Origin of the sequence: Peribacillus sp. NPDC058075, assembly GCF_042885195.1 — a bacterium.
Lineage (GTDB): Bacteria > Bacillota > Bacilli > Bacillales > DSM-1321 > Peribacillus.
Genome location: NZ_JBHVSL010000010.1, coordinates 1 through 57,069 on the forward strand (window position 1 = coordinate 1; position 57,069 = coordinate 57,069).

Annotated in this window: 59 protein-coding genes and 2 tRNA genes; 3 read left to right on the top strand and 58 right to left on the bottom strand. The window is 41.3% G+C overall.

Annotated elements, in window-relative coordinates:
- Positions 1–424: 424 nt before the first annotated feature.
- The 16 genes from lysS to spoIIE all read right to left on the bottom strand — a co-directional run bounded on the left by lysS (position 425) and on the right by spoIIE (position 17,601).
- A complete protein-coding gene (gene lysS, locus ACFVS1_RS25950; protein WP_352926314.1) occupies positions 425–1,924 on the bottom strand; it encodes a lysine--tRNA ligase in 1,500 nt (499 codons plus the stop codon).
- A 187-nt stretch (positions 1,925–2,111) separates the two neighbouring features.
- Positions 2,112–3,110: a tRNA dihydrouridine synthase DusB gene (gene dusB, locus ACFVS1_RS25955; RefSeq protein WP_387551981.1), complete on the bottom strand. Its 999-nt coding sequence runs from the start codon at positions 3,108–3,110 to the stop codon at positions 2,112–2,114.
- A 22-nt stretch (positions 3,111–3,132) separates the two neighbouring features.
- A complete protein-coding gene (locus ACFVS1_RS25960; protein WP_101225931.1) occupies positions 3,133–3,345 on the bottom strand; it encodes a helix-turn-helix domain-containing protein in 213 nt (70 codons plus the stop codon).
- Positions 3,297–3,824 carry a 2-amino-4-hydroxy-6-hydroxymethyldihydropteridine diphosphokinase gene (folK, locus tag ACFVS1_RS25965; RefSeq protein WP_387551985.1) on the bottom strand — a complete coding sequence of 176 codons (528 nt, stop codon included), beginning with the start codon at positions 3,822–3,824 and terminating at the stop codon, positions 3,297–3,299. The genes ACFVS1_RS25960 and folK overlap by 49 nt, the downstream gene beginning before the upstream one ends.
- Before the next feature lie 2 nt (positions 3,825–3,826).
- Positions 3,827–4,186: a dihydroneopterin aldolase gene (gene folB / locus ACFVS1_RS25970; protein ID WP_387551988.1), complete on the bottom strand. Its 360-nt coding sequence runs from the start codon at positions 4,184–4,186 to the stop codon at positions 3,827–3,829.
- Position 4,187: 1 nt separating this feature from the next.
- Entirely contained in the window at positions 4,188–5,024 is an 837-nt protein-coding gene (gene folP / locus ACFVS1_RS25975) for a dihydropteroate synthase (protein ID WP_387551991.1), read from the bottom strand.
- A gap of 161 nt (positions 5,025–5,185) precedes the next feature.
- Positions 5,186–6,112 (bottom strand): cysteine synthase A, encoded by a 927-nt coding sequence (cysK, locus tag ACFVS1_RS25980; RefSeq protein WP_387551995.1) that lies wholly within the window; start codon positions 6,110–6,112, stop codon positions 5,186–5,188.
- 130 nt (positions 6,113–6,242) lie between these two features.
- On the bottom strand, positions 6,243–7,139 hold the full coding sequence (locus ACFVS1_RS25985) for a peptidyl-prolyl cis-trans isomerase (protein WP_387551998.1): 897 nt from the start codon (positions 7,137–7,139) through the stop codon (positions 6,243–6,245).
- 18 nt (positions 7,140–7,157) lie between these two features.
- Positions 7,158–8,039 carry an Hsp33 family molecular chaperone HslO gene (gene hslO / locus ACFVS1_RS25990; RefSeq protein ID WP_214774341.1) on the bottom strand — a complete coding sequence of 294 codons (882 nt, stop codon included), beginning with the start codon at positions 8,037–8,039 and terminating at the stop codon, positions 7,158–7,160.
- Positions 8,040–8,065: 26 nt separating this feature from the next.
- Positions 8,066–8,845, bottom strand: a complete 780-nt coding sequence (locus ACFVS1_RS25995; RefSeq protein ID WP_352926302.1) for a type III pantothenate kinase — start codon at positions 8,843–8,845, stop codon at positions 8,066–8,068.
- 158 nt (positions 8,846–9,003) lie between these two features.
- Positions 9,004–11,064 (bottom strand): ATP-dependent zinc metalloprotease FtsH, encoded by a 2,061-nt coding sequence (gene ftsH, locus ACFVS1_RS26000; RefSeq protein ID WP_387552003.1) that lies wholly within the window; start codon positions 11,062–11,064, stop codon positions 9,004–9,006.
- A 117-nt stretch (positions 11,065–11,181) separates the two neighbouring features.
- Positions 11,182–11,721 (bottom strand): hypoxanthine phosphoribosyltransferase, encoded by a 540-nt coding sequence (hpt, locus tag ACFVS1_RS26005; RefSeq protein ID WP_241594813.1) that lies wholly within the window; start codon positions 11,719–11,721, stop codon positions 11,182–11,184.
- A gap of 32 nt (positions 11,722–11,753) precedes the next feature.
- On the bottom strand, positions 11,754–13,148 hold the full coding sequence (gene tilS, locus ACFVS1_RS26010; protein ID WP_387552006.1) for a tRNA lysidine(34) synthetase TilS: 1,395 nt from the start codon (positions 13,146–13,148) through the stop codon (positions 11,754–11,756).
- 93 nt (positions 13,149–13,241) lie between these two features.
- Entirely contained in the window at positions 13,242–14,240 is a 999-nt protein-coding gene (locus tag ACFVS1_RS26015) for a protein kinase domain-containing protein (protein ID WP_387552009.1), read from the bottom strand.
- Positions 14,206–14,943: a VWA domain-containing protein gene (locus ACFVS1_RS26020; RefSeq protein ID WP_137018537.1), complete on the bottom strand. Its 738-nt coding sequence runs from the start codon at positions 14,941–14,943 to the stop codon at positions 14,206–14,208. Before ACFVS1_RS26020 ends, ACFVS1_RS26015 begins: the two co-directional genes overlap by 35 nt.
- Positions 14,944–15,126: 183 nt before the next feature.
- A complete protein-coding gene (gene spoIIE, locus ACFVS1_RS26025; protein WP_387552012.1) occupies positions 15,127–17,601 on the bottom strand; it encodes a stage II sporulation protein E in 2,475 nt (824 codons plus the stop codon).
- A 327-nt stretch (positions 17,602–17,928) separates the two neighbouring features.
- Here spoIIE and ACFVS1_RS26030 point away from each other — a divergent pair.
- Both ACFVS1_RS26030 and ACFVS1_RS26035 read left to right on the top strand, forming a co-directional pair.
- Positions 17,929–18,002 (top strand) — tRNA-Met (locus ACFVS1_RS26030).
- Between the two features lie 21 nt (positions 18,003–18,023).
- Positions 18,024–18,095: transfer RNA gene (locus ACFVS1_RS26035), tRNA-Glu, on the top strand.
- A gap of 165 nt (positions 18,096–18,260) precedes the next feature.
- On the opposite strand, the gene ACFVS1_RS26040 is transcribed toward ACFVS1_RS26035, so the two are convergent.
- The 31 genes from ACFVS1_RS26040 to metG form a co-directional block, all read right to left on the bottom strand.
- Positions 18,261–18,716: a S1 domain-containing RNA-binding protein gene (locus ACFVS1_RS26040; protein WP_061440341.1), complete on the bottom strand. Its 456-nt coding sequence runs from the start codon at positions 18,714–18,716 to the stop codon at positions 18,261–18,263.
- An 80-nt stretch (positions 18,717–18,796) separates the two neighbouring features.
- Positions 18,797–19,183, bottom strand: a complete 387-nt coding sequence (locus ACFVS1_RS26045; protein ID WP_352926293.1) for an FtsB family cell division protein — start codon at positions 19,181–19,183, stop codon at positions 18,797–18,799.
- A 13-nt stretch (positions 19,184–19,196) separates the two neighbouring features.
- Positions 19,197–19,829: a spore cortex biosynthesis protein YabQ gene (yabQ, locus tag ACFVS1_RS26050; protein ID WP_387552017.1), complete on the bottom strand. Its 633-nt coding sequence runs from the start codon at positions 19,827–19,829 to the stop codon at positions 19,197–19,199.
- Positions 19,826–20,134 (bottom strand): sporulation protein YabP, encoded by a 309-nt coding sequence (gene yabP, locus ACFVS1_RS26055; RefSeq protein WP_241594438.1) that lies wholly within the window; start codon positions 20,132–20,134, stop codon positions 19,826–19,828. The genes yabQ and yabP overlap by 4 nt, the downstream gene beginning before the upstream one ends.
- A 75-nt stretch (positions 20,135–20,209) precedes the next feature.
- On the bottom strand, positions 20,210–20,473 hold the full coding sequence (locus ACFVS1_RS26060) for an RNA-binding S4 domain-containing protein (protein WP_034316386.1): 264 nt from the start codon (positions 20,471–20,473) through the stop codon (positions 20,210–20,212).
- 23 nt (positions 20,474–20,496) lie between these two features.
- Positions 20,497–21,969, bottom strand: a complete 1,473-nt coding sequence (gene yabN, locus ACFVS1_RS26065; RefSeq protein WP_387552020.1) for a bifunctional methyltransferase/pyrophosphohydrolase YabN — start codon at positions 21,967–21,969, stop codon at positions 20,497–20,499.
- Positions 21,962–23,584, bottom strand: a complete 1,623-nt coding sequence (locus ACFVS1_RS26070; RefSeq protein ID WP_352926289.1) for a putative polysaccharide biosynthesis protein — start codon at positions 23,582–23,584, stop codon at positions 21,962–21,964. The genes yabN and ACFVS1_RS26070 overlap by 8 nt, the downstream gene beginning before the upstream one ends.
- A gap of 160 nt (positions 23,585–23,744) precedes the next feature.
- Positions 23,745–24,281, bottom strand: a complete 537-nt coding sequence (gene spoVT, locus ACFVS1_RS26075; protein ID WP_063235918.1) for a stage V sporulation protein T — start codon at positions 24,279–24,281, stop codon at positions 23,745–23,747.
- A 188-nt stretch (positions 24,282–24,469) separates the two neighbouring features.
- Positions 24,470–28,006, bottom strand: a complete 3,537-nt coding sequence (gene mfd, locus ACFVS1_RS26080; protein WP_387552025.1) for a transcription-repair coupling factor — start codon at positions 28,004–28,006, stop codon at positions 24,470–24,472.
- 161 nt (positions 28,007–28,167) lie between these two features.
- On the bottom strand, positions 28,168–28,398 hold the full coding sequence (gene fin, locus ACFVS1_RS26085) for an anti-sigma-F factor Fin (protein ID WP_034316319.1): 231 nt from the start codon (positions 28,396–28,398) through the stop codon (positions 28,168–28,170).
- A 105-nt stretch (positions 28,399–28,503) separates the two neighbouring features.
- Positions 28,504–29,064, bottom strand: coding sequence for an aminoacyl-tRNA hydrolase (gene pth, locus ACFVS1_RS26090; protein ID WP_387552028.1), 561 nt, complete (start codon positions 29,062–29,064; stop codon positions 28,504–28,506).
- A gap of 260 nt (positions 29,065–29,324) precedes the next feature.
- Complete coding sequence (locus tag ACFVS1_RS26095; RefSeq protein WP_387552031.1) at positions 29,325–29,963, bottom strand: 50S ribosomal protein L25/general stress protein Ctc; 639 nt, start codon at positions 29,961–29,963, stop codon at positions 29,325–29,327.
- A gap of 170 nt (positions 29,964–30,133) precedes the next feature.
- Positions 30,134–30,886: an ATP-binding cassette domain-containing protein gene (locus tag ACFVS1_RS26100; RefSeq protein WP_352926285.1), complete on the bottom strand. Its 753-nt coding sequence runs from the start codon at positions 30,884–30,886 to the stop codon at positions 30,134–30,136.
- Between the two features lie 13 nt (positions 30,887–30,899).
- Positions 30,900–31,679: an aliphatic sulfonate ABC transporter permease SsuC gene (gene ssuC, locus ACFVS1_RS26105; protein WP_352926283.1), complete on the bottom strand. Its 780-nt coding sequence runs from the start codon at positions 31,677–31,679 to the stop codon at positions 30,900–30,902.
- Positions 31,648–32,820 (bottom strand): FMNH2-dependent alkanesulfonate monooxygenase, encoded by a 1,173-nt coding sequence (ssuD, locus tag ACFVS1_RS26110; RefSeq protein WP_387552035.1) that lies wholly within the window; start codon positions 32,818–32,820, stop codon positions 31,648–31,650. The genes ssuC and ssuD overlap by 32 nt, the downstream gene beginning before the upstream one ends.
- Positions 32,821–32,832: 12 nt before the next feature.
- A complete protein-coding gene (locus ACFVS1_RS26115; RefSeq protein ID WP_387552038.1) occupies positions 32,833–33,813 on the bottom strand; it encodes a sulfonate ABC transporter substrate-binding protein in 981 nt (326 codons plus the stop codon).
- A gap of 312 nt (positions 33,814–34,125) precedes the next feature.
- Positions 34,126–35,079 (bottom strand): ribose-phosphate diphosphokinase, encoded by a 954-nt coding sequence (locus ACFVS1_RS26120; protein ID WP_352926279.1) that lies wholly within the window; start codon positions 35,077–35,079, stop codon positions 34,126–34,128.
- A 15-nt stretch (positions 35,080–35,094) separates the two neighbouring features.
- Entirely contained in the window at positions 35,095–36,468 is a 1,374-nt protein-coding gene (gene glmU, locus ACFVS1_RS26125) for a bifunctional UDP-N-acetylglucosamine diphosphorylase/glucosamine-1-phosphate N-acetyltransferase GlmU (protein WP_387552041.1), read from the bottom strand.
- A gap of 161 nt (positions 36,469–36,629) precedes the next feature.
- Positions 36,630–36,818, bottom strand: a complete 189-nt coding sequence (locus ACFVS1_RS26130) for a hypothetical protein (RefSeq protein WP_387552044.1) — start codon at positions 36,816–36,818, stop codon at positions 36,630–36,632.
- 286 nt (positions 36,819–37,104) lie between these two features.
- Entirely contained in the window at positions 37,105–37,401 is a 297-nt protein-coding gene (gene spoVG / locus ACFVS1_RS26135) for a septation regulator SpoVG (RefSeq protein WP_034316332.1), read from the bottom strand.
- Between the two features lie 193 nt (positions 37,402–37,594).
- Entirely contained in the window at positions 37,595–37,969 is a 375-nt protein-coding gene (locus ACFVS1_RS26140) for a RidA family protein (RefSeq protein ID WP_053537019.1), read from the bottom strand.
- 13 nt (positions 37,970–37,982) lie between these two features.
- Entirely contained in the window at positions 37,983–38,807 is an 825-nt protein-coding gene (gene purR / locus ACFVS1_RS26145; protein WP_352926276.1) for a pur operon repressor, read from the bottom strand.
- Between the two features lie 61 nt (positions 38,808–38,868).
- Positions 38,869–39,738, bottom strand: a complete 870-nt coding sequence (gene ispE / locus ACFVS1_RS26150; RefSeq protein WP_352926274.1) for a 4-(cytidine 5'-diphospho)-2-C-methyl-D-erythritol kinase — start codon at positions 39,736–39,738, stop codon at positions 38,869–38,871.
- Between the two features lie 322 nt (positions 39,739–40,060).
- A complete protein-coding gene (locus ACFVS1_RS26155; RefSeq protein ID WP_101225905.1) occupies positions 40,061–40,237 on the bottom strand; it encodes a small, acid-soluble spore protein, alpha/beta type in 177 nt (58 codons plus the stop codon).
- 160 nt (positions 40,238–40,397) lie between these two features.
- A complete protein-coding gene (gene veg, locus ACFVS1_RS26160; RefSeq protein WP_061440325.1) occupies positions 40,398–40,649 on the bottom strand; it encodes a biofilm formation stimulator Veg in 252 nt (83 codons plus the stop codon).
- Between the two features lie 313 nt (positions 40,650–40,962).
- Entirely contained in the window at positions 40,963–41,841 is an 879-nt protein-coding gene (yabG, locus tag ACFVS1_RS26165) for a sporulation peptidase YabG (protein WP_352926273.1), read from the bottom strand.
- A gap of 202 nt (positions 41,842–42,043) precedes the next feature.
- Entirely contained in the window at positions 42,044–42,922 is an 879-nt protein-coding gene (gene rsmA, locus ACFVS1_RS26170) for a 16S rRNA (adenine(1518)-N(6)/adenine(1519)-N(6))-dimethyltransferase RsmA (RefSeq protein WP_352926272.1), read from the bottom strand.
- The gene (gene rnmV / locus ACFVS1_RS26175) at positions 42,915–43,478 is read right to left on the bottom strand and encodes a ribonuclease M5 (RefSeq protein WP_241594424.1); all 564 of its coding nucleotides are present in this window, start codon (positions 43,476–43,478) and stop codon (positions 42,915–42,917) included. The genes rsmA and rnmV overlap by 8 nt, the downstream gene beginning before the upstream one ends.
- A gap of 252 nt (positions 43,479–43,730) precedes the next feature.
- Positions 43,731–44,885 (bottom strand): ubiquitin-like domain-containing protein, encoded by a 1,155-nt coding sequence (locus ACFVS1_RS26180; protein ID WP_387552053.1) that lies wholly within the window; start codon positions 44,883–44,885, stop codon positions 43,731–43,733.
- A 279-nt stretch (positions 44,886–45,164) separates the two neighbouring features.
- Positions 45,165–45,932, bottom strand: a complete 768-nt coding sequence (locus ACFVS1_RS26185; RefSeq protein ID WP_387552056.1) for a TatD family hydrolase — start codon at positions 45,930–45,932, stop codon at positions 45,165–45,167.
- 200 nt (positions 45,933–46,132) lie between these two features.
- Positions 46,133–48,094 carry a methionine--tRNA ligase gene (gene metG, locus ACFVS1_RS26190; RefSeq protein ID WP_352926267.1) on the bottom strand — a complete coding sequence of 654 codons (1,962 nt, stop codon included), beginning with the start codon at positions 48,092–48,094 and terminating at the stop codon, positions 46,133–46,135.
- A gap of 609 nt (positions 48,095–48,703) precedes the next feature.
- On the opposite strand from metG, the gene ACFVS1_RS26195 reads away from it, so the two are divergent.
- The gene (locus tag ACFVS1_RS26195; RefSeq protein ID WP_048689982.1) at positions 48,704–48,988 is read left to right on the top strand and encodes a transition state genes transcriptional regulator AbrB; all 285 of its coding nucleotides are present in this window, start codon (positions 48,704–48,706) and stop codon (positions 48,986–48,988) included.
- Positions 48,989–49,036: 48 nt separating this feature from the next.
- On the opposite strand, the gene rsmI is transcribed toward ACFVS1_RS26195, so the two are convergent.
- The 11 genes from rsmI to ACFVS1_RS26250 all read right to left on the bottom strand — a co-directional run bounded on the left by rsmI (position 49,037) and on the right by ACFVS1_RS26250 (position 56,801).
- Positions 49,037–49,921, bottom strand: coding sequence for a 16S rRNA (cytidine(1402)-2'-O)-methyltransferase (gene rsmI / locus ACFVS1_RS26200; RefSeq protein ID WP_387552060.1), 885 nt, complete (start codon positions 49,919–49,921; stop codon positions 49,037–49,039).
- A gap of 1 nt (position 49,922) precedes the next feature.
- Positions 49,923–50,183 (bottom strand): GIY-YIG nuclease family protein, encoded by a 261-nt coding sequence (locus ACFVS1_RS26205; protein WP_352926263.1) that lies wholly within the window; start codon positions 50,181–50,183, stop codon positions 49,923–49,925.
- Positions 50,170–50,913 carry a tRNA1(Val) (adenine(37)-N6)-methyltransferase gene (locus tag ACFVS1_RS26210; RefSeq protein WP_352926262.1) on the bottom strand — a complete coding sequence of 248 codons (744 nt, stop codon included), beginning with the start codon at positions 50,911–50,913 and terminating at the stop codon, positions 50,170–50,172. Before ACFVS1_RS26210 ends, ACFVS1_RS26205 begins: the two co-directional genes overlap by 14 nt.
- Positions 50,914–51,091: 178 nt before the next feature.
- Positions 51,092–51,466, bottom strand: coding sequence for a DNA replication initiation control protein YabA (gene yabA, locus ACFVS1_RS26215; protein WP_352926260.1), 375 nt, complete (start codon positions 51,464–51,466; stop codon positions 51,092–51,094).
- 14 nt (positions 51,467–51,480) lie between these two features.
- A complete protein-coding gene (locus tag ACFVS1_RS26220; RefSeq protein ID WP_241594416.1) occupies positions 51,481–52,311 on the bottom strand; it encodes a PSP1 domain-containing protein in 831 nt (276 codons plus the stop codon).
- 1 nt (position 52,312) lies between these two features.
- Positions 52,313–53,317 carry a DNA polymerase III subunit delta' gene (gene holB, locus ACFVS1_RS26225; protein ID WP_387552066.1) on the bottom strand — a complete coding sequence of 335 codons (1,005 nt, stop codon included), beginning with the start codon at positions 53,315–53,317 and terminating at the stop codon, positions 52,313–52,315.
- 8 nt (positions 53,318–53,325) lie between these two features.
- Positions 53,326–53,766 carry a YaaR family protein gene (locus ACFVS1_RS26230; protein ID WP_387552069.1) on the bottom strand — a complete coding sequence of 147 codons (441 nt, stop codon included), beginning with the start codon at positions 53,764–53,766 and terminating at the stop codon, positions 53,326–53,328.
- Positions 53,767–53,790: 24 nt separating this feature from the next.
- Positions 53,791–54,120, bottom strand: a complete 330-nt coding sequence (locus ACFVS1_RS26235; RefSeq protein ID WP_034316369.1) for a cyclic-di-AMP receptor — start codon at positions 54,118–54,120, stop codon at positions 53,791–53,793.
- 101 nt (positions 54,121–54,221) lie between these two features.
- The gene (gene tmk / locus ACFVS1_RS26240; RefSeq protein ID WP_137019658.1) at positions 54,222–54,863 is read right to left on the bottom strand and encodes a dTMP kinase; all 642 of its coding nucleotides are present in this window, start codon (positions 54,861–54,863) and stop codon (positions 54,222–54,224) included.
- Positions 54,864–54,902: 39 nt separating this feature from the next.
- On the bottom strand, positions 54,903–56,357 hold the full coding sequence (locus tag ACFVS1_RS26245) for an aminotransferase class I/II-fold pyridoxal phosphate-dependent enzyme (RefSeq protein WP_352926257.1): 1,455 nt from the start codon (positions 56,355–56,357) through the stop codon (positions 54,903–54,905).
- A gap of 225 nt (positions 56,358–56,582) precedes the next feature.
- Entirely contained in the window at positions 56,583–56,801 is a 219-nt protein-coding gene (locus ACFVS1_RS26250) for a sigma factor G inhibitor Gin (protein WP_241594411.1), read from the bottom strand.
- Between the last annotated feature and the right edge of the window lie 268 nt (positions 56,802–57,069).

Below are 57,069 nucleotides of genomic sequence, written 5' to 3' on the forward strand. Positions count from 1 at the left end.
GAAATGTTTGACTTGCTCATTTGCTTTTTTGATAGTGTGTGCTCACTTAAAATTTAACGTTGGCGCTTTGTTTTGTTCAGTTTTCAAAGAGCAATGTCTTTCGGAACACCTTATTTATAATAACATTTTCATTACTGCAAGTCAACAACTTTTTTAAAACTTTTTAAAGTTTGTAATCTGTTTGCAACTCGTTCGTAACGACAGATATAAATATAACACCATTACGTTAACTGCGCAATACCTTTTATAAAGTTTTTTTGAGATAATGTTGTTTTTCTTTCAAACCCTAGAATTCACTCTATTGAAGCACATGAAATTATAATTAAAAAACAAAAACCGAATTGGACTTACCGGGATCAAAAGCTACGCCCATGATCCCGGCCATCCGAATTCGGCCCTGCAATCAAAACTCATTTTGCTTATATTAGCGATGTCTCATTAAAGGGAATAACAGGACGTCACGTATAGAAGGAGAATTGGTCAATAGCATAACCAAACGGTCAACACCAATTCCCAGTCCGCCAGTCGGCGGCATTCCGTATTCTAACGCCTCCAAGAAATCTTCATCCATTTCATGAGCTTCATCATTACCTTGCTCTCGTTCTTTCAATTGAGCTTCAAAGCGTTGACGTTGATCAATAGGATCATTAAGTTCAGTGAAGGCATTTGCGTGCTCCCTACCTACAATGAATAACTCAAAACGATCTGTGAAACGGGAATCTTCCGGATTTTTCTTTGCTAAAGGAGAGATTTCCACTGGATGCCCATAGATGAATGTAGGTTGAATTAACTTATCTTCGACCTTTTGTTCAAAGAATTCATTCACGATATGGCCAAACTCCATGGAATCCTTAACTTCAATTCCATTTTCTTTAGCAAGCTGCTGGGCTTCCTCTTTACTCATTTCAGTCCAGAAGTCCACACCCGTATATTCTTTTACAGCGTCAACCATGTGAAGTCGTTTCCATTCCGGTTTTAACTCTATCTCATACTCCCCATACTGGATGGTGGTCGTCCCAAGAACTTCTTGAGCTATATGGGCAATCAGATTTTCCGTCAAGCTCATGATATCTTGGTAATCCGCATAAGCTTCGTACAATTCGATCAGTGTGAATTCAGGATTGTGCCTTGTGGACACTCCTTCATTTCTGAAAACCCGGCCAATTTCATAAACCTTCTCCAATCCGCCAACAATTAAGCGTTTTAGATGCAGTTCAATGGCGATCCTTAAATTCAAAGGCATATCCAAGGCATTATGGTGAGTAAGGAAAGGGCGTGCAGCAGCTCCACCAGCAACAGAGTGCAATAGCGGCGTTTCCACTTCAAGGTATCCTTGATCGTCCAAATACCGTCTCATGGCTTGTACAATACGACTGCGCATGATCAACGTATTTTTACTTTCCTCATTTGTAATTAAATCGACATAACGTTTACGATAACGCTCTTCAACGTCCTTCAAGCCATGAAATTTATCAGGTAACGGGCGAAGCGCTTTAGCAAGGAACACATATTCTTTAGCTTTAATGGAAAGTTCCCCGACTTTCGTTTTGAAGATAACGCCAGTTACCCCTACAAGATCACCAAGATCCGTTTGGTTGAAAATTTGGTAAGAATCTTCCCCAATGTTATCCAAACGGACATAAATTTGAATTTGGCCGCTAATATCCTGGATATGGGCAAATCCCGCTTTCCCTTTTCCTCGCTTCGTCATGACACGGCCAGCGATCGTAACTTCAATTTCTTTTTCTTCAAGATCTTCCTTTTCTAATTCACCATAAGCACGGATTATCTCCTGAGTGTTATGTGTGCGCTCGAATCTGCTCCCGAAAGGGTCTAGTCCATTATCCATCATGGCCTGCATTTTATCGCGCCTTACCTGCAGTTGGTCATTCAATTCTTCATGACTCACGAAAATCATCTCCATCTTTATTAATAAATGCCTTATATAATTAATTAGAAATACTTTTGCATACCTATTTATTCTTACATAAAGTAAAGGAATTCAACAGCTTTTTATCTTAAAACCTTGTTTATGTACATATAAAAACTGCCAGGATTACTGGCAGTTAAGATAAGCGTATTATAGGAAAATAGGAAGGTAATGTCAAACATCAGACCATTTGGATATTTTGTTGCTTCGCTTCACTATCATCAACAAGTCCATAAAGGAGCTTTACAACATCTTCCCTTGTTTCACAATAATTAATTCCTTTGCGTGCCTGACCATTCCCTTTAACACCCTTTAAATACCAAGAAGCATGTTTACGCATTTCACGAACAGCTACATTTTCATTTTTTAACGCAATCAGACGATCCATATGAAGCACGCAAACGTCCATTTTTTCACGAACTGAAGGTTCATCCAACAGTTGACCGGTTTCTAGATATTTTACAGTCCGGTAGATCATCCAGGGGTTACCTAGGGCTGCACGGCCGATCATGACTCCATCAACACCCGTTTCCTTCAGCATTCTTTCCGCATCCTGTGGAGTTTCCACATCACCGTTACCGATAAGGGGAATATTAATCGACTTCTTCACTTCACGGATGATGTCCCAGTTAGCTTTTCCTTCATACATTTGAACACGTGTCCTGCCATGCATGGAGACAGCTTTACCGCCTGCCCGTTCAACAGCCTGGGCATTCTGAATCGCAAAAACATGCTCATCATCCCAGCCAATGCGCATTTTCACAGTTACCGGCTTTTCAACGGCATCAACCACCGCTGAAACCATCTCATAAATTTTGTTTGGATCGAGAAGCCACTTCGCACCCGCATCACATTTAGTGATTTTAGGAACAGGGCAGCCCATGTTGATATCAATGATATCAGCATTTGTATTTTTATCTACAAATTGTGCAGCTTCGACCAAAGATTTCTTTTCACCGCCAAAGATTTGCAAGCTTAACGGCTTTTCTCTTTCATCTATATAAAGCATATTCAACGTTCTAGCATTTTGTAAAACGATTCCCTTATCACTGACCATCTCCGCACAAACAAGACCAGCACCAAATTCCTTGACGGTCAAGCGGAATGCCGAGTTACAGACTCCCGCCATCGGTGCCAGCACTACCGGATTCTTCATTTCTATATCGCCTATTTTTAACACGTTGACCTCCTATAACAATCTTTCATTTATCGTCAGGTGGCTGAAGCTCCTCAATGGAAACATGAAGAATTTCCGCCACTTCCAGTAAAAATGCCTCTGAAGGGTTGCGGTTCCCTCGTTCGACTTCTCCCAGCAAGGAAACGGAAACACCTATTTCCCTCGCGAACCCTTCCTGGGTATAACCCTTTAACTTTCGAAAAGCGCGAATACGCCTTCCCCATTTTTCACCTTCCATAATCGAACTCCTTCTTTATCCGGAATCTGTTCAAGCAGGTCGCTCAAAGGTGCATGCATTCGCGGAAGTGATAGATCAGAGTCCACTTCCATTAAAGGCACGATAACAAAAGCCCTCTCGTGCATACGAGGGTGCGGGACTGAAAGAATCTCTGTCTCAATATTTTCTTGATTATATAACAAAATGTCAAGGTCTATAATACGGGGACCCCACCTTATTTCCCTTTTTCTTCCTAAATCTTGTTCGATTTTCATACAAGCGTGAAGTAATTTTTCAGGTTCTAAATCGGTTTCCACTTTAAGAACAGCATTTAAAAAACAGTCCTGGTCTTCATATCCTATCGGGTCTGTTTCATATAAAGAAGAGCAGGCCAACAGCTTGATATGCGGATTTTCAGACAATAATTGGAAAGCTCTATGGAATGTTTCAAGACGATTCCCTAAGTTCGACCCTATTGAAAGGTAAGCAATATTTATCACAATCAACGACCCCTTACAATCTCTATAGCAACCGAATCATAGTGACCTGCTATTGGGGGATCCGGTTTATAAACCTTCACGGTGCATGTCTCAATGGAAGAATATTCATTAAGTAGTTCAGAGGCGATTTTTTCAGCCACGGCTTCCACTAACTTAAAAGGTTCTCCCTCAACAACACTTTTACACACTTCATATAACTCGCCATAGTTGACTGAGTCTTCAAGACTGTCACTCTTCCCAGCCTTGGCTAAATCAGTCTGGACGATTAAATCCACTTTAAAGCGCTGACCAAGCTTCGTTTCTTCCGGAAAAACTCCATGATAACCGTAAAACTCCATCTTGTTCACATATATCTTATCCATTTCATTCACCTTTTCCTAATAGAGCGTCCATCATCTTTGCAGCCCGTGCCATTTCCTTCACATCATGTACTCGAACCATCTGACAGCCTTGTTGAATTCCATGGCAAATTGTAGCCGCAGTGCCTTCCATCCTCTCACTAGGCGGAAGGTCCAGAACATGGCCAATCATGGATTTTCTCGATGTCGCCAGCAGTACGGGATACCCTAATGATACCAGCTTATCAAGATTCCTCATCATTTCCAAATTAAACTTTAAATCTTTCGCAAATCCGATACCTGGATCGAGAATGATGTTTTCATCCTTGACGCCGGCATCCTTTACCAATATGATGCTTTCGAATAAATCTTGAAGTACATCCCTGACAAAATGTCCATACTCCATATTATCCCGGTTATGCATCAAGATTATCGGCACCTTATATTCCGCAGCAACCTTTGACATCAAGGAATCGGCTTTCCCTCCCCAAATATCATTTAATATATGGGCTCCTGCCTTTACCGCCTCTTCTGCAACTCTTGATTTATACGTATCGACCGATATCGGAATCTCGATATTACGCGATATGGCTTCAATAATTGGGGCGACTCTCTCTATTTCCTCTTCATCCGATATCCTCTCGTAGTTAGGACGGGTTGACTCACCACCTACATCCAATATATCCGCCCCATCGTTGACCATTCGTTCGGCATGCTTCAACGCAGCATCTATCCGATTATATTTTCCGCCATCCGAGAAGGAGTCCGGCGTAACATTCAAAATCCCCATGATTAAGGTTTTCTTGCTGTAATCCAAATCAAATGAACCGCATTTTATTTTTGATGCTCCTGCTAATGACATCCAACGTTCTCCTTCGCCTAAAGAAATCTATATATACGAGTTTACCCATTTACATAGGTATAGTGCAAGCTCCATGAAAATCAGGGATACTTCTGGATACTTTGCTACAAAAAGAAAAGCAAAGCCCCATAGGAACTTCGCTTCTCATTTAGTGTCTGGTCTTACTCAAAGTTATATAATGGTGTACTTAAGTAGCGTTCACCATTACTCGGTATGATGGCAAGGACTTTTTTGCCTTTACCCAGTTTGTCAGCCACTTTAATGGCAGCTGCAATGGCGCCTCCAGAAGAGATTCCGCCAAGGATTCCTTCCTCTTTTGCTGCGCGGCGGGCATAATCAAACGATTCCTCTGTATTGACTTGAATGATTTCATCATAGAGATCTGTATTCAAAATACTAGGAACGAAGCCTGCTCCGATTCCTTGGATTTTATGAGGTCCTGGAGTACCACCGGATAATACTGGAGAGTCCGCAGGTTCAACAGCGTAAATTTTAATGTCAGGAAATTTTTCACGCAGGACTTCACCGGCACCTGTTATGGTTCCCCCAGTACCGATTCCGGCAACGAATGCATCCAAGCCTTCATCTCCAAATGCTTCAACGATTTCAGGGCCTGTAGTGTTCCGATGTACTTCAGGGTTGGCTTCGTTTTCGAATTGCTGCGGAATGAAGTAACCTTTTTCTTTAGACAGCTCAGTCGCCTTTGCGATTGCACCCTTCATTCCTTCAGGTCCAGGAGTAAGAACTAATTCTGCCCCATATGCGCGAAGTAAGTTACGGCGTTCCAAGCTCATCGTCTCCGGCATAACCAAAATTGATTTATAGCCCTTTGCCGCAGCTACCATTGCCAAACCTATTCCCGTATTTCCGCTTGTAGGTTCAATGATCGTATCACCTGGCTTAAGAGTACCATTTTGTTCTGCCGCTTCGATCATTGCAAGGGCGATACGGTCTTTTACACTGCTGCCTGGGTTAAAATACTCAAGTTTCAAATAAATATCTGCACTGTTTTCATTTTGAAGCCTGTTTAACTTAACAATAGGTGTTTGTCCAATTAAATCGATTACAGAATTAGCTATACGTGCCATTTTCTCCACTCCCTTATCATTTCAATACCGAGTATGTTTATTGGTTTTATAATTTTAAAGTTACCAGTTTTACTAGTTCATTGTCAATGATTATATACTATATTCTAAATTTTCTCACACAACCATTGACCTACTTTTCATCCTTCATTCCATAAAACCATTCTACATCAAATTCGTCCCAGAAAACTTTCCCTGAGACCGGTGCCTGAATCTGTTCAAGAGCTATTTGGCGGTGAATCTTGTCTTTAACTTCTTCATATTCATACTGCTTGCCCTTTATTCTTTCATGCAGGTAGAGAACGGCCCAGCCATCCTCCGTTTGGATTGCATCACTCCACTTCTTCACCTTCAATTTCTCGGCAGCAGTTATGTATTCCTTGGAGACTTGCTCGTTATCCTGGGATATATAACCCATGTCGCCTCCTTGATTCGCAGTGAATTCATCAAGGGACTTCTCCATTGCCAAGACGTCAAAGGAGACTCCTTTCTCCAGTTCACGTATGACTTGGTCTGCCTGCTTTTTTGTAGAAGTGGTGATATGGGAAATGTGGAAAGCTGTAGGAATTCTGTAGATATCCTTATTATTATCATAATGACTCCGCATTGCCGTTTCGGAAACCGAAACGTCCTTGGTGAGGAGCTTCTCGAGAAGGAGACTCGACTGAATTTCCTGCCTTAGTTGATCGTTACTTTTATTAAGGTTCTGACCGGCAGTCCCATACATCGTTTTCATCATTTTAAGTTCCCGATCAAGCTCTTCATCCGAAGTCTTCACTTTGTATTTTTCAGCTGCCTGTTTCACTACCTCTTTATCGACCATATCCTCAAGTACATCTTCCCCATATCTTTTTTCGAGCTCATTAATCCATGCTTCCCGGGAAATATCCTTGGATCCAACCTTTGCGGCTGTTTCTTCCCCAATGACGGATTTTGAAATGATTAGTGGTTTTATGACAAAGATAAGGATAGTCAATAGGTTCAACAAGGCAAGGCCAGCAATAATCGCCCGAAGCTTTTGTTTTGGCAAACCCTTATCCCCCGTAAATTATTTTTTTGTTTCTGCCTCTAATTCCTCGAGTTCTTCCTTCGAGAATTGGTAGGTCTGATTACAAAAATGACAATGCGCCTCTGCTTGTCCGTCTGTCTCAATGATATCCCGGATCTCAGCTTGCCCTAGGCTAATCAATGCGGTGGCAATTCTCTCCCTGGAACATTGACAGGAGAATTGGACATCCATTTTTTCTAGTATATTCACATTGCCCTCACCTAAAATTTCGGTTAGGATTTCTTCTGGAGTCATGCCACTTTGAATCATCTTGGAAACCGGAGTTATCGTGCTTAGTCGATTTTCGATTTTGGAAATTGTATCTTCGGATGTACCCGGCATCAGCTGAATGATAAATCCACCCGCTGCAAGGATTGAATTATCCGGATTCACGAGAACCCCAACCCCCACAGATGATGGCACCTGTTCGGAAGTAACAAAGTAATAAGTGAAATCTTCACCTAACTCCCCCGATACAAGCGGTACTTGCCCCGAAAAGTAATCACGAAGACCAATGTCTTTGACAACAGTCAGCAATCCATCTGTACCCACCGCTCTCCTTACATCCAACTTTCCCTGCTCATTCAAATCAAAGTGGGTTTGCGGGTGAGTGACATATCCGCGGACTTCACCCTTTGCATTGCTATCGACCAGGATGGAACCAATCGGTCCACCGCCCTCGATTTTAATCGTCAGCTTTTCTTCACCTTTTAACATTCCGCCCATCATAACGCCTGCCGTCATAGCACGTCCAAGGGCCGCAGAAGCAGTAGGCCATGTATAATGGCGTCGCTGCGCTTCTCCTACAGTGTCTGTTGTTGAAACAGCATATGCCCGTACCTGTCCTTCATAACCTAACGCCTTTATTAAATAATCCTTCATTTATTTTGCTCCTTTCAAGCTTTGTATTACTTCTTCACTTGCTCACGGTTACGTTTATAAATCAGCTGCAGCCCCTTCAAGGTCAAAAATGGCTCCACAACGTCAATCACAGTGGACTCATTAGCAATTAAGGTAGCCAGCCCGCCTGTCGCTATTACCGTTGGTTCTAGATTACTTTGCGCCTTAATTCGATTAACGATTCCTTCTACCTGTCCAACATATCCATACAAAATGCCAGCCTGCATGGCGGACACCGTATTTTTCCCAATAACCCCTTCCGGCCGGCTGATTTCTATTCTTGGAAGTTTGGCTGCTTTTGAATAAAGTGCTTCAGTGGAAATATTTATACCCGGAGCAATGGCTCCGCCCATGTATTGTTTATCCTCATTTATGTAGCAATATGTCGTTGCCGTACCAAAATCCACGATAATGAGAGGGCTTCCATATTCCTGAATGCCTGCTACAGCATTAACGATTCGGTCGGCTCCCACCTCACGGGGATTTTCGTATTTAATATTCAATCCAGTTTTTATTCCAGGTCCAACTATTAGCGGTTTAATCCCAAAGTATTTTTTGCACATGCGTTCTAGCGCAAACATAATTGGCGGAACTACCGAAGAAATAATGATTCCATCAAATTGATCAAACGAAAGACCTTCATGTTGCAGCAAAGACTTTATGACCATTCCATACTCATCTTCTGTCTTGTGACGGTTAGTCTCTATTCGCCAATGATATTTTAAAATATCTTCATCGTATACGCCTAATACAGTATTCGTATTCCCAACATCCAATACAAAAATCATCGTTTCATCACTCCGGTAAATTATTCTCCAACATCATAACACACTGTTATTTCCCACGCTATTAGTCGCACTTTTCGAAAGGTACCGCAAAAACTTCATCATAAGAGTTAAGAAAAGGGCATTTCCGAGGCGGAAATACCCTTTTGAATTTAGTCAACTTAAGACTTTTTATTGTCATCTTCGTTCGGGAAGGAAAGCGGCTTATCTTGAGGTGCACCTTCTTTGATTGGAGGGGTATTCAATCCTTCCTCCGTTATTTCAAGGTCCTCAGGTCCTCTTTTATCCAATGGATCTAATAGGGCCTCTTTTTCTTCCTTCTTCTTATTGATGTTCACCTTGACATTCTCATCAGTGGTTAAATTCCCATTCAGTGCCGTATAATCACGTTCTGGCAATTTACCATTATGGAACAAACTTTTGATTTGTTCAGCATCAAGTGTTTCCACTTCAAGCAAGGTTTTTGCAACCAAATCAAGTTTTTCACGATTTTCAGTAAGTATCTTCTTACATCTTTCGTAAGCTTCCTTGATGATACGTTGAATTTCAAGATCGATTTCATATGCTATTGCATCCGAATAGTTTTGATCATTGTTAAAATCGCGTCCCAGGAAGACCTGACCTTGAGAATTACCGAATTGAAGCGGCCCAAGCTTACTCATGCCATATTCCATAACCATGCTCCGAGCTATGCCCGTTGCACGCTGGAAGTCGTTATGAGCACCGGTACTCACTTCGCCGAATGTAACTTCTTCAGCTACACGGCCACCCAATAATCCTACGATTTTATCTTTAAGCTCAGGTTCCGTCATGAAGAAACGATCTTCTTTCGGCAGCATAACTGCATAACCGCCGGCTTGACCACGAGGGACAATCGTAACTTTATGAACGATTTCAGCATCATCCAGAACCAATCCAATAATGGTATGGCCTGCTTCATGCCAGGCAACGATATTTCTTTCCTTTTTGGAAATGACACGGTTTTTCTTGGCAGGTCCAGCGATAACACGATCTGAAGCTTCATCCAAATCGGACATGTCGATCTTCTTCTTATCTTGACGGGCAGCTACAAGAGCCGCTTCATTCAGTAAGTTTTCAAGATCGGCACCAGAAAATCCTGGAGTACGCTGAGCGATCGCTTTCAAATCGACTGTATCTGCTAAAGGTTTATTGCGTGCATGCACTTTCAGCACTTCTTCACGGCCCTTGACATCAGGTCGGCCTACCGTTATTTGACGGTCAAAACGTCCTGGACGCAATAATGCCGGATCCAATACATCAGCACGGTTAGTCGCAGCAATGATTATGATTCCTTCATTACCACCGAAACCATCCATCTCCACCAAGAGTTGGTTCAATGTCTGTTCACGTTCATCGTGACCGCCACCAAGACCTGCGCCACGTTGACGTCCGACTGCATCAATCTCATCGATAAAGATGATACATGGTGCATTCTTCTTAGCATTTTCAAACAAATCACGAACACGGGATGCACCGACACCCACAAACATTTCAACAAAATCAGAACCACTGATTGAGAAGAAAGGAGTTCCGGCTTCACCAGCTACAGCTCGTGCAAGTAAAGTTTTACCTGTACCAGGAGGCCCAACTAATAGTACCCCTTTAGGAATACGGGCACCAAGCTCGGCATATTTGCGAGGGTCTTTCAAGAATTCAACGACCTCTACAAGTTCCTGCTTTTCTTCGTCCGCTCCGGCAACATCATTGAAGCGTACTTTTTTCTTATCATCATTATACAATTTCGCCTTACTTTTCCCGAAGTTCATGACGCGGCCACCGCCGCCGCCTTGAGCTTGGTTAAGTAAGAAGAAGAAGAGGATAAAAATGATTACAAATGGAATGATGGAAGTGAAAAATGTCACCCAGCCACTTGTCTTTTCTGGAGGTTCGACAGTGATGATGTCTTTATCCAGCTTGGTTACAGCGTCATTGATCCGGCTTTGCGAATACTCACTGAAAGGCACGTACGTCACAAAGAATTTATTTTCCTCATAACCTTTGAGCTTTCCTGTGATTTCAAATACACTGCTTTCGGGCTGCATCGTAAGTGATGTAACGTCCCCACTCTCCAAATGCTTATAGAATTCATCTTGGGTCAATTTTACGTTTGGTTCATTGTTATTATTAAAAATGCTTACAATCCCAATGATGACCAAAAAGATCAGTAAATAAAATATGGTATTACGGAAGATCCGATTCATCCCTTACCTCCTCCCACGGGTAAACAAACTATAGTAAATACTATCATACAAAATTAATGAATTACAATAATTTAACACCGCTGTTTTTATCTGGTCTTCTCTTTCAAACAGGTACAATTAATTCTGGTAAATTTCAGGCTTCAATATGCCAATATACGGGAGATTACGATACTTTTCCGCAAAATCAAGACCATATCCGACAACAAATGCATCCGGTACGATGAACCCGGCATAGTCCGGAGTGATATCCGCTTTCCTGCCTGTTGGTTTATCCAGTAAGGTGACGATTTTAATTGATTTTGCTTTTCGGTAACGGAAAAGTTCCGCAAGATAGCTAAGAGTCAAACCGCTGTCGATAATATCTTCGATGATTAAAATATCCCGGCCCTCCACTGATGTATCAAGATCCTTGATGATTTTCACTTCACCGGAAGATACAGTGGAGTTACCATAGCTTGAAACATCCATAAAGTCCATTTCAAGATGTGTATCAACGCGTTTCAGTAAATCTGACATAAATGGCATGGCGCCTTTCAGCACTCCGATGGCCAACGGGAACTTGCCTTGGTAATCAGCTTCAAGCTGCGCACCCAATTCCCTGATTTTCTTTTGAAGTTCTTCCTCTGTTATTAAAACCTTTTCAATGTCGTTTTGCATGGTCATTGTAATTAATTGCCCCCCATGAAGAATTAAGCTTTTTTATATTCTAAGTAGATTAAAGATTTTTCATCAGAAATTATATCCGGCTCAACATTCGATTTCTTTAAACCAGGTAGCCAAATGACCGTTCCCGATTGATCGATGATGACCGGCCACACATTTCTTTCTAGCATCGGGATCTTTTCATTAATAAAAATATCCTTTAACTTTTTAGTTCCACCTAATCCCTTGACGGCCATCCGCTCGCCTTCATTCCTGGTTCGGACTGTAAGAGGAAGCTGAACAGCTGATTCGGGAAGTATAAAAGAATGATTTCCTCTAAGTACCGGAACTTCTTCTTTTATATAGTGCGCTTTAATCTTATATCCATTCGGAAGAATAGTCTCACCGGGAATTTGTAATTTAAAGGAATATTTATGGCTTTTTTGCCGGAAAAACCTAAACGTGCAAGTTTGATATGATTTTTCCGCAATAAGGCCCTCCGGAAGATGCAATTCTGCAGATGGTTGAGGATTCAAAAACAAAACTAAAAGTTGGTCAATATGTAATGCCGAAAGCGATGAAGGTCTCTCCAAATAAAGATAGTTTAATATTAGTTGAATCGCCCTTCTTTGTAAAGGTTTAGGCATCGCCAGAACCTTATCAATCTGAATAACCGCTTGATCTTTATCCTGTGTGATCCAAACATCGGACATTTTGCTTGAAACCAGGTTCAAAAAAAACTCTTCATCTTCATAAAGCTCTTCACTGAATCGTTGAAAATGTTCATGAACCTTGACATTTTCTTTCTTTAAAAACGGAAGGACTTCATGTCTAAAACGATTTCTTGCATAGACACCTGTTTCATTGCTCGGATCAAACCTTGGTTCGATATCATGAAGGCCCGCATATTCGATTATTTGGCTTTTCGTGATTTCAAGAAAAGGCCTGATCAGATTTCCGGTATGGAAACGTCTCTTTATAGGAATACCTGCCCTTGCCTTCCCTGTAGCCCCTCTTGTTAAACGCATGAGCATCGTTTCGATTTGATCATCTCCATGATGCCCCAGGACTAGGGTGGAGGCTTGATGCTTATCCATCATTTCTTCATAAAAAGCAAAACGCAGCTTTCTTGAGGTTATTTGTGAACTTTCCCCCGTCTGTTTCATCCGGGCAGGAACATCGATCCTTTTTCCCTCAAATGTAATGCCCCACTGTTCACATATGTGCTCGACATATTTATAATCCTCATAGGATTCTTCACCGCGAAACATATGGTCAACACTTGCAACGATCATCTCGTAATGAAAAAGAGCTTGAATTTCCTTAAGGATATGGAGAAGCACCATTGAATCCGGTCCTCCGGAAACGCCTATTAGCAACTTCGATCTTTCCTTAATCAATTCGTTTCTATAAATGGTGCTCAGAACTTTTTCCTTTAACATACAATCTTCCTTCTTTATGAACAGGCATTAGTTTTATACGATTCAATCATGAAATGGTTTCAATTATTCCATGGCATTCACCTAATAACTATATCATAACAACTGTTCGTATATGTAAAGAACATAGAGCATCGATATGATGGCAACCAGCAAAAAAGTTTCAAAAAAACCGCCACTTTTCTTTTTTGAATGGTTTTGGGACCTTCTTGCTTGTCTCGTTGCAGGTTGAATTCTTTGTGACTGGCCGGTAGCTGCCTGCGTCGGATCCTTTTTCTTCGAGTGATTTTGCTTACTTAGCACCGTAACTAAATCCTCCCGCATTTGGAGAGCAGAATCATATTGCCCGTGAAGTGCTTTATCCAACATCTTTCTATATGGGTGCAATTCCTTTTTCTGCTTAATCAAGTCGTTAAGCTGTCTATACCCCTCCCCATTCTTGTGAAAACGTCCAGGATAGGCCGAATTGATTATAATCATCGCCACAGCGAACAAGTCATATTGCGGATCGGCCTTTCTTGATCCAAGTCCCCAGTAACCCCTGTCAAAGAACTCTGTGAATTCTTTAACAGATCGTCCAATTAAGGTGGTTCCGCCTACATCGACGCACCTCACCTTATAGGCTGGTGAAGTCACGATTAAATTCTCAGGTTTTAAATCGCCGAACACCCAGCCATTGGTATGCAAGGCAGACAAGCTGGTTAAAAGCTGAAGCATTAAGACTCCAATCCATGATGACCCTTTCTTATCGATGAAACGCAAAAAATCGTGTCCGTGGATATATTCCATGACATAAAAAGGGAGCTGCTTTCCTGTTTTCATGAAATCATCCGCTTCCAAAAAGGAAGGTCCAAGGGTAGACCCCTGGACCTTTGAAAAGGATTTTAGGATATTCATCTCTGAAATAATGGACGTCCCATTATCACTGAGCTTTAAAGCATAATGACGATTTTTGCTTTCAACCAAATAGACGATCCCGTTCGCTCCACACCCCAATTCCTTAATTATTTTGTACTGGTTTTTATTCCATTTTCCAGTGACCAAACTGCCAGGCAGGAGTTTACATTGATTCCTCAAAGTATTGTTCATCATCATGTGATAACAATCCCCTCAATGAACGTTTTTTATTGAAATATGTTAAAGCTTCACGAATGGCTGGACCTGTCGGAGTGAGTCCCCCTGTACTAAGCTTAGGAAAAGTTGCCGTCAGGGCTTCAAGGTTCGGGGTCCAATCCAGCAACTTTTCAACATCATTTCTTTTCCCAGGAAATACGAATACGGAAAAACGGCTGTCACCCATTCTTGCATTCATGCTAAGGGAAAGATCTAATAAGGAATCTTTTACTGTAGGCAGTTTGTGCTTCATGCTTGCACTGGTATCAACAAGAATCAGTACTTCGAGCTTGCTCGTTTCCCCAAGCTCATCGACCACCTCCATCACTTCTCCACGTTTATCCGGCGGAAGATCCTCCATCGTTTTTGAATCTCCGAGTATTTGTTGAAGTTCGCGATTGATAACTCCCTGTATAGTTTGAGTCATTGCCTTTTGGGTCACCATTTGGACAGTTTGGGACAACTGCTGGGCATAGACTATTTGACTTACGCCACCTCCTGAACCAGCAATCTTCTCGATTTCCTTAAGACCCTTTTCATCTATCACATCATTTTCCATGACACCTATGACATTGATGGTTATGCCTTGCTTCCTTGCTAATTCAGCCATGGCAGAAGGCTCCTCACCATGATTTGAACATCCGTCGGTTATAAGCAAAATCTGTTTTAATGTTCCTGCTTTCATGTTTTGCTCTCCCTTCCTATCAATTTGTTACCATAATTGACTAAAAAGGGGGAATTTATACGCTAAGACATCGCATCAAGTCACATCATGGAGCGGAGTGATTGAAAAGTCTCTTTACCATTTATCCTTCTTCCATTTCACCACCTCATTTTTGGTTTTATTTATTTCATATATATAAACGGCCTACTGGGCCTTTTTGCGTTTTGGAGAAACGGGAATGGATGCCCATTTCGGTGTGTTATGCTTGATTTTCGATGTTACCACTGTCATGTCATCATCTATGATCCCTTTTGTGCGGATGACCTCTTCCAATATTAAATCAGAGATTTCCTGCGGATCGTCTGTTTCCATTTCCTTGATTTTTCGTTTTAGCCAGAACTCGATATTTTCGACATGTGAGGGGCCATCGAACACTCCATCGCTCATCATGATTAGTATGTCCCCTGCCTTCAGTTCTTCTGATACAACATCAACATCGAAATCCTGGATGATTCCCATAGGAAGGTTACTTGATTCAATCTTTATTATCCTATCCCCCCTTTTAATGAAACTCGGTATCGAACAGATTTTTAAAAACTTAGCCTTTGCGTCCTGAAGATCGATCATTGCCAAATCAAGAGTCGAAAATATTTCATCGGTAGTGCGTAGAGATAATACGGAGTTTACGGATTTAATGGCTATTTTTTCTTCAATTCCCGATTGTAAAAATTTTTGAAGCAGCTTCAATGTCTCTGTACTTTCAAAATGGGCCCTTTCCCCATTTCCCATTCCATCACTAATGGCTATTGCGAATTTGCCGCAGCCAATTTCCATGGTCGTATGACTATCTCCTGATACAAGCCCTCCCCCCTTGGCAGCATGAGCCACACCCGTTTCGACCGTGAATTTTTTTGCTGACCTAAATATCACCTCACATTGCCCGTTTGGATACGTTGCACACTCTTCTGAATGAACGACTATCGTTTCCCCTAAAATGTCAGAAAGCATAGGTGCAATCAATTTTTCACATTCCCCTCTGCCTTGGCAGTATGGGACACTCATCTCTATATCAACATTCCCTTGTTCTAGACTATATATTTCTACATACCCTATGTGCAGGCCAAAATCCTGGATGGCTTCCAAAATGGATTCTTCATGTAGATGATGATTCTTCCTTTCCCTTTGAATTTCTTTCGCAAAATCATCCATTACGGCCGAAACTCCCCGCAGTTGATCCGCAACTAGTTTCCGGCTTTCCTTCACCTGCCTTTTTAATTTTTGGTTAGCTTCAAAATAAGTAAGCTCCTGTGATATCGCACCAATGACCTGAGGCCCGCGGCTACAATATTTCGCCCATTCCTTCGAAGTCTTTTGGGGGAGCTGACCATTATTTTCACTTAATTGAAGCATGATCTCCTGCATGCCGTCATAGGTTGTATTAAAGTTCTTGGACCAGCACTGTTCCTTTTTAAAACAAAGCTGGCACGTCTTTTCCGTTACATTACTTAAAAAGTAGTCGAATTCTTTCTCATCTTCCTCCAATCTCCCCCTTTCATCCACTTGGGAAAAGCTATTGGAGAGCGCCTCAAATACATGTGAGAATTGTTCCACCCTTTGAGCGGTGACATCCCTCACTTTTCGGGCATACTGCTGCTGTTCATCAGAATTCTCGACTGTTCCCGGTATATGTTTCGCTATTTTGTTGATTATGGAGGACGGTGTCAATATAAATAGGGCCACAGCTATAATTGATTCATAGAGGGTCACCATAATATTGCTGGTGCCCTCACCATATAAACCTATCAGTAACGTAGCAATCAAGAGGCCTGCAGCAACCCCTATCTTCCTTCCCTCCTTCAGCAAACCGCCCAGAAGCCCGGAAAAAGCGAGAAGGCTCATTTGATAGAGACTAGCAATACTTGCCAGGCTGAATATCAATCCAGTAACTACACCTACAGTGGAGCCTATGGCGGCCCCTCCCGCCAGCCCGAAGAGGAGGACCAAGTATCGTGAGAATATATGGTCGAGTGATAGATCGTATATCATCCAGCCTATGGTTCCGGTCATCACCGAAGCCAGCAAGATGATGATGCTCACGATTTCCTCCGTCTTTAATGATTGGGACTTTGTTCGAATGGTCAGCAGCGGGATGGACTGTATGAAGATTAAGGTTAAGATCATTGCGAGTCCCGCCTCTACTCCTATCATCATTAAGTCGTACAGCTGAATCGTTCGGAATACCAGATATTGCTCGGCCAGGTTGACCAGGAATAGTGAAGCAAAGACGTACATCGACATCGTCTTGAATTGTCCTTCCACGGCGGGCTTCTTGATCTTATGAAATAACAGGAGCAGGAACGCCGATGCAAAGATGACTAAACTATTAGAGTAGTGAACGGTCAGCCCACCTGCAATCAATCCGAATAAAGCAAGTGGTGCCCTGTCACGTCTCATGAGAAACACGGCTGCGAAAAACGGAAGGCCAAATGGTGCCAGCTGCGAAAGAATTAATGCCCGTCCTAATAAAAAACCAATAATTGCTAAAGAGATACCTTTTTTTACGAATATGTCTTCCGTCTTCATTTGCAGTTGTTGGATCCAATTGATGGCCCCTGCCTTCGCTTCTTTTAACTGAACATCACCAAGAGGTTCCATCATAGGTCTTTCTACTTTTTCCATTTCAACACCCCATTCGTATTAGTGATTTTTATTATATAGAGGGCTTGTTTATTTTTTTGTCAGAATTTTATAAGCGGATAAGAAAAACGTTCGACGAAATTCTTCTTGAACAATCATTTGTATACAGGTTTTTGTGCCTTTTTTTCCAATACAGAAACGGGTGTTCTTTTTTTTTTGAAGAAAAGCAAAGTTTTTAGGTTATTTTTGCGGAAAATAACACGAATAAATAATCAGGAAATGGAAACCGACAAACTTTATTTTTTTTGTTGACATTTATTCTTCACGAATGTAAGATATAACTTGTGCTTCAGTAGCACTTACCATTATGGCGGCGTAGCTCAGCTGGCTAGAGCGTACGGTTCATACCCGTGAGGTCGGGGGTTCGATCCCCTCTGCCGCTATCCTTTTTTCTTGAAAATAATGGCCCGTTGGTCAAGCGGTTAAGACACCGCCCTTTCACGGCGGTAACACGGGTTCGAATCCCGTACGGGTCATCAAATACAAAAGCGCCTCTGCACACTTATCTTCAGTAAGTGTACAGAGGCGCTTTTTTTATGTTATTGATAATTAAAAGAAGACAAGCCGGCAAGCTTGCCTTTATCTACACTATGAATCATTTCACAGGAAAAGTTGCTAAACTATTATTTTCAGCAGCAGTTTTATCCGCGTCTTCCTCCTCGACCTCCCCGTTTCGTTTCGGTGCTACGTTTAAGGGTCGTTAAGCGGTCTTCGCTATCTTTTAAGAATTTAGCCATTTTTTGCTCAAAGTTTTCCTTCGGTTGGAAACTGTTACCTTTCGAGCGGAAGTCTTTGGAACGGCTGTCATTCCCTCTTCCTTGGCGCGGACGTGGTGTGTATGCAGGTTTTTGCTCAGCTTCAGGACGGTCTATCGCTTTTTTTATGGACAAGCCAATCTTGCCATCTTTAACATTGATGACTTTCACCTCAACTGTATCGCCCACTTTTAAATGATCATTGATATCCTTGACATAGTTATCAGCCACTTCACTGATATGGACAAGACCGGTTGAACCTTGAGGTAGCTCTACAAATGCACCAAAATTAGTTATGCCTGTTACTTTACCTTGTAACTTGCTGCCTACTTCGATTGACATAAAAAAAATGTTCCTCCTTAGAAATGTTAAAAAATCTCTTCTCTCTATATTATAACGAAAGTAAAAAAACAGTGTCAATATTAGTCACTATCTTCCTTTCCTTTTGGAAGGGTAAATATGATTTCGCCTTTTTCAGATAAGAAATAATCCCGTCTGGCTATTTTCGCTATATAGTCGTCGTCATTAAGCTTTACGATTTCTTCTTTAAGAAGGGTCTCGTCTTTTTTCAATCCAGCTAACTTTCCCTTCAATTCTTCCTTCTGTTGTACCTTCTCATCCAGTGCAACATTTTGCGTTATGAGGGTGGAAACGGCAAAAATCAAAAAGACAGCGGCGAAAACTGAGTAAAGAGTTAATCTACGCATTAGACCACGCTTCTTTTTTTCTACGGTTTGTACTTTTTTCTCTTGTTGAGCGACGTAGGGATTTTCTATTTTTGCCACTTTCTTTTTACGCAGGCTACTCATTTTTTATCGCTCCTCATTTCTTTTTATTTCTCCATCTATTTAGCGTTCTAAATATAGAATTCTTTATTTTCAATAAAATCCCTTTTCCTTTATTATAAAACTTCCCGACGTTTTTCGTAACAAAAACCGGCAATAAATTCCATATATAAGTCAGAATCCATTTTAATGGCCTCCAGAAAATATTCAAAATAAAGAGAAGTATTTTCACCGCCCACTTTAATATGGCTAAAACGAACTTACCTATCCCGAAGATGATGGCTATTACAGATACTACTACCCATTTTATCGGAACAAATATCAGCATGTGAACCGAATTCGTTATAAATCTCGCCAGCTTTATCACAAGTATGATCAAAAACTCTAAAAAACGTTGATAGAAACCTTTGAAAAGTGCTTGATAAGCTGAAAAACCGCATAATAAGGCCAAAAATAAATAAAGGCGAAACTCTCCCTCATTCACTAAAAACAAAACATAAAAAATAAGGAGACCCTGAATGATCCAGAAAAGGAAGTCATGGATGAATACAATCCACCTTTTCCTTTCTGAACGTTTCAGGAACCGGCTATACGTATCCAGGGCAGCTCCAAAGCCGCTGCCCATGCCTATCATCGCAAGCAACGTATAAAATTGAATCGTTAAGGTCATTTGAACAATTTGCCAAAGAAGCCTTTAGCTTTCTCCCCTGATTGCTCATCTAAATAAACAAGGTCGAAAATCTTTCCCTTTATGGAGACGATGCCTTTATCCACGTCCAAATTTTTCATTTGCAAGTTTTGGCCCCGGATAGATAAGAATCCCATTACAGTTTCGAGCAGAAACTCCTCATTATCAAAACTTTCAACTTGTTTGACACCGGTAATATCAAGTAAACGGCGGCCTTTCATCGTTACATCATGCTCTTGGGTCGTTCCCTTTGTGTAACCAGCATTCGGATCAATATATTGGCTCATTTTATCATCCCTCACAGTACCACTGATTTGTACAAGTGTATGTCCGTAAGAGCGGAATTAGAACCAAGCCTGTCCTTACTCCTCCGCTAGCTTTTCTTCCTTTACGATGGTATACATATCTGCAGCCGCTTCTTTTTTCGTCGTTTCTTGAATCTTATCGACACGTACCGTAACGAGCTTTTGACCGAATCGTACAGTCAATTCATCGCCATCTTTCACATTCGAACTTGCTTTTGCCTGTTGTCCGTTAATCGTGATTCTCCCTTTATCCGCCACCTCTTTCGCAAGTGTACGGCGCTTGATCAATCTTGAAACTTTTAGGAATTTATCCAATCTCATCGACATTAAAATCTCTCCCTTAATTAAAGTCCTTTAGCTTTTGCTTCATCCCAATATGAATCCAGTTCTTCCAATGTATAATCCTCAAACTTCTTGTCTGCCTTTTGAATGCACTCTTCTATATATGTAAAACGCCGGTGGAATTTCTGGTTTGTTTTATAGACGGCTTCTTCCGCTTGTATGTCATAATAACGTGAAATGTTGACAAGCGCAAAAAAGAGGTCGCCCAGCTCTGATTTTATTCTTTCGACATCCCTGTTCGGGCTTAATATTTCCGCTTCCAATTCCTGCACTTCTTCCCTGACCTTTTTCCAGGCTTCGGAAACTTCATCCCAATCAAACCCGACCTTCGCCGCCCTTTTTTGATACTCTTCGGCCCGAAGTAAGTTTGGCAGCGATTTCTCAATCCCATCCAGTATGGATTGCGGAGCTTTTGTTTCGCTCCCTTTTTCATTGTCTTTGATTTTCTGCCAGTTCACTAATACATCTTCCTCGCCGTTCACTTCAACATCTCCGAATACATGAGGGTGGCGCCGAATCATTTTCGCCGTAATGCCTTCAATCACATCGTCTATCGTGAACATGCCCTCATCTTCACCGATTTGTGAATGCAGCATCACCTGAAGCAAGATATCCCCAAGTTCACCAACCATGCCCTCATCGTCCTCTTCGTCGATGGAATCAATCAGCTCATAAGCCTCTTCTATTAGATATTTCTTCAAGCTTTCATGAGTTTGTTTCTTATCCCAAGGACATCCGTCAGGACCTCTAAGTTCTGCGATGACTTGACGCAGCTTAGAAAACTCCCTGTATTGTAAAGCTTCTTCTCTAACAGGCGGGACATAAACACTCGTCAAGTTACTTAACTCCATCTGACGGTCGAGTTCGAACAGAGCGCATTTTGTCACTTTTTCCTGACTGCTTCCTGCTGCTGTAACGATATATACCTCATAGTCATCCGGTAGCTTTTCCATTAAAGTCAGCTTCACATTGGACGCACTGAATGCGTCATACACCTGTCCGATTATCATATGCTGGGTAATGTGCAAATCATCTGGTGAAAGATCCGTTCCATCCAACAGCTGGAACCCTTCAATCGGATCGATTTGAACAGCCTGAAACAAGGGATCAAGGAAACTTTGCCCGCCATCCAACTTAATGGCTATTCCAAGAGCCGGACCCTTTTCGAGCAAAAGCTGAACTGTTTTTTCCGCTACCATGGGATGTCCCGGAACTGCGTAAAGAATCGAACGGTTTGAAGCCTCTTGTAATAATGTTCCGGCAATTTCTTCATATACCGCTTCAAATTGGTCGTGCTTTTCATATATCCCGTCAAACGCCGTGAAATTGATTCCTTCCCTTTTCAAATCCCCGATCACAGGATGATCAATCGTTCTGACGAATTTTTGTTCTGTTTGTAGCAATTTTTTATAAATCCCTAGTGGAAGTTGATCTAAATCCCCTGCACCAAGGCCTATTATCGTAATCTCATTCATGATTTCGCATACTCCTATTCGTTATTATAAATCGTTTAAGCTTTGAACCTGCAGGTATAAGTGCCAGTTCTTCTTCACCAAACAAGCCTGCACGAATGGCGGTCATCACAAAAACGGCTGCACCGATCGCTACCCCGGTCAAAGCTTGGATCGTAGCTAACAACCTGCTTTCGCCTGAGGATATCAATTCGAATAAGCCATTGAATAAGACAACCGCCGTACCCATGTAAACCGTACTCTTCAAGATTATTAACACGTGCTTCTTTTCAATTAATGTCTTTTTAATATGTACTCTCAATACCACATAAAATAATACAGTCATGATCATATACGCAAGCACTGTTGCCGAGGCCGCTCCCGCGATTTTGTAATGGGGCACCAGGACAAGGTTCAAAGCCCACTTGCTGACCACACCCACAAGCGTAATGATCACCGGTATAAACGAATAGCCTAAGCTTTGAATCACTGCCGCTTCTGCCATTATGACGGATGTGAATAAGATCGATAAAGAGAAAATTGCTAAAGTAATGGTCCCTTTAACATCCATGAACAGCATATGATTGACAGGCTTCATCGTCACCACCAGCCCGATCGCAGCTGCAAGTCCTATCGTTGCGCTTACACGAAGCACCAGTTTGATTTTATTCAATAATTCTTGTTCATTTTTCCTCTGAACGAATCCGGATATTACAGGTACAAGCGCCAATGCAAAAGAATTAGCCACGACTGTACCTAGCTGAAGCAAAGGCTGTCCCCGGTCATATACCCCTTTCCATCCTTTGGCTTCGTTTTCCCCCATCCCCGTTTCCCTTAATAGGGAATATAGGTGCAGTGAATCGACAAACTGAAACAAGATAAGGATCAAGCCAGTTATGCAAAAGGCCAACCCTTGGAAAACCAGGACCTTGGAGATTTTGATGAAATGTACCGGTTTGATTCTCATCTGTAAAAAAAGCTTCCATTCTTCTCTTAAAATAACGAAAGCAACAAGCAGTACCAGGCCAGTTATGCCGCCGGTTATCGAACCGAGGACCGCCCCCTTGCCGACCACATAAGGAGAATACCCTAGATTCACGAATATGGTGGAAAGAACCAGTATCGTCAACACACGGATGCATTGTTCAGCGACCTGCGAACTTGCCGTCGGTAACATGTCGTTTCTTCCTTGAAAATAGCCTCTTAAAACAGATGAAATCGGCATTAATAGATAAGAATAGGCAACGATTCTCAGAAGACCGGCTAAATTCGGGTCCTTCATCCACCCTGCAATCCAATCAGCGCCAAGGAACAGTGCAGCAAACATCATGACTCCTATCGAACTTAAGACGATGAACGATGTCATTAAAATGTCCTTGACCGCAAAGTTATTTTTGGAAGACTCCCGTTCAGCAATAAGTTTGGATATGACTACCGGAAAGCCGAGTGTTGATAATGTAAAGGCAACACCGTAGAAGGGATAGACCTGTTGATAGATATAAAACCCGATGTCACCCGCAATGTTCTGATAAGGTATGCGATAGGCCGCACTCAACACTTTTACGATAATCGCAGCTGCGCTCAAAATCAGCGCACCCCGAAAAAGTTCATTTGATGTTTTATAAGGCTTTTCAGCCATTCTTTTTCCCCTTTTCACTCATATGTGGTAGTTATTATAGCATAATTCTAATGGTTATTTTTCGATTCCATCCATACTGTTAATTATTTTCCAGAATTGCAAAAAGGACAGCGCGATTGCTGCCCTTTCCATCTTTAAAAATATAATGGCATGTCCAAGGTTACTGTTCCATTTGCCTAGCTAGGAAGCTTGCTGCTGTTTCCACCGATTTCTGTTCCACTTCACCAATGGTACTATCTTTAGAGAAAATCAAGACGGCACCAATCGGGTCGCCACTCGCAATGATCGGAGCTGCAGTATAAGATTGGACCTCCTCATCATTGGAATCAACGAATGAAATTTGTCCATTTGGAGATTCCAGGACAGGATTTCTTTCTTCCATGATTTTTTCCACTAGTTCACTGACACTTTTATTTAAGTATTCTTTTTTGGAGCCGCCTGCCACTGCAATGTAAGTATCCCTGTCACAAATCATAACTGGGTTTCCAAGGCTATCATAAAGTGCTTCTGCATATTCCCTAGCAAAATCGCCTAATTCACTAATAGGAGAGTATTTTTTAAGAATGACTTCTCCATCTCTATCGACAAATATTTCCAGTGGATCTCCTTCACGGATACGGAGGGTCCTGCGAATTTCTTTCGGGATGACGACTCTTCCTAAATCATCAATTCGGCGAACGATACCAGTTGCTTTCATCTAATGTTGCCTCACTTTCATCTAATTGATTTGATAAATCCTCATTTTGTAGCAAAATCATCACCAGCTATTGTACTTAGTATTTTTCTAATGGTAAGTTCTATGCACTTTGAAAAAATTTTTCTTTTTGATGCATTTTTTTACCATGGTACCTAAAAAAATTTCTTCAAGAGGACTATCATTCAATTTTAGTTTTTTGTGGCTTGCGTCTCTTTTTTTACATACTGTAAACCCTTGGTCATCTCAAATAAGATATTAAGCCATTTGCTTTGTTCTACGCCTTTTATGTGCAGGACCAGCTTCATTCGATTGCCGTCCATGCCGAAGCCGACCATACGGCCATACTTCGATCCCAGCTCGAACACCTTTTGTCCATCCACATCGCTGCTGACCTTTTCCCTAAGGAGAATGCTGATTTCCTGCTTTAATTGTTTAATGCTTTCAATTCCGGCCTTTTCAGCATATACCTTCATTTCGGCTATCATGAATAAATAGGAAACTTCTTCTGGATACTCTCCGAAACGATCGATCATTTCATCCTGTAATTCTTCCACTTCTTCAAGCGAAGCAATACCTCTGAACCTTTTATACATTTCTATTTTCTGATGTCCATCCATTATGTAGGCATCAGGGATATAAGCATCCACTTCAATGTCGATTTCAAGGGTGTTCTTTTCTTCGGCTGGCTGGTCATTACGTTTCGCATCTACCGCTTCTTTCAGCATTTGTGAATACAGATCAAAACCGACTGAATCGATGAAGCCATGTTGTTGAGCCCCAAGGATGTTTCCGGCTCCCCTGATGGATAAATCACGCATCGCGATTTTGAACCCTGAACCCAATTCTGTAAATTCCTTAATGGATTGAAGACGTTTTTCTGCCACTTCCGTCAACACTTTATCTTTCCTATAAGTGAAAAATGCATATGCGACCCGATTGGAACGCCCTACACGCCCACGCAGCTGATAGAGCTGTGAAAGTCCCATTCTATCCGCTTCATTCACGATAAGCGTATTGACATTCGGGATATCGACACCCGTCTCTATAATGGTTGTACTTACCAAAACATCATATTCACCTTCTAAAAAGCCGAACATGACGGCTTCCAGCTCTTGCTCTGTCATTTGCCCATGAGCATAGGTGACTCGGGCATCGGGCACCAGCATGGAAATTTCTTCTGCTTTTCTTGCTATATCCTCTACCCGATTGTAAAGGAAATAAACCTGACCATCCCTGGCCAATTCCCGTTCTATCGCTTCCGTTACCAATGAGCCATTATACTCCATGACATAAGTTTGGATCGGGAACCGGTTCTCAGGCGGTGTTTCGATGACGGACAGATCCCTCACGCCCAACATCGACATATGAAGGGTCCTTGGAATCGGTGTCGCAGTCAATGTCAGTACATCCACATTAGTTTTTAACCTTTTGATTTTTTCCTTATGTGTAACGCCAAAGCGCTGTTCTTCATCAATGATAAGCAATCCCAAATCGCGGTACACGATATCTTTGGATAAAATCCTATGCGTGCCAACCACGATATCCACTGTGCCGGCCTTCAATCCTTTAATCGTCTCGGTTTGCTGTTTTTTAGTGCGGAAACGGCTCATGAGACCAATCGAAATCGGATAATCCTGAAAACGCTCCCTTAATGTTTCATAGTGCTGCTGGGCGAGGATTGTGGTCGGAACAAGAAATGCAACTTGCTTGCCATCCATTATGGCTTTAAAAGCGGCCCGGATGGCCACCTCAGTCTTCCCATATCCAACATCACCGCATAATAAACGATCCATTGGCCGTTCCCGTTCCATATCCTTTTTGATTTCGACTATAGAACGTAATTGATCTTCCGTTTCGTTATAAGCGAATGATGTTTCAAATTCCCTCTGCATATCACCATCAGGTGAGAAGGCATAGCCCTTTGCCGCTTCCCTCTCTGCGTATAACTTGATTAAATCATCGGCAATATTCTCTACGGATGATTGAACCTTGCTTTTGACACGTTTCCATTCCGTTCCGCCTAGCTTATAAAGCTTCGGTTCTTTTCCTTCAGAACCGACATATTTTTGGACAAGATCAATTTGGTCGACAGGAACATACAATTTGTCATCCGCTTGATAACGAATATTCAGGTAATCTTTATGGACCCCATTAATCGTAAGGGTCTCAATACCCAAGTATTTACCGATTCCGTGGTTAACATGAACGACATAGTCACCGATCTTCAGTTCGGAATAACTTTTGATTCGCTCCGCATTCGATAGTTTCTGTCTCCGTATTGATTTCTTTGACTTCTTATTAAACAATTCCGTTTCCGTAATAATACTGAATTTTTGCATAGGTAATTCAAAGCCGCTATTCAGACTGCCGCGTAAAATCTGTACTTTACCTGGAAGAATGCTGTCCGCATTAAACAGCTCTGCGGCCTCTATATCATAATCGGCTAAAACCGAATGCAGCTTTTTTACCCGTTCTTCATCCTGTCCAAGTATGACGACTGTGTATTTACCTTTTTTCCAACGTTCCAGTTCAGCTTTGAACACATTCATCTGTCCATGGAAATTTTGCATTTGTTTACTGGCAAAATTCAGGATATTCTGAGGATTCGTATGCGGTACATGCCGTAAAAACAACGAAAGGTATACAAACGGCCTGCTGGATTTCACGATTAATTCCTGCATGGGATGAGCCAATTTAATGTCATGGATAATTTGTCCCTGACTTAAAAGGTCCGTGTACCACCCAGCCTCTTCCTTTTCCAAAGAATCATTGATTTCCTGGATTCTACTGATTTCATCTAAGAATACCAAACCATTTACCGGTAAATAATCTATTAAACTAGCTGGATCTTCATACGCTAAACTTAAGTATTTAAAGATTTTGTCGGGTATATTCCCCATTTTCAGCTGTTCAAGTTCATAACTGATCGTTTGAACCAGCTGTTCCTTGGTTTTCTCATCTTTAAGTTTCTTCAAGCTTTTACTTAATCCGCTCTCGAGCCTTGTTATGATTCTTTCGATATGCTCCGTCTCTAGCAAAGCCTCACTGACGGGCCCAATCGTCACCTTCTTGAGTTTCTCGATGGATCGCTGATCTTCGCTTGAAAAGGTCCTTATTGAATCTATTTCGGTATCGAATAATTCAATTCGTATCGGATTAGGTTCGGTGATCGGATAAATATCGATTATGCCGCCCCTGATACTGAATTCACCTGGAGAAGCAACCATTTCAGATCGGTTATAACCCATGGCAATGAATTTATTAAGCGTTGGTTCAAGTTCGATGTCTTCCCCTAAATTAAAGATAAGCTGATGCCTCTTCCAAATATCCTTTGGAGGAAGCACACGACGCACCCCAGGAATGGGCGCAATGACTATCCCTTTCTTTCCTTCCGCCCAAAAGTTCAATGCCTCTACACGCTGAGCCCTTAATTCCGGGCTGGCTACACTCAAATCAGCCGCGATCAATTCATTGGCTGGATATATATATAATTCTTCCTCGGGAATGAAACTGGATAAGTCCTCATGGAATTTTTGTGCTTGCAATAAATTATGGGTAACCAATAAAATAGGCCTATTCGTCTTTTCATATACGGAAGCCAGCAATAGTGATCTCGAGGAACCTGTCAGACCAGAGACGATTTGCTCCTTAAGTCCTTCATCGATGCCGGCTATTAACGAATGAACATCATCTTGTTTGGAGAACAAGTTCTGTAATCCATTCATTTTATTTCCCCCCTCTCTTAACGTGCGAAAAACATTTGAATTCTTTGTATTAGAACTTGGCCATTTAACCAAGCGTCCTTTTTATTAACGGCAATTTTTAGTGCCCTGATATTCCAGACAAACGGAAAAATGCTTTGGATTTTGTCCAAAGCCCTCTCCCGCTAATGAATAATATAATCGTTTTCATATAAATCAGGGTTTCTTTGCAACGATTCATGACAGTCTTCACATATCGCCCTTACATGCATATCCCCTTCAGAATCATAAACGATCATCTCTTGTCGCTCTTCATCGGTAAGTTGATTAAAACCTAACTGCTCCGTACTCAGTGAGTGTGCCTCGATTGAGCCCAGCTTAGTTCCGCAATGTCGGCATCGATAATGGAGAGCCATTTGGTAACCCCCTATTTTTGTAATAGTGTTAGTATGTACAAAAGTAGAGGGTTTTTATTCAGCGAAACAGGAAGATATTATTCTTTACTTATATCTACTCTCTGCTTATTGGTTATATTCGTTCATGACCTGTAGAAATGGTTTTTCCAACCAGACTTCACATGAAGCTGCGCTTTTTTCGATCGTTGCCCCGACATGATCCCATTCTTCAGGCGAAAACCGCCCTAAAACATAGTCAGATACCGGCATACGGCCAATCGGGCGGCCAATGCCTATTCTGATTCGATTGAATTCTTGCGTACCCAAATGGGCAATTGAAGATTTTATCCCATTATGACCGCCTGCACTTCCTTTTTGACGAAGGCGAAGCTTCCCTGGAGGCAAATCAAGGTCATCATATATAATGACAACATCCGCGATATCCGCCTTAAAGAAATGCATGACAGCCGAAATGGATTCTCCTGACAAATTCATGTAGGTTAAAGGTTTTAGTAATAAAACTTTTTCTCCCTTTACCATTCCCACACCATAGATCCCCTTATGCTTTGCTTGATCAAGCGGGATCGACCATCTTTTGGATAACTCATCTATTACTTCAAATCCGACGTTATGCCGAGTTTTTTCATATTGTTTACCTGGGTTCCCTAACCCTACAATAATTTTCATGATTCACACTCCGTCATTACGGTTATTTAGGGAGTTACGCTGGGACGAAGTTTTTCCAAGACCATTGACCTTAGAAAAATAGTACCCTAATTTCAAGCTTGCCTGCAAGCGACCGGAGAACTAATTAGGAAAAACCCTAATTAAAGAAGTCAATCACGAAAAAATGGTCCGGCTTAAATGGATGCATCCATAGATTGAAAAGACGTAACTCGTTAAGAGCTACGCCTATTATATCACGATTCACTTGTTTAATCCCGGCATCATGACTCTGGTGATGCCTTGGTTTCCCTGCCCTCTTCATTTTCAGGGATACCGCCATCTTGCTGTTCACCTGTACTTATTTCCTCTTCCTGGCGAGGAGCCAAAACAGATGCAACGACTTCTTCCCCATCGTTGCCGATTGTAACTTGTTTATTCGTTTGGATATCGGATATGTAGATTGTATCTCCAACCTGAAGTTCGGTAACGTCAACATCGATGGAGTCAGGAATGTCATTAGGTTTAGCCGTAACCGTCACTTCATGAAGAGACTGCTGAAGAACCCCGCCGTCTTTCACGCCTTTACAAACACCGACAAGGTTAATGCGAACTTGTGCCTGTAATTGGGCGGACATATCTACAATTAAAAAGTCTGCATGGTAAATGGAGTTCTTTATTGGATCCTTTTGATAGTCAGAGAGCATGACTTTATATTTCTTTCCTTCCAAGTCCAAAGAAATGATTCCATTACGGCCTATTTCCTTGATTGTTTTTTGAAGCTCAATATTATTGACTGAAATGGCCGTACTGTCATTTTTATTGCCATATACAATCGCAGGGATTTCGCCTTTTTCTCTCAAATTCCTTAAATTAGAGTGTTTTGAATTCGTACGTTCTTTCGCAGCTAATATATTACTCATACATCCTCCGCCTTCCTGAATATGAATTGCAAGTTTCTCTATATTTAACATTTCCCTAAATCGCGAATCATTAAACATGAAAGGTAAACTCCGAAGGGGGCAAGAAGGTGATAAACATATGGTAAACATAGGAATTCGCTGCAAAATCTTTTTTCATTTTTTTCTCTTATTCAGGCGTGAATCGCCTTTTTTTCCATTTCCCCCTCAACTTGCATCACCCGGTTAAGGATTTGGGCTGCTAGTGATGAATATTGAATGCTATCCTTTTTCCGCGGTCTTGGCAGATTGATTTCCTTATTCATGACGACTTTGCCTTCTTCGATTAATAGGACACGGTCGGCAAGCATTACGGCTTCTTCAACATCATGGGTAACAAGCAAGGCAGTAAAGTCCCTTTTCCTCCATAGTTCTTCAATCAGCCTTTGCATGCCAATTCTCGTCAAAGCATCCAATGCCCCTAACGGCTCATCCAAGAGGAGTATGTCAGGTTGGTTCACCAATGCCCTCGCTAACGCCACCCTTTGTTTCTGCCCCCCAGATAAAACGGACGGCCACTCGTTTGCTCGATCTGCAAGGCCCACTTGCTCCAGTAATTCCATAGCACTTGGCTTCCAATCCCCTTTCAAGCCGACACCAATATTTTCAATGATTTTTTTCCAAGGAAACAGCCTTCCATCCTGAAACATCGTACGTGACGATTTATTTAATCCATTCAATGGCTTTCCATTCACCATTATCTGCCCGCCCGTCGGCTTTTCCAGTCCCGCCACAAGACGAAGCAAGGTGCTCTTTCCACATCCACTCTTACCGACAATGGCCACGAACTCCCCTTTTTTAAATGTGAGGTCCATTCCCTTTAATACTTCAAACTCCCCAAAATCCTTTCTTACACCCTGCAACTCCAACGAATTTACATTTATCATATGAATGACCTCCTCATTGGTATGATGGATGCCACTTTAAGCATCTTTTTTCAATTAATTTGGCCGCAACGTCCGATATTTTTCCCAATAAGGCATATAAGAGAATACTGAGAACAACAATATCCATCCTCATGAATTCCCGGGCATTCATAGCCATATATCCTATTCCGGAATTAGCGGATATGGTTTCTGCGACGATTAATGTGACCCACATGATGCCAAGGGAGAAGCGGATACCCACCAAAATGGATGGAAAGGCCGCAGGGAGGATCACATTCCAGAATAAAGAAAAACCACTTAACCCATAAACCCTAGCCGCTTCAATTAAACCCTTATCCACCGATTTCACTCCATGAAATGTATTTAAGTAGATAGGAAATAGAACCCCTAAAGCGACAAGGAAAATTTTCGCTTCTTCTTCTATACCAAACCATAGAATCACCAGTGGTATTAAAGCTAAATGCGGAATGTTACGCAACATCTGAAGCGATGTATCGAATAAGTTTTCAGCAAGTGATGATAATCCATTTAACAACCCTAGTACAAAACCAATAATCCCGCCGATTAAAAAACCGATGAATGCCCGCTGAGCACTGATGCCGATATAATCTATAAGTTCCCCTGTTTTCAATAAAGCGACGCCAGCTTGAAAGACTTCAGTCGGGGCAGGCAATATCCGTTCCGACAGAATCCCCCACAAAGAAAGCAGCTGCCACGTTACCAAAAGGAGAATGGGTACGATCCAAGATATGAGGGAAAACCTATTGAACTTTTTGTTTAACTTTGCCTTCATCTTCAATTTCACTTCCTTTTGTAGGGTAGTGGTCGTTTGCCAATATTTCCCCGAATGGACTCGTCGCTTTCGAAACGGGCACTTGCTGCTGTTCGACAGGGAGTAATGGGAATAATAATTCCGCCACACGGTACGCTTCTTCCAGGTGAGGGTACCCGGATAAAACAAAGGATTCTATTCCGATTTCTTCATATTCCTTCATTCTGGCGGCAACATTTTCAGCACTTCCGACTAGTGCTGTACCGGCACCACCGCGCACCAGACCTACACCCGCCCATAAGTTTGGACTGATTTCAAGTGATTCCCTGCTTCCATTATGAAGTTGCGACATCCTCTTCTGTCCCACTGAATCAAATCGTTCAAAAATCTTTTGTGAATTTTGAATCATTTCATCATCCACATATTTAATGAGTTCGTCCGCTGCCTGCCAAGCTTCTTCTTCCGTTTCTCTTACAATGACATGCATGCGAATGCCGAATCTGACTTCACGTCCGTACTCTGCTGCTTTTTTACGTACCTTTTCAATTTTTTCGGCCACTTGCACCGGCGGCTCACCCCAAGTCAAGTAGACATCAATATGCTTTCCCGATATATCGATGGCTGGATCGGATGAACCTCCGAAATAGAGCGGCGGGTACGGTTTTTGTACAGGTGACAACAGAATATTTCCGCCTTCAACCTTTAGGTGCTCCCCTTCATAGTCCACACTCTCACCAGACATTTCCTGTCTCCAGATATCGAGAAATTCATTTGTTTGCTCATAGCGTTCCTTATGATTTAGAAACACGCCATCACCTGCCAATTCGACTGGGTCCCCCCCAGTTACAACATTGATCAAAAGACGGCCATTCGACAACCTGTCGAAGCTTGAAGCCATACGCGCAGCTAAGGTTGGCGACAGTAAACCTGGACGAATCGCAACTAAAAATTTCATTCTTTCCGTTGCAGAAATCAATGAAGAACCAACTACCCAAGCATCCTCACAAGACCGACCTGTTGGAAGCAAAGCCCCTTCAAAACCTAAATGATCGACTGCCTGTGCAATTTGTTTTAAATATGGAAGTGTAATCGCTCTCCCTCCCTTTGTCGATCCTAAATAGCGACTTTCCCCATGTGATGGCAAAAACCAAAATACTTTCATTTTATTTCCCCCTTAATTTTTTTTAATATCTGCAGATGCATCTAGAACATTAATCTTGCTTGGAATTAATTTAAGATTAAAAAATGTATCGGCAATCTTTTGTTGATCATCCAAAACCGTACTGGAAATCTCCTCAAGTCCGTATTCTTTTCTATTTAATGTTTTTTCTAATGCCTCCACACTCATTCCAATTTCCGGAGATAAAAACTCAGCGACATCCTTTGGGTTTTCTTCAATCCATTTATCAATTTTTATCAGTTCTTCTTTGATGATCTTCAAAGCCTCTTCGTTCCCGGCAAATGAATCAGTTGCCAAAAAGAATTCACGATTTGCCACTAGTCCTTCTCCATCCCGGATCGTTTTCGTTTCAAGCTCCAATTCCGCCGCTGATAAAAATGGATCCCATATTACCCAGGCATCGATTTGGTTTCCTTCAAAAGCAGCTCTCGCATCAGCCGGTGGCAAGTAGACGGGCTGAATGTCATCAAGAGCAAGACCTGCTTCCTCTAACGCTTTGACCAATAGATAATGAACATTTGAACCTTTATTCAAACCAACCTTCTTACCTTTTAAATCTTCCACATCTTTAATGGGTGAATCCTTTTGCACGACTATAGCCTCTCCCGAAGGATTTGCCGGCTGATTAGCAATGTAGACAAGTGGTGCATTGGCTGCTTGTGCAAATATCGGCGGCGCCTCCCCTGTGTGCCCAAAATCAATGCTGCCGACATTCAAGGCTTCAAGCAGCTGAGGTCCTGCTGGGAATTCAGTCCAATCGACCGTATACCCCAATTCTTTTAAACGTGTTTCCAGATTGCCATTTGATTTTAAAATATTTAATGTCCCGAATTTTTGATAACCGATTTGGATGGTTTTATCTGATTCTTTTGCGTCAGCACTTGTGGAATTGTTCTTTTCCTCCCCACATGCACTTACTATCAGCATGACGATGCTGAAGATGGACAAGAGCCATATCTTTCGTTTTTTCTTCATATTCTGCACACCCTTCATAAACTATTTATATAAAAATAAAAGGCTCCTTTCCTTCACCAATCGAACAATAGGGCAAAAAGATGCCTAATGTTCTATTGGTAAGTGAAAAGGAGCCTTCGGTAGTCCGATCGGCGTTAACCATTATGCCATTACATTCGTACAGGTTTTCATTCCATGAATATGAATTGAATTTGTATAGCTATTTTATTATCACTATTCATATCTGTCAACTAAGAATTAAATGTTTTTTGAAAATTCCAAACAAAAATACGGCGAGCCCGAAGGCCCGCCGTGTATTGGTTAATTATTTTATCAATCGAATAATGTGCTGACTGATTGTTCCTCATGCACGCGAATAATTGCCTCTGCAATCAAAGGTGCTACAGAAAGTCCAGTGATTTTATCGATTTTCTTATCTTCAGACAGGGCAATCGAGTTAGTCACGACCAATTCCTTGATCGTTGAATTTTGAATCCTTTCGATGGCAGGACCCGAAAGGACTGGGTGTGTACAACAAGCATACACCGCTTTAGCGCCATTCTCCACAAGGGCATTGGCCGCTAGTGTAATAGTTCCTGCAGTATCGATGATGTCATCAATCAGTATTGCTGTCTTCCCTTCAATATTACCAATGATGTTCATGACTTCAGCCACGTTCGGTCTTGGACGGCGCTTATCGATAATGGCGATCGGCGCTTTTAGGCGATCGGCCATTTTACGGGCACGTGTTACACCGCCATGATCTGGGGAAACGATGACGATATCACTTAATTCTTTTTCCTTGAAGAAATCAGCTAAAATCGGAACAGCAACAAGGTGATCGATCAGAATATCGAAGAAACCTTGAATTTGTGGTGCGTGAAGATCTAATGTGATGACACGGTGGGCACCAGCCGTTTCTAAAAGATTTGCGACAAGTTTAGCTGTAATTGGTTCACGCGCACGCGCTTTACGATCTTGTCGGGCATAACCGTAATATGGCATGACAATATTGATTGTTTTAGCTGAAGCACGTTTAAGAGCATCGATCATAATTAAAAGTTCCATTAAATTTTCATTGACTGGTTGGCTTGTTGATTGGATTACGTATACGTCACAGCCACGAATACTTTCTTCAATATTAATCTGAACTTCACCGTCACTGAAACTTGTTACGCTACATTTTCCAAGTTCAACACCGATTGCAGCAGCAATTTCCTGAGCTAAATCGAAGTTTGAATTTAAAGAGAATACTTTTAAATTAGGATCTAAATACTGATTTGACATGATGACCTCCGTCGGTTATTTATTAAATTTCAAATTCTTCACATAATCTTCTTTGTTAACTTGACGAGCCCGAGCAACGGATAGGGCATCCTGCGGTACATCTTGCGTGATGGTTGACCCAGCAGCTACATATGCTCCTTCTCCTACCGTTACAGGTGCAACTAGATTAGAATTGCAGCCTATGAAAACATTGTCTTCAATCTTCGTCAAATATTTATTTTTCCCGTCGTAATTCACGGTAATAGATCCGCAGCCTATATTAACATTCTCCCCAACCTCTGCATCACCAATATAACTCAAATGTGAGGCCTTGCTTCCTTTGCCAAAAACGGTCTTTTTAATTTCGACAAAATTACCGATCTTAACGGAATCCTTAATATCTGATTGAGGTCTAACATGTGCGAATGGACCGATTTTCACAAAACTTCCAATACTGCTTTCATGTACAACCGATTGGAGGACTTCTGTTCCATCACCAATTTCACAATTACTGATTTCCGTATTCGGGCCAATTAAGCAATCCTGCCCGATGATACTTTTTCCTTTAATGAATGACCCAGGGTTAATGACTGTATCCTGCCCGATTTGTACATCCGCTTCAATGAACGTAGTAAGCGGATCGATGATGGTTACACCATTCCTCATATGCGTTTCATTGATGCGTTTCCGTAAAATTTGCTCAGCCTGCGATAAAGCCACACGGTCATTCACACCCAATGTTTCCTCGAAATCACTGGATTGGAAGGCCGTCACCACTTCGCCTTCCTGTTTTAAGATTTCTATAACATCCGGTAAGTAATATTCTCCCTGGACATTTTCATTTGAAACTTTTTTCAGCGCGTTAAACAATGCTTGATTGTCGAAGCAATATGTACCGGTATTTATTTCCTTAACATATCTTTCTTCATCAGAGGCATCCTTATGCTCGACGATTTTTTCTACAAGTCCGCCTTCACCGCGAAGGACCCTTCCATAGCCAGCAGGATTATCTGCATATGCTGTTAAGATTGTTGCTTTCGCCTGACTTTGCTCATGCAATGCTATAAGCTCTTTCATCGTTTCCGCTTTAATCAGAGGCGTATCACCGCAAATAACAAGGGTCGTTCCACTTTTTGCGGATAAAACGCTTTCCGCTTGCATTACAGCATGTGCCGTACCTAATTGCTGTTCTTGTAAGGCATACTTGCATGAATCACCAAGTTGTTCTTGAACTTTTTCCGCTCCATGGCCAATGACTGTTACAATATCTTCTATTTGAAGTTGATTGACTTGATCGATAACATGTTGTACCATTGGTTTCCCGCAAACAGGGTGCAAAACCTTATAAAGCTTAGATTTCATCCTAGTACCTTGTCCAGCGGCCAATATTATTGCATAACGATTACTCATAACAGGCCTCCATTTTCACCTTTTTATCCACTAAAAATATTATCTCAAATAGTGATTCTTTTCAAGGTAACAATTAAAAGTACATATAATTGTCAACCGATCAGGTGAAAAAAGTTCGATTTCCGACAAGGTTAAAAATGTTATTATTGGACCTTGGAGAATTATTTTACATCATGTTCGATATCATTTTCATCAACAGAACAATACAGAAACGATGTCTCCTGCTCTTTATAACACCAGCCGACCCCCATTATCCCAAAACACTGCCAAGGTGCGCCACACCCTATGTACAAGGCATTTGGGCATACTTCACCCTTTGTTAACTCCCATTCCGAAATCAGTTTACCCATTCAATTTCATCTTCAGCTGGATCGCTAGAATAAGCTGTATCCCTTAAATCCCACTTACAGAAATTTCAATATTTTGGTGAAAAAAAGGTTTAAAAATTAAAAAGGACGGGTATTAAACTTTTGAGGGTGACTACGTAGGTTTAACCATTCATTAAAGTAAATGTCTGCATGATGAGCGGACAAGTTCTAAACTTATCCGTTTTTGAATAAATAAAAAAGAGCACTACTTATGAAGTAGGCTCTAGATGCACGAATTATAAATTTAAAGTTTAAAAGTAAAATTATTTTAAGAAGCACCTGCTCCAGCTTCCTCTAATTCAGTTTCAAGTTCTCCCAATCGATGATATTCTGTCAAGACAGCTTCTTGAATTTTCCCGCGTGTCGAGGAATTGATTGGATGAGCGATATCCCGGAATTCTCCATCTGGAGTTCGTTTACTTGGCATTGCTACAAATAAACCATTGTTTCCGTCGATCACACGAATATCATGAACCACAAATTCATTATCCAGTGTAATTGATGCGATAGCTCTCATACGACCGTCCGTATTCACACGGCGTAATCTTACGTCAGTTACTTCCATTTAAGCTCACCATCCCTTTTTGTTGTTGTTAAAACTTAAAGTACATATTCAACAAAAAAACGTGAACTCCTTCTATTATCTGTAATTTTTTTAGAAAATTCAGCCTAGTTTTTTTAGATACTAAAAATCACCCTTCTATTACAGGAAAATTACCCATTACGAATTACCTTTAAAAAAATAAAAAAACGCCCGTCTATTTAACGAGCGCTACCACTTCTATTTCCACTAGTGCATCTTTCGGAAGCCGAGCAACCTCTACACAAGAGCGAGCTGGTTTGTGAGCAGAAAAATATTCTCCGTATATTTCATTAATCGAACCGAAATCGTCCATACTTTTAATGAATACTGTAGCCTTAATAACCGTTTCCAATGAAGCCCCAGCTTCTTTCAATACAGCTTGGAGATTCTTAAAGACCTGGTGTGTTTGTTCCTTAACATCCCCTGTAACCATCTCACCTGAAGCAGTAAGTGGGATCTGTCCTGAACTGAAAAACAACTTATCCACGATCACGCCTTGTGAATATGGTCCGATCGCTGCCGGTGCTTCATCCGTATGTATCGTTTTCATGAAATGATTCCCCCTATTCCTTTTTCGTAAAATAATTCCCTCGGCTGACATTGATTTTCTTGTCTCTTTCGACCACCTGCGTCAACTTGATTAATGAAACATAGTCCTCGACAAGACACTCCTCCGTATGTTCGGATTCGACCAGCACCGCAATTCCGGCAACTGTTGCCTTGAATTCATCCAATAGACTGACCATACCGTTGATGGTACCCCCAGCCTTCATGAAATCGTCTACAATTAATACATTCGAACCCTCAACCAAGCTTCTCTTAGAGAGTACCATAGTCTGAATCCTCTTTGAAGAGCCAGAAACATAATTGATGCTCACTGTAGAACCTTCCGTTACTTTATTATTCCTTCTTACAATGACAACTGGAACATTCAAATAATTTGCCACGGCGTATGCTAATGATATCCCTTTGGTTGCCATTGTCATGATGACTGAGACATTTTTCTTGGCATACATTGAAGCGATTATCCTTCCAACCTTATTCACGGTTTGCGGATGTCCTAATATGTCTGTCATATATAGATAACCGCCAGGAAGCAACCTTTCGGGACTAGCGATCGTATCGCATAGTCCGTCAATGAAGGAATTGGCTTCCTCTTCCTTGATGGAAACAATATATTTCACTCCACCGGCCGCACCTGGAACGGTTGTTAAAGATCCTATCCCGCGTTGTTCAAAGGTATCTTTGATAATCGTCAAATCTTCACTGATCGAGGATTTTGCCGAACTATACCTTTCAGCAAAATATGTCAGCGAAACAAGTTCCCCCGGATGTTCTAATAAATAATTGGTCATATCGACTAGCCTCTCGCTGCGACGAAATTTCATTGAGACACCCCCTTTGTTAATTCCGAATATTATATAGCAACTATACCACTAATGTACGTTTCTATTCAAGATTGTTTCGATCACCCAGTAAACGGACTGCATAGACTTGATCACAAAATCCGCGAAGTCCATTATATATTCTTTGCATGCGCGAATCATGTTCCACCAAACCAAAAACGGTCGGACCACTTCCGCTCATCAAGACCGAATCTGCTCCAAATGTCTTCATTTGATCTTTAATGTTCGCAACCTCTGGGTATAACTGCAATGTCACCTGTTCCAGAACATTGCCCAACCCCTCGCATACTTCGTGATAATTGTTTTCCATAATAGCCGTAATCATTCCAGGTACATCCGGATGCTCCATTTTTGAAGTCTGGAGCCTTTTGTATATATCAGCTGTCGAAACGCCGATCGTCGGTTTCGCCAAGATGACCCAGCATTTTGGCGGTGCAGGAAGATGCGTGATTTTTTCGCCGCGCCCTCTGGCCAATGCCGTACCTCCGTATACGCAAAATGAAACATCAGAGCCAATTTCAGCCCCTATTTCCGCAAGTTCATCCATGGAAAGACCGAGCTTCCACAGTCTATTTAAGCCTCTCAATGTAGCTGCGGCATCACTGCTTCCACCAGCAAGCCCAGCGGCTACAGGGATATTTTTCTCTATAGTTATAGAAACACCTTTATTGATTCCAAAACGTTCCTTTAGAATAAATGCGGCTTGATAAGCTAAATTCCGATGATCATCCGGAACAAATCGATTATGGGATAGAATTTGAATATGATTTCCCGGTATTTCCTTTAGTTCAATTCTATCGGCAAGGTCGACTGTCGTCATGATCATTTCCACCTCATGATACCCATCAGGCCGTTTGAAAAGCACATCCAAAGCCAAATTAATTTTAGCCGGGGCTTTTTCCATAAGCTTCAATATGTCCACCTACTTTAACGTTCTTAAAAGTTCTTGTCCTATTCTATCATATTTGTTTATATTCTAAAGGTTTTTTCATCGTAATTTCAATGTAATGAAGCTGAGATTGGCCTTTAGAGGGGAATAGACACATGTAGGCACATGGGAGAGCAGCCACTTCCTGAATCCCAAAAGACTTGCTACATATCCAAATAGCAAATACCGATACATAAAAAAACCAGACTCCTTAACTACAATGTAAGCAAAAATGAATAGAGCTATACATTGTATAAAGAGTCCGGCTACTTTCAACATGACGGCATGATACAATTAAGTGTTTATCTTACTCCTTGTTCACCAATTGACGTTGTGCTTTTTCGATAGCAAGTTTTACCATGTTCCCTGCGTCCCTGGCCCGGATTCCTCCCCAGCCTTCTTTCTGGACAACATCGTAAAATCCAAGTTCTTTAGCCAATTCTTCTTTAAGACCATTTGACATAATCCCTTTTTTCCTGCTCAAGCTAAGCAACCCCTTTCACATGCCGTCACATGCCTAGTGTTTGCATCATACGCTATTTCATTACATCCTTTTTAAGCCTTTATGCCTTTATTGGGGGATCACAGGATATTTTATACAAAACAAAAAGCAGCAAACATAGTTGTTCGCTGCCTCGTCTAAGTTAAATCTCTTGTTGTTTGTTTAAAAATGTTAGTTCTACGGTTTCCGTTAAAACATCCGCATAGCTGTAAGATACTCTTTCAAACGCATTTTCATCTTGGTCGAGCTCAATTACAAAAACAGCCGGATAAGTTTCCGCCAAAGTTCCAAATCGTTCTACAGTCTTTCTTCTTCCACCGTTTGCTTTTAAGAGCAATCTTTTACCTAGGTTTGAATCAAGTGCAGTTTTAATATCAGCTAGAGTTTTTGGCATTTTCGGTCCACCTCACTAAGTTAAGTATATCACAATTTACAAATATACGCAAACAAAATAATAAATTATATCAGCACTTAAAAATGTAGTCAATATATTTTTATCTGAAATCCGGCAAAATCGCGAACAATTTTATTATATCCTGGGAAATGAAAAATTATGTAAACGAACTATTTCATTAATTATTAAACCGAATTTTCGTAGTTAAATCATTACTTAGTGATATTACCAAACAAAAAACCCGTTTTTTTGTGGGGATAACCGAATTCTTTCCCACCAAAAGCAAGCTGCATTCTTTCAAAATGCAGCTTGTTCATTCTTCCTGAAATGGCTTGAAAGGCAACCCGGTCCGTAACACCCCTTTAGTCTCAATTCCCCCCAACCCCTTCTCTCCCGTTAATGTATTCCGAAGGACATCCCATACATGAATATGCTCGGAAAAAGGTGTAAAGCTTATCTTTCCGACGATATATACCGGATCAAGGGCATGTATATTAACACGGGAGGGAGAACTTGCAAAATTTGCACCCGCTTGGATTAATGATTCAAAATGCGATTGACAAGCCCCGGCAAATATAATCAGTTGGTCTAAATGGGAAACCCTCCTTCGGGCTTCTCTAACTGTCTGTACAAAATCCTTTGAGTGACGGTAGGCATTAATATCGGACATCGGTCCTTTTGATTTTGAATAGGCATCATGACCGGTGACAACAAGAATGTCCGGCCGATAATGGTCCAACAACCCCCCGATTCTTTGGGGCATTTCCTTTTCATTGCAATAGATGCCATTGACCGGAATGCCGAATTTCTGATATAAATCCATGCATTTCCTTAAGTAAGATGCATCCCCATCAACATGGAGGACCCTCCCTGGTATCTGAAAATATTCACCGCTATACCGATAGCCATTACTCGATTGATAGCCATTTTTTTGTTGTTGCAGCTCTAGATCTTGTGTTAATAAGCGGTAAGATTGTTCTTGAAGTACCTCATTCGATCTTTGTCGATCATTTCTTTCATTATCATTAATCAGCATTAAATCTTGAAAAGGTGCATCTGCAATCAGTCGGATATCTTCCCCATAAAGAATAGCTTCACGCCTTCCGTCAATATCACGGATATCGATTACCCGGAACAACACGTCGCATTTATAAGAAAACCGACCGACAATATCATTTATTTGAATATTCATGGCCTCACCCCATGAGAAGACTAATTTTTCAGCCCGCCCTAGTTTATTTTCATTCTTAAGTTATGCGAACCATTCTTGAATGGTGAAAGGTTGGGGTTGATTACATTTTTGGGTACGTCCATCATGGTATGCTCGATATCAAAATAAAAAAAGCCGGAAGCTGGGAGTAACCCCATTCCGACTTTAATCTTTCACATTATCATTATTTGAAATTCGGCAATAACGCATCACTTAAGCGGCCAAATTCTTTGATGCTCAGTGTTTCTCCTCGTCTGGAAGGATCAACTTCTGCGGATTCGAGAGCGGCAAGTATGAGTTCTTTTTTCGATTTACCATCCGGCAGCTGGCTGGTTAAGTTATTTAATATCGTTTTCCGGCGCTGTGCAAAGCTTGACCGGGTCACAGTGAAGAAGAAATCCTCATCCAGGACCTCAACGATTGGCTTATCGCGCAAGGTAAGGCGGATTACAGCTGAATCAACATTAGGCTGAGGCATGAATACCGTTTTGGGTACGATCATCACAGTTTCGGCTTCGGTATAATATTGAATCGCAATGGATAAAGAACCATATTCCTTTGTCCCAGGTTTTGCGGCAATTCGATCAGCCACTTCCTTTTGCAGCATGCACACGATGCCTCTAATGGGCAGATCCTCGGATAATAGCTTTAAAATGATCGGCGTCGTGACATAGTATGGCAGATTTGCAACAACCATCAGGTCCGAGAAGCCAGCGAATTCCTCCTCGATCACCTTCTTGACATCAGCCTTGAGAACATCCCCGTGAATGATGTTTACATTGGTATAGGGAGACAGTGTATCCGATAAGATGGGCAGTAGACGCTGATCAATCTCAAAGGCTGTAACCTTTTTGCTGCTTTTCGCTAGTTGTTCCGTCAATGCCCCGATTCCCGGCCCAATTTCGATCGCGCCGCTTTCCTCTGTCAAATTGGCATGTTCGACAATACGTTTCAAGATATTCGTATCGATTAAAAAGTTTTGTCCTAAGCTCTTTTTAAAGGAGAATCCGTATTTCTTTAATATTTCTTTCGTTCTGACAGGGGTTGCAATATCCTTATTCATTATTTTCCTCCTGAATTATCTGTACCATCGCTTTCTCAAAAGCATCAGTTGTTATTTGGAACATTTTTAGTCTCTTATATAACTGTTTACCATTAGTAAACCCGATTTTTAAAATGGATCCAAGTTTTTCCCTTCGTTCCTTGGCACCGGCCCCCCCGATTAAACCTGCATCTATTAAATCCTGCTGTGAAATCTCTTCTGAAGCCTCTTCATCCATTAACTGGGCATCCTTTAAAGCATTACGAATCGCCTCAGGAGAAGCATGTTCCACACCAATTCCTCTACCTGACTTAGGAAGGGCTTCCTCCTTCGTTAAAAAGGCGTGTTTACAGCCTTTTACTTGTTCTGAAATGATGTTCCTGATTTTTTGACCAGGAAAATCAGGGTCTGTGAAAATGATGGCTCCACGCGTCTTTTGTGCAAGCCTCACCTGCTCGATACAGGACTCATTCACCGCGGAACCGTTGGTTTCTATTGTATCAGCATTAACAGCCCTTTTTATCGCTACCGTATCGTCTTTTCCTTCTACAACAATAATCTCTTTAATCTTCTTCATGGTTTCCTCCATACAGAAAAGCGCAACCGCTTTAATTAGCTCTTGGATAAACGTATCCCGTCCCCCGTAAAATTCTTCTGGATAAATAATCCAGCAAAGATCATTTATGAAGGTTTACACACATAACTTGAAATCTTATGGAATCGTGAGACGTCTATCTTATTAAAACAGTTTTACATAGGGTTTATCAACAAGTGGAAAATAAAACGCAAAAAACAGGAGACGAATTCATCTCCTGCGAGAGAAACCTTATTAGTCCAATACACGAACCTTTACTCTCTTTACACCCCAACGATAGGCATCATTTTTTGAGGAAAAGAAGACATCGATCCTATTTCCCTTTATTGCTCCGCCTTTGTCAGCAGCTACTGCATAGCCGTATCCCTCTACATATACTTTCGAACCCAAAGGAATTACGCTTGGATCGACAGCAATGATCTTCGCACCCGGATTACTCTTAAGATCTACGCCTGTAGACGTGACACCGGAACAGCCCTTACAACTGGCAGTATAAGCTGTTGATGATACGTATATTTCTTTTCCACTTGAAGAACTAACGTTAGTTACTCCGCGTGATGCCTGGGCAACTGTCGCTCGAGTTCCGACCGTTACAACTTTATCCTGCTTTTTATTAACTACTTTTTCTGAAAGTAATTCTCTTTTGACCTCTTTGCCATTTTCCTTAACTACTTCATATTTCTTGGAAATGAGTCCGTCTTTTCCTTCTTTGACAATTTTCTCTTTCCCTTTTGATAAAGAGTCATCTTTTTTTGTTATGACAGCAAAGTCAACTGGTTCTTCCACTACATCGGTGACTTTTTCAATTCGAACTACGTTTACCGTATTCTCAGCTTCAACTTTTTCGGTTAATTTTGGCTCAACTCGATCCAAATCATTGAGCTTTACTCCTTGTTGCTTTAAAAAGTCAGCGACAGTAGTCGAAGTTGACCATACCTGCTTTTCGTCTCCACCTACCACTAATTTCAGTGCAAAGGCTTTGTCTATGGCAACTTCCATATTCGCTTTCAGCTTCGTATTCTTTGAAGGGGTGATCTTATCCTGTTCCTTCACACTAAGATCCTGATCTTTTAAAAGTTCATCTACCGTTTCGGCAGTGGACCAGACTTCCTCCGTCTCACCATCCTGTACCATGACGATTTTTTGTGCAGGCTTCCAAACCACCTCTAAATCATCATCAACCTTCGTGGCTCTTGATGGATGGACATAGTCGGCGGCTTGAACGGTAATCTCTAAATCTTCCAACATATCATTTACAGTAGCCGCGTGTGTACGCACTACCTCTTTTTTTCCGTCTAGCATGATTGTTACTGTATCCTTTGTACCTTGATATATTAGTATTCCCAATGCTGTAGAAACAAGAATAGCACTGCAAATGGCCATTGCCATTCTCTTCTTCCCAAAAGGTTTGGGAATAAGGTTTTTCATAGTTTTTAATAGAATGAAAAACTCCTCCTTCCTCCCGGTGATTATATAGACTTAGTTATCAAGCTGTCAACCCATTCACTTCTCATTAAGGAAATTACTACCTATTATGCATATTCCATATTGAAAAGGAAAGGGTGACTTCTCGACATAATAAGCCTATATTTGGAGCGAGATTTGTAGAAACTTTAAAAAAATGCGATTTTAGCTAGCGAACCCCGGGAGATATTGCAAAATAAAATGTCAGTTAATGCCGAATAATTTCTTGGCATTTTCTGTTGTCGACTGGGAAACTTCCTCTATTGTAAGTTGTTTGATTTCTGCAATTTGTTCAGCAACAAGCTTCACATACGAAGGTTCATTACGCTTCCCCCTATAAGGATGGGGAGCCAAATATGGACAATCGGTCTCTATCAATAAACGGTCTAAAGGTACGGCCGCTGCCACTTCCTTTGGTTTTTTCGCATTCTTGAAGGTCACGGGACCACCCAATGAAATATAAAAATTCATATTGATGCATTCCAAAGCCGTCTCCGCACTTCCGCTAAAGCAATGCATGATGCCTCCAACCCTTGATGCCTCTTCTTCCTTGAGTATGTTCACGATATCAGCGGTCGCTTCCCGATTATGGATGATAATGGGCAGCCCCACCTTTTTGGCCAATCGGATTTGCTTCCTGAACACCTCCATTTGAACATCTTTCGGTGATTTATCCCAATGATAATCCAGGCCCATCTCACCAATGGCCACAACCTTTGGATGGTTGGATAACTCCTCGATCCATTGTAAGTCCTCTTCTGTCATATCTATAGCATCGACAGGATGCCAACCGACTGCGGCATACATGAAATCATAAGCTTCTATCAATTCCATTGCCCTTATAATAGTAGGCCGGTCAAAACCAACGACAACCATATTATCGACTCCTGCTTCCTTAGCTCTTTCTATTACGTCTTCGAGATCCTCGTTGAATTGCTCCGCATTAAGATGTACATGTGTATCAAATAACATTATTTTTCTTCCTTTCTATCACTATTTTATAAAAAAATGAAAGTTTTATGTTTCACATTTAGGTAACAAACAGATTACAAAGGACCTTATATACCCAACCCAACATAAAAACAAAACCTGTATAAAAGTACTTTTTCCAAAAGCATAAAGAAAAAAACATAAAAATGTTTCATATGAAACACCTTTATGTTTTCCTCGGTTTATTTCACCTTTGAACCATTTGGAATCGATGAATCTATTGTAGCGACTGAGAGCACTCCATCCTGGCTACCTGCCAAAATCATTCCTTGAGAGAGCTCGCCACGAAGTTTAACAGGTTTCAAATTCGTTACGCATATTACTTTTTTGCCCACTAAATCTTCGGGTTTATAATGCTGTGCAATCCCTGAAACGACTTGCCGTTTCTCATAGCCCAAATCAAGCTGAAGCTTAAGAAGCTTATCGGCCTTCTTTACTGGTTCAACTTCCATGACCTGAGCAACACGAAGCTCCACTTTTGTAAAGTCATCAATAGTGATCTCATCAACCTCGGGTATTTCCACTTCCACTTTTTCCTCGGCCTTAGGTGCATCACCCTGCATTTGTTCTTTAATATATAAAACTTCCTCTTCCATATCCAAACGAGGGAAGATCGGGTCTCCCTTCAAAACTTTGGTTTCAGCAGGAATTTGACCGAACTCCGCTAAACTGTCCCATGATTTCAACACATCATCTTTGATGTTAAGCTGAGCAAAGATTTTTTCTGGTGTTTGCGTCAGGAACGGTTTCAAAAGGATTGCCGTCCTTCGTAATGATTCGGCCAAATGGACCATGACACTAGCAAGGTCTGCTTTCCTTGATTCATCTTTAGCAAGAGTCCATGGCTGGGTTTCATCGATGAATTTGTTAGTTCTGCTCACGAGTTGCCAAATGGATGTTAGTGCAACTGAAAATTCCATGTTTTCCATTGCTTGCTCATATTTGCCTACCGTTTCTTGGTTCATTTCAAGCAAAGCCTTTTCGAATTCCCCATTGGATCCATCGTAATTTGGAATTACACCATCAAAATACTTATTGACCATTGCTACTGTTCGATTTAATAAATTCCCTAAATCGTTTGCCAGGTCAAAATTAATCCGTTCAACAAAGCCTTCCGGTGTAAATACTCCATCGGAACCAAATGGAACTTCACGCAATAAATAGTAGCGTAAAGAATCCAAACCGTAACGATCAATCAATGTAACGGGATCCACTACATTCCCTTTTGATTTGGACATTTTACCATCTTTCATGAGAAGCCATCCGTGGGCAAATACTTTCTTTGGAAGCGGCACATCAAGAGCCATTAACATGATCGGCCAATAGATCGTATGGAAACGCACGATTTCCTTTCCGACCAGATGTACATCGGCCGGCCAATAATTCAAGTATTTAGCATCATTATCCGTTCCGTATCCTAATGCCGTTATATAATTGGTCAAAGCATCTATCCAGACATAAATAACATGCTTTGGATCTCCCGGCACCTTGATGCCCCAATCAAAAGTAGTACGTGAAACGGCCAGGTCTTCCAATCCAGGCTTGATGAAGTTATTGATCATTTCATTTTTGCGTGATTCCGGTTGAATGAAATCCGGGTTTTCCTCATAAAACTTCAGTAACCGATCCGCATATTTACTCATCTTAAAGAAATAAGATTCCTCTTTCACCTTCTCAACAGGCCTGCCGCAATCAGGACAGTTTCCATTGCTTTCTTCCACCTGACGTTCCGTGAAGAAAGATTCGCAAGGTGTACAATAAAGCCCTTCATATTGGTCCAAGTATATATCACCTTGGTCCAATAGCCTTTTGAATATTTTGGCTACAACCTCTTTATGGCGATCTTCCGTCGTCCTGATGAAATCATCATATGAAATATCAAGCTTTTCCCAGAGATCTTTAATCCCTGATACGATATTATCTACATATTGCTGTGGAGTGATTCCTTCCTCAGCCGCTTTACGCTGGATTTTTTGACCATGTTCATCAGTGCCTGTTAAATACATGACATCAAAGCCACGCATCCTTTTATAACGAGCCATGGCATCCCCTGCAACCGTCGTATACGCGTGCCCTATATGTAAATTACCACTCGGATAATATATGGGTGTCGTGATATAGAATGTTTTTAATTTATCTTGCACTTCGTTCCCTCCTCATTTTGAAAAACCGGCTTAAGGATTGACCCAAGCCATAAGAATATATTTAAGTTATTATCTCTATTTTAACGCTATATGCGACAATAATCACTAATCTAATCATCGTGTTAATAGAATTAAAATATTATATTTAAAAATAAGTGATCTGGACGTGAACTTCCCTTATGACAGCATTACCTCTTACCTCAACAAAATATACCTAAATTTCTTTTTTTGTGCAACAACTCACATATTCGTAAACTTTTTCAGAAAATTATCCTTAATTCAGAACTTTTGTTTTGAAACTAAATGATATTTAATCATATAATAATGAAGTATGTTTTATACGCACACTTTGTCGAAATCTGGTGAAGTAAGGGATTCTTTGTAGCCTGGCTATATCTTTACTTTTAAAGGCATAACCGAATTTTTCTCTTTAAAAGCCTTTTTGTTACACGAAATAAGCCATGCTATTTCTTACAAAAAAATGAAAATAAATCATTGACGAATTTGGGAATGGCTGGTATTATAAATTTATAAAAAAATTTGTCGAATAATGGCGAAAAAAATAGAAAATAGGGTACTAGATTGTAACTGAGAGGAGAAATTATAAATATGAAATCTACAGGTATTGTTCGTAAAGTTGATGAGTTAGGCCGGGTGGTTATTCCAATCGAGCTTCGTCGTACATTGGGTATCGCTGAGAAAGACGCTCTTGAAATCTATGTTGATGATGAGCGCATCATCTTGAAAAAATACAAACCAAACATGACTTGCCAAGTTACAGGTGAAGTTTCCGATAATAACCTTACACTTGCTAATGGTAAATTGATCCTTAGTCGTGAAGGTGCAGAATTACTTATTCAAGAAATTCAACAAAACTTCACTGCTTCTAAATAAATGATATAAAAAAAACTTCCGGGCCTTCGGAAGTTTTTTTTATATTTATTATTCTTGTATATCAATATGATACGCTTGATATACATCCCGTTTTTGCATATTGCGATCTTTTGCGACCTGCTTGATTGCGTCCTTTGAAGTGAACTGCTTGGTCTCCATATAATGATTAACATGACCTACGATGTCAAGGGCCATCCACCAAGCTTCTTCAGGATCCTCCTCCGACCATTGCCCTCCTTCTATTATTAAACAGAACTCTCCGCGAATTTCGGATTCCATCGCCCACGTCAATGCTTCACTCACAGTACCTCGAATGAACTCTTCAAACTTCTTTGTCAATTCGCGGCATAATACTATGCGACGGTCACCTAAAATTTCATGCATATGTTTCAATGTTTCTTTCAATCGGTGTGGCGACTCATAAACGATCCAAGTCGACTCTATTTTTTTTAATTTTTCCAGCTCCTTCTTTTTTTCTTTTGCTCCCCGTTGCAGAAAGCCATAAAAGTAAAAAGGCTGCGGAGTCAGTCCAGATGCGATCAATGCAGTTAATGCAGCATTTGCCCCAGGTAACGGGATAACTTTAAACTGTTCGGCAATGGCTTCTTTGACCAGTTCATATCCCGGATCGGATATCGTCGGTAAGCCCGCATCACTTACCAATGCTATGACCTCTCCAGATCGAAGCCTCTCAAGCATCTGCTTCCCGCTATATTCCTTATTATGTTCATGGTAACTGACGATAGGTGTCGAAATTTCAAAGTAGTTGCATAATTTCTTCGTATTTCGCGTGTCCTCAGCAGCAATGACATCCGCTTCCTTTAAGATTCTTAAAGCCCGGAAACTCATATCCTCAAGGTTTCCTATCGGTGTAGGAACCAGATACAGAGCTGGCTCCAATCCTTCTTTTTCAAAACTCTTTTGCTGCCACATATCATGTATCCTCCTTTGCCATCCACTTTTGCTTTTGTGTTCTTGTTAATTGCTTGAATTTATATTCAGCCTGCATAGCTAATGTCTGTGTTTCGAATATTTCATGATAAATCAGTTCAACCGGGGTACGGCCTCGTGTATACTTTGCACCCCTGCCTTGATTATGAGCATCAATCCTGCGGTCCAAATTATTTGTATACCCCGCATAATAGCTTCCATCCCTGCATTTTAAAACATAAAAATAATGCTTATTCCTCTCCATATAAAATCCTTCTGATTTCCGGATTATACTCATTCTGATCATTATAGACAACAAGCGGAGGGAGAATCTTCAAATCAGGGTTGCCGTCCTTTATCCCTTCAATAAGAATCGTATTCGCTTCTTTTGAACTCTTTGGATAAACGAATTGCAGTCGCTTCGGTTCAATTCTGTACATCTTCATGAAATGCAGGATATCCATCAGGCGGCCCGGTCTATGAACGAATGCCGCTTTCCCACCTTGACGCAGCAACTGACTTGAAACACGCATGACGTCCTCTAGATTACACATCAATTCATGTCGGGCAATTGCAAAATGCTCATTTTTGTTAATTTCCTCGATAGACGGCGTCGGGAAATAAGGTGGATTGCAAGTAACGACATCATATTTGCTATACCCTATCTGTTTAGGAATTTCCTTTATATCCCCATGAATCATCTCGATCTGGGAGGATACGCCATTATAGTCCATGCTTCTCTGGGCCATATCATATAACCGCTCTTGAATTTCAACACCGGTGATTTTCCCTTTCGTTCTTGTACTCAGCAGCAAAGGAATGACCCCATTCCCTGAGCAAAGGTCTACGATTTTCCCTTTTTGGATCGGGACATTTACGAACCTTGATAATAAAACGGCATCTAATGAAAAAGAGAACACTGACGGGCTTTGGATGATCCTTAAATTCTCAGCCAATAGATAATCCAGGCGCTCATCTCCTTTAAGTTCTACCATTGCTGTTACCCTCCTAATCATGTATGGAAAAAGCATGTTTAGGGTCCATGCTTCGACATTACTATCGTACAAAAAGGGGCCTGACTCATAGTATGCGTCAGACCCCGAATCACTATATATTGTAAACGGTCTATCTATCACGTAAAAGAGATGGAACATCTTTTATATTATTCCATTATCACTTCTTGTTTAAAAAAGATAAACAGAACAGGCAATCTCCTTCTTTTCTTAAACTGCCAAAATGCAGATTGCAAATGTGAAAGCCTTCTTGATAGATACGGGCTAAATTATCATAGCCTTCCCCGATATCCATAACCTTGTCCGCACTTGCAGTACGGTTTTTCACTTTTTGTTTGACCTTGACTGCAGCAGGAGCAGTTTCGACTCCCACAAGGCCCAACCGATGGCGCAAATGCTCGTTCTCCAGCTTGAGCGATTGATTTTCCTCAAGGATTTCAGCTAAGTTCTGCTTCAATTCTCCAAGCTGCTTATATAATTGGCCTATCTGGGTTTCCATATTGGTCACCGACTCAAAAATATCTTTCTTATCCACGCTCTCCCACCACCTTAATAATCTGTGGCTTGAATAGAAACGGCTCCCTCTTTTAGAATCTCATCTAGAGTATACTCTAATACTCTTTCTTGCTCGATTAGTTCAATCTGAAGTACGCGTTCTAGAATATTAAGCCCCACTACCTTGCCTTTGCCACCAGGCGTATTAATCATTTCACCTAAATCAGGAAGCATTTCCTTCGCACTTTCATACTCATCATTTTCATATTTCAGACAGCACATCAATCGACCGCATAAACCCGAGATTTTTGTAGGGTTTAATGATAAATTCTGATCCTTCGCCATTTTGATGGAAACCGGTTCAAAATCCCCAAGAAATGTGGAGCAACAAAGCATTCTGCCACAAGGTCCGATGCCACCAAGCATCTTTGCCTCATCCCTAACCCCAATTTGGCGCAGTTCTATGCGAGTTCTGAATATGGCAGCTAAATCTTTGACTAAATCACGGAAATCCACGCGACCATCCGCTGTAAAATAAAACACGACTTTATTTCTGTCGAAAGTATATGACACATCAACCAGCTTCATATCCAGCTTATGCTCAACAACCTTTTGACAGCATATAGAGTAAGCTTCCTCTGCAGCCGCCTTGTTCTCGTCTACAATCAGCTTATCTTTTGCATCAGCGACACGAAGTACTTTTTTCAATGGCAGGACAACATCGTTTTCATCTACTTGTTTACGGGCTGTAACGACTTTACCGAATTCAACACCGCGGACAGTCTCCACTATTACAAAATCGTCCTTAGGAATAGTGAATTCACCCGGATCAAAGTAGTATATTTTGCCCGCCTTTTTAAAACGGACACCTACAACATCATACAAATCATGATCCCTCCTGCAAATTCAGCACAAGCTGTTCCATCAACAGCTGTGGATTCGTGTTGGACATCAGCTTCCTTTTTGCTTCCAAAATGCAACCCATATGTTCAGCAAGGCGTCTTGGGGAAAGATGAAGAGCGTGAGTTTCAAATTCCTTCAGTTTATTTTGGAATACAACGAAGTCCTTTTTGTCCAACTGAATGTATAATAAATCCTTATATATAAGAAGTAACAAATCAAGACCTCTGTCAACCTGTTCTCTTTCTTTAAAGTGTGTGGACCAATCCGTCTGAAGGTACAGCAATGCCTTCAAGGAATTGAGTTTTAACACTTCATATAATTTTACCACTATTTTTTGAGCTTGTACAAACCATTCATCACGGCTAAGCTCAATTCCAGCTTCCACATTCTGTGTTATGTGTGCGATGACCGAGGCCAGCTGTGGTTCTAACTCCTGTTCTATCAGCTTCCGTCTCACATTCTCCGGAGATAATGGTTTGAATGAAATCACTTGGCACCTAGATAATATAGTCGGCAGAATCCTATGAAGCTGTTCGGTCATCAATATGGCTACAGTATCAGCCGAAGGTTCTTCTAAAAATTTCAATAGACTGTTGGCTGCCCCCACCGACATTTTGTCCGCATCGGCAATCATATAAACCTTTCGATCTGCCTCTACGCTTTTTTTTGAAAATTCTTCCTGCAGCCCCTTGATTTGTTCTTTCTTTATTGAGAGACCGTCTCTTTCTATCAAATGGACATCAGGATGATTCCCACTTGAAATCCGTTTACAATTCCGACAAAGTTCGCATGGCTCATAACCTGCTGCCGGGGCTTCACATAGTAAGCTTTTGGCGAAGGCACTGCTTATCTCTTGCTTACCTGTCCCTTTTTCGCCTTCAAATAAATACGCATGAGCCACCCTGTTCTTCGTTATGCTATTTTGCAGCATCGTCATTACCTGCGGCTGAATTTCACTCATGTCCTGCCATGTTTTATCCAAAACCATCAACTCACTTAAGTATATAAATTAATCAGCAGACCTTTAATCTCGCCTATCATTTCCAATATTTCAAGCGAGCTTTTCTCTTTATTAAGAATTTCCTCGCTTAACTCAACTAATCTTGCATCTATCGTTTCCACGGTTTTCAACGGCCGGCTTTGTCCATATTCGTTCCAGCTCGTAGATTGTTTCAGTTCCAGTCCATATTCAACCGCTTCTTTAACAAACCGTTTCACCAGTGCTTTATATTTTGCCAATTCCCTAAAAGTACGTGACCTTACTAAACGCTGGCCCGCCCCTTCAATATCGCCTATCAAACGGTTTAATGTTTGGATTTGCATCTTTTGATCCTGTGTCTGGACCATTTGTTGAAATCTTCCATTTACAGTTTGAAACTGTTTGGCATCCTGACGCGATTTATCCAGCTTAATAGGGATATCATGGTTGATTTTCATAATGAGCCTCCCTGAAACTAACCGTTAAAATTGTAAAAAGTTTTCAACCGGCAGAACAAAAATGGTCGCACCGCCTACTTGAATCTCCACTGGGTAAGGAACATAGGACTCAGCATTCCCGCCCATCGGTGAAACCGGTGACACTAATTGGGATCGTGACTGACAATTCTGTTTGATGATCTGAATGGCTTGGTCAACACGTTCATCCTCTGTGCCAATCATAAACGTCGTATTACCTGATTTTAAAAACCCGCCAGTGCTGGCTAGTTTGGTCGTTCCAAAATTATTTTCCACTAATTGATTCAGCAGGCGATGACTATCCTTGTCTTGTACGACAGCAATGATCATTTTCATTTTCATCATCCTCCGGTTACTCTGAATTTTTACTAACTCCATTATATCAACTAGTCCTTGCCTGGAATAGTATTGGTTGAATAATATGGAAACCTATATATTCAGTTTCCCGCTTTCGCTAAGAAATCCAACAAGCTGGCTTTCGTTTCTTCAAGGACTTCATCTATTGTCCGGCCTGCATCCACGATGATAAAGCGGTCTTTCCATCTATTTATAATGAACTGATACCCCTCACAAACTTTTTTATGGAAGTCGAGCGCTTCAAGATCCAGCCGGTTCACTTCCCTTTCCCCATTGGACTGGATACGTCTTAATCCCTCTTCTGGGTCGATATCAAAAAAGAGCGTGGCATCTGGCATCATATCTCCAATTGCGAATTTATTGATATTGTAAACTTCTTCTATATCCAAACCCCTTGCATGGCCCTGATAGGCTAACGAGCTGTCTATAAACCGGTCACAGAGGACAATTCCCCCTCGTTCCAACTCCGGCATGACCACTTCCACTAAATGCTGACGCCTTGCTGCTGCGTATAATAAAGCCTCTGTCCTCGGGTCCATGGCCGTATTATCTTTATTAAGGATCACTTCCCTAATTTGCTCCGAAATGGGAACTCCCCCTGGCTCACGCGTTAATAGAACTTGATAGCCTTCTTGTTGCAGAGCCTTGCCAAGCATTTGGGTAATTGTTGTTTTCCCGGCACCCTCAGGCCCTTCCATTGTTATAAAAATACCACGTTTCATCGATGTACCTCCAAGGTTCTTTGTTTGTAGTATAACATTTTATCCAGTCTGACCGCTTTCATAAACGATCAATTCTCCGTTTGAAAGGGAGGAACCGCCATGAAACCTTGATCCCAGTTCTTGCAGGCTTCTCAAAATGGATATATGTTCAGGGGTAATCATTTCCCCGGACATAATCAAAGGGATGCCTGGTGGATAAGGAATGACCATCTCTGCAGATATCTCACCCACTGCTTTGTGTAATGCGACGGGTTTTGATTTACTATGCTTCATGACGGAGTATGGCATTTCAAGTCCTGCCATTGACCTTCGTTCAGGTAAGCTTTCTCCAAGATTCGCTTCCTTGAATCCAAGTCTGCCTTCAGTGGCACTTTTTATTGTTTGAACGATTTCATGAAAAGGAAATTCTGCACCCACTTTTAATAAGGGTAAAATCAGTAATACATTATCACGATCAGCCAATTCCGTAAAAATGCCTTCGGCTTCACATAGCTGCTGTAACTCAAACCCGCTTAATCCATTCGTTGATTGAATGACTACTTTCAACGGGTCTGCCGCGATGCCTAGTGGCGCCTCCAGCACCCTTACTGTTTCCAGGGTACCTAATTCGCCTCTGAAATCTACTATCTTATCAATAAGGGAACTTTTATCTTCTGATGTAAAAGCGGCTAAGTAAGCTCTGGCCAAGTCGAGCGATCCCATAATCGGGTAAGACGGACTGCTCGACTGAAGCATTTGTAAATAAAATGCTACTTGATCGACATCTACTAAGGATGAATTCACATGAAGAAATGACCCCATCGTCATGGCCGGCAGTGTTTTATGCGCAGAATGGACAACGGCATCTGCCCCTGCCAAAATGGCCGGCTTTGGAAACGGACTTCCTAATTGAAAATGAGCGCCATGTGCCTCGTCCACCAGCACCGGAATCCCCTTTTGATGTGCGAGTCTTACCATTTCCGTCAAATCTTCACCTAGACCATAATAATTAGGATAGGTAACGATGATGGCTTTTACATCTGGATGTACACTCAAGGCTTCTTCAATTAATTTTGAACTTACACCCCCAGCAATGCCCCATTTCTCATAGTAAACCGGTTGTAAAAAGATCGGTTGTACATTCGCTAACATCAATCCATGTAAAATTGATTTATGGCAGTTTCTTTGGACAAGGACCTTATCACCTTCCCGGCAGGTAGCAAGAATCATGGCAAGGTTGCCTACGGTTGACCCATTAACGAGAAAATAACTCCGCTTTACCCCATATAGGTCAGCGAGTAGTTGCTCGGACTTTAAAATGGCGCCCTCTGGAGCATGCAGATCATCTAAACCGCTTAACTCCGTGGCATCAATACCAAGCAGGGGGTTATATAAAGCTTGGCCCTTTTTACTAAACACCCATCCATTTTTATGTCCTGGGACATGCAGGGATATTGGGCCTTTTTTATGAAATGCACTCATTGCATCGAACAATGGTGTCTGTGATTGATTCATTTTTCTCTTTCCTCACGTCATAGTATTTTTTCATTTTATCAAATAAGTTCAATTTTATCTCATATTGCGACAATAGGAAGGCGATTATGTATCCCCAAACAGTCTGGCTGCAGCATGAAGCGTGTTGGCAAGCATTCTTCAAAAGTACTAAAAAAAGAATCAGAGATTAAAGAAACACACCATTTCTTTTTTCTCTGACTCTTTAACTTTCCACAAACTATTTTTTCATGATAATATTTCAGGATTAGTGATTTTCCTTAATTTCTTTAAGTAATATTGGTACTTGGGGTCGTTCGTATCCGTCCCGATCATATCCCTTTCACATTCCTCGCAAATAAAAGTCGTATATAGATGTATACCCATCCCTTTTATTTGTTCACAAACCGCGCATGTTTCCCCTGCCGTTGTTTTGGTTGTTGTTGTCCCCAACATCTCCACCTCCATACCTGCATTCTCCCCAAAAACCATTGTTCGCATACATTCATTTAAATAGTTTAAGAGAACCGGGGATGCTTTTAACAATGTATGATGAAGAATTTCATTACGTGTATGTCTTTATAAAAGTTTCCATAATTGATAATCCCTTTATATCCAATGATTTTTCTTAGCATTATGCAAAAAAAGACCAGCCGGATGGCTGATCTTTTGAAATGGCTTGGCGGCGTCCTACTCTCACAGGGGGAAACCCCCAACTACCATCGGCGCTGAAGAG

Bases quoted from the DNA above. Each gene is read 5' to 3' on its own strand.
- lysS (WP_352926314.1), bottom strand. From the start codon at position 1,924: ATGGAGATGATTTTCGTGAGTCATGAAGAATTGAATGACCAACTGCAG.
- ACFVS1_RS25960 (WP_101225931.1), bottom strand. From the start codon at position 3,345: ATGGAAGGTGAAAAATGGGGAAGGCGTATTCGCGCTTTTCGAAAGTTA.
- folB (WP_387551988.1), bottom strand. From the start codon at position 4,186: ATGGATAAGATATATGTGAACAAGATGGAGTTTTACGGTTATCATGGA.
- folP (WP_387551991.1), bottom strand. From the start codon at position 5,024: ATGTCATTAGCAGGAGCATCAAAAATAAAATGCGGTTCATTTGATTTG.
- cysK (WP_387551995.1), bottom strand. From the start codon at position 6,112: ATGGCACGTATAGCTAATTCTGTAATCGATTTAATTGGACAAACACCT.
- hslO (WP_214774341.1), bottom strand. From the start codon at position 8,039: ATGAAGGATTATTTAATAAAGGCGTTAGGTTATGAAGGACAGGTACGG.
- ACFVS1_RS25995 (WP_352926302.1), bottom strand. From the start codon at position 8,845: ATGATTTTTGTATTGGATGTTGGGAATACGAATACTGTATTAGGCGTA.
- ftsH (WP_387552003.1), bottom strand. From the start codon at position 11,064: ATGAATCGGATCTTCCGTAATACCATATTTTATTTACTGATCTTTTTG.
- hpt (WP_241594813.1), bottom strand. From the start codon at position 11,721: ATGCAAAACGACATTGAAAAGGTTTTAATAACAGAGGAAGAACTTCAA.
- tilS (WP_387552006.1), bottom strand. From the start codon at position 13,148: ATGTTAAAGGAAAAAGTTCTGAGCACCATTTATAGAAACGAATTGATT.
- ACFVS1_RS26015 (WP_387552009.1), bottom strand. From the start codon at position 14,240: ATGATGATGAACAATACTTTGAGGAATCAATGTAAACTCCTGCCTGGC.
- ACFVS1_RS26020 (WP_137018537.1), bottom strand. From the start codon at position 14,943: ATGAAAGCAGGAACATTAAAACAGATTTTGCTTATAACCGACGGATGT.
- spoIIE (WP_387552012.1), bottom strand. From the start codon at position 17,601: ATGGAAAAAGTAGAAAGACCTATGATGGAACCTCTTGGTGATGTTCAG.
- ACFVS1_RS26040 (WP_061440341.1), bottom strand. From the start codon at position 18,716: ATGTCAATCGAAGTAGGCAGCAAGTTACAAGGTAAAGTAACAGGCATA.
- ACFVS1_RS26045 (WP_352926293.1), bottom strand. From the start codon at position 19,183: ATGAGTAGCCTGCGTAAAAAGAAAGTGGCAAAAATAGAAAATCCCTAC.
- yabQ (WP_387552017.1), bottom strand. From the start codon at position 19,829: ATGACCTTAACGATTCAATTTTATACGTTGCTTGCGATGATAGGCATG.
- yabP (WP_241594438.1), bottom strand. From the start codon at position 20,134: ATGAGCCAATATATTGATCCGAATGCTGGTTACACAAAGGGAACGACC.
- ACFVS1_RS26060 (WP_034316386.1), bottom strand. From the start codon at position 20,473: ATGAGATTGGATAAATTCCTAAAAGTTTCAAGATTGATCAAGCGCCGT.
- yabN (WP_387552020.1), bottom strand. From the start codon at position 21,969: ATGAATGAGATTACGATAATAGGCCTTGGTGCAGGGGATTTAGATCAA.
- ACFVS1_RS26070 (WP_352926289.1), bottom strand. From the start codon at position 23,584: ATGGCTGAAAAGCCTTATAAAACATCAAATGAACTTTTTCGGGGTGCG.
- spoVT (WP_063235918.1), bottom strand. From the start codon at position 24,281: ATGAAAGCAACTGGTATCGTTCGCCGAATTGATGATTTAGGAAGAGTC.
- mfd (WP_387552025.1), bottom strand. From the start codon at position 28,006: ATGAATGGATTACAGAACTTGTTCTCCAAACAAGATGATGTTCATTCG.
- fin (WP_034316319.1), bottom strand. From the start codon at position 28,398: ATGGCTCTCCATTATCGATGCCGACATTGCGGAACTAAGCTGGGCTCA.
- pth (WP_387552028.1), bottom strand. From the start codon at position 29,064: ATGAAAATTATTGTAGGGTTAGGGAACCCAGGTAAACAATATGAAAAA.
- ACFVS1_RS26095 (WP_387552031.1), bottom strand. From the start codon at position 29,963: ATGAGTAATATATTAGCTGCGAAAGAACGTACGAATTCAAAACACTCT.
- ACFVS1_RS26100 (WP_352926285.1), bottom strand. From the start codon at position 30,886: ATGATAAATGTAAATTCGTTGGAGTTGCAGGGTGTAAGAAAGGATTTT.
- ssuC (WP_352926283.1), bottom strand. From the start codon at position 31,679: ATGAAGGCAAAGTTAAACAAAAAGTTCAATAGGTTTTCCCTCATATCT.
- ssuD (WP_387552035.1), bottom strand. From the start codon at position 32,820: ATGAAAGTATTTTGGTTTTTGCCATCACATGGGGAAAGTCGCTATTTA.
- ACFVS1_RS26115 (WP_387552038.1), bottom strand. From the start codon at position 33,813: ATGAAGAAAAAACGAAAGATATGGCTCTTGTCCATCTTCAGCATCGTC.
- ACFVS1_RS26120 (WP_352926279.1), bottom strand. From the start codon at position 35,079: ATGTCAAATCAGTATTTAGATCCTAATTTAAAAGTATTCTCTTTAAAT.
- glmU (WP_387552041.1), bottom strand. From the start codon at position 36,468: ATGAGTAATCGTTATGCAATAATATTGGCCGCTGGACAAGGTACTAGG.
- ACFVS1_RS26130 (WP_387552044.1), bottom strand. From the start codon at position 36,818: ATGGGTAAACTGATTTCGGAATGGGAGTTAACAAAGGGTGAAGTATGC.
- spoVG (WP_034316332.1), bottom strand. From the start codon at position 37,401: ATGGAAGTAACTGACGTAAGATTACGCCGTGTGAATACGGACGGTCGT.
- ACFVS1_RS26140 (WP_053537019.1), bottom strand. From the start codon at position 37,969: ATGAAAACGATACATACGGATGAAGCACCGGCAGCGATCGGACCATAT.
- purR (WP_352926276.1), bottom strand. From the start codon at position 38,807: ATGAAATTTCGTCGCAGCGAGAGGCTAGTCGATATGACCAATTATTTA.
- veg (WP_061440325.1), bottom strand. From the start codon at position 40,649: ATGCCAAAAACTCTAGCTGATATTAAAACTGCACTTGATTCAAACCTA.
- yabG (WP_352926273.1), bottom strand. From the start codon at position 41,841: ATGAATATTCAAATAAATGATATTGTCGGTCGGTTTTCTTATAAATGC.
- rsmA (WP_352926272.1), bottom strand. From the start codon at position 42,922: ATGAATAAGGATATTGCAACCCCTGTCAGAACGAAAGAAATATTAAAG.
- rnmV (WP_241594424.1), bottom strand. From the start codon at position 43,478: ATGAAGAAGATTAAAGAGATTATTGTTGTAGAAGGAAAAGACGATACG.
- ACFVS1_RS26180 (WP_387552053.1), bottom strand. From the start codon at position 44,885: ATGGCAATGGCCATTTGCAGTGCTATTCTTGTTTCTACAGCATTGGGA.
- ACFVS1_RS26185 (WP_387552056.1), bottom strand. From the start codon at position 45,932: ATGTTATTTGATACACATGTACATCTTAATGCGGAGCAATTCAACGAG.
- ACFVS1_RS26195 (WP_048689982.1), top strand. From the start codon at position 48,704: ATGAAATCTACAGGTATTGTTCGTAAAGTTGATGAGTTAGGCCGGGTG.
- rsmI (WP_387552060.1), bottom strand. From the start codon at position 49,921: ATGTGGCAGCAAAAGAGTTTTGAAAAAGAAGGATTGGAGCCAGCTCTG.
- ACFVS1_RS26205 (WP_352926263.1), bottom strand. From the start codon at position 50,183: ATGGAGAGGAATAAGCATTATTTTTATGTTTTAAAATGCAGGGATGGA.
- ACFVS1_RS26210 (WP_352926262.1), bottom strand. From the start codon at position 50,913: ATGGTAGAACTTAAAGGAGATGAGCGCCTGGATTATCTATTGGCTGAG.
- holB (WP_387552066.1), bottom strand. From the start codon at position 53,317: ATGGTTTTGGATAAAACATGGCAGGACATGAGTGAAATTCAGCCGCAG.
- ACFVS1_RS26230 (WP_387552069.1), bottom strand. From the start codon at position 53,766: ATGAAAATCAACCATGATATCCCTATTAAGCTGGATAAATCGCGTCAG.
- ACFVS1_RS26235 (WP_034316369.1), bottom strand. From the start codon at position 54,120: ATGAAAATGATCATTGCTGTCGTACAAGACAAGGATAGTCATCGCCTG.
- tmk (WP_137019658.1), bottom strand. From the start codon at position 54,863: ATGAAACGTGGTATTTTTATAACAATGGAAGGGCCTGAGGGTGCCGGG.
- ACFVS1_RS26245 (WP_352926257.1), bottom strand. From the start codon at position 56,357: ATGAATCAATCACAGACACCATTGTTCGATGCAATGAGTGCATTTCAT.
- ACFVS1_RS26250 (WP_241594411.1), bottom strand. From the start codon at position 56,801: ATGGAGGTGGAGATGTTGGGGACAACAACAACCAAAACAACGGCAGGG.